At 61.3% G+C, this 55391-nt stretch carries 56 protein-coding genes, 1 tRNA gene and 1 pseudogene (2 of these 58 running past the window's edge); 18 read left to right on the top strand and 40 right to left on the bottom strand.

The genetic code is table 11. The annotated features are described in order from the left end of the window. The 19 genes and pseudogenes from M1D78_RS18325 to rpsU all read right to left on the bottom strand — a co-directional run. Positions 1 to 1392, bottom strand: the 5' portion of a protein-coding gene (locus M1D78_RS18325; RefSeq protein WP_437421393.1) for an HAL/PAL/TAL family ammonia-lyase. 153 nt of this gene lie to the left of the window's left edge; only the first 1392 of its 1545 coding nucleotides appear in the window; its start codon is at positions 1390 to 1392; the stop codon falls past the left edge of the window. Further along, positions 1373 to 2320: an LpxL/LpxP family acyltransferase gene (locus tag M1D78_RS18320; RefSeq protein ID WP_437421392.1), complete on the bottom strand. Its 948-nt coding sequence runs from the start codon at positions 2318 to 2320 to the stop codon at positions 1373 to 1375. The genes M1D78_RS18325 and M1D78_RS18320 overlap by 20 nt, the downstream gene beginning before the upstream one ends. Then, positions 2317 to 3135 carry a glycosyltransferase family 2 protein gene (locus tag M1D78_RS18315; RefSeq protein WP_437421391.1) on the bottom strand — a complete coding sequence of 273 codons (819 nt, stop codon included), beginning with the start codon at positions 3133 to 3135 and terminating at the stop codon, positions 2317 to 2319. Before M1D78_RS18315 ends, M1D78_RS18320 begins: the two co-directional genes overlap by 4 nt. Then, a complete protein-coding gene (locus tag M1D78_RS18310; protein ID WP_437421390.1) occupies positions 3132 to 4811 on the bottom strand; it encodes an AMP-binding protein in 1680 nt (559 codons plus the stop codon). The genes M1D78_RS18315 and M1D78_RS18310 overlap by 4 nt, the downstream gene beginning before the upstream one ends. Further along, positions 4808 to 5386 carry a COG4648 family protein gene (locus M1D78_RS18305; RefSeq protein WP_437421389.1) on the bottom strand — a complete coding sequence of 193 codons (579 nt, stop codon included), beginning with the start codon at positions 5384 to 5386 and terminating at the stop codon, positions 4808 to 4810. Before M1D78_RS18305 ends, M1D78_RS18310 begins: the two co-directional genes overlap by 4 nt. 70 nt (positions 5387 to 5456) lie before the next feature. After that, positions 5457 to 5714, bottom strand: a complete 258-nt coding sequence (locus tag M1D78_RS18300; RefSeq protein ID WP_437421388.1) for an acyl carrier protein — start codon at positions 5712 to 5714, stop codon at positions 5457 to 5459. A 13-nt stretch (positions 5715 to 5727) separates the two neighbouring features. Beyond that, positions 5728 to 5991, bottom strand: a complete 264-nt coding sequence (locus M1D78_RS18295; protein WP_437421387.1) for a phosphopantetheine-binding protein — start codon at positions 5989 to 5991, stop codon at positions 5728 to 5730. After that, positions 5972 to 6781 (bottom strand): lysophospholipid acyltransferase family protein, encoded by an 810-nt coding sequence (locus tag M1D78_RS18290; RefSeq protein ID WP_437421386.1) that lies wholly within the window; start codon positions 6779 to 6781, stop codon positions 5972 to 5974. Before M1D78_RS18290 ends, M1D78_RS18295 begins: the two co-directional genes overlap by 20 nt. Then, entirely contained in the window at positions 6757 to 7479 is a 723-nt protein-coding gene (locus M1D78_RS18285) for a beta-ketoacyl synthase chain length factor (protein WP_437421385.1), read from the bottom strand. The genes M1D78_RS18290 and M1D78_RS18285 overlap by 25 nt, the downstream gene beginning before the upstream one ends. Positions 7480 to 7703: 224 nt before the next feature. Continuing rightward, positions 7704 to 8150: a thioredoxin TrxC gene (gene trxC, locus M1D78_RS18280; protein ID WP_437421384.1), complete on the bottom strand. Its 447-nt coding sequence runs from the start codon at positions 8148 to 8150 to the stop codon at positions 7704 to 7706. Positions 8151 to 8201: 51 nt separating this feature from the next. Beyond that, complete coding sequence (locus M1D78_RS18275; protein WP_437421383.1) at positions 8202 to 8405, bottom strand: DUF4823 domain-containing protein; 204 nt, start codon at positions 8403 to 8405, stop codon at positions 8202 to 8204. 146 nt (positions 8406 to 8551) lie between these two features. After that, positions 8552 to 8725: a hypothetical protein gene (locus M1D78_RS18270; protein WP_437421971.1), complete on the bottom strand. Its 174-nt coding sequence runs from the start codon at positions 8723 to 8725 to the stop codon at positions 8552 to 8554. 174 nt (positions 8726 to 8899) lie between these two features. Continuing rightward, positions 8900 to 9550, bottom strand: a complete 651-nt coding sequence (locus tag M1D78_RS18265; protein ID WP_437421382.1) for a CHAP domain-containing protein — start codon at positions 9548 to 9550, stop codon at positions 8900 to 8902. Positions 9551 to 9615: 65 nt separating this feature from the next. Next, positions 9616 to 9918 (bottom strand): putative Ig domain-containing protein, encoded by a 303-nt coding sequence (locus tag M1D78_RS18260; protein WP_437421970.1) that lies wholly within the window; start codon positions 9916 to 9918, stop codon positions 9616 to 9618. 1098 nt (positions 9919 to 11016) lie between these two features. Beyond that, positions 11017 to 11343: pseudogene (locus M1D78_RS18255) on the bottom strand (PAAR domain-containing protein); the annotation flags it as partial. A gap of 298 nt (positions 11344 to 11641) precedes the next feature. Then, a tRNA-Ile gene (locus tag M1D78_RS18250) sits at positions 11642 to 11718 on the bottom strand. 120 nt (positions 11719 to 11838) lie between these two features. Beyond that, entirely contained in the window at positions 11839 to 13695 is a 1857-nt protein-coding gene (gene rpoD / locus M1D78_RS18245; protein WP_437421381.1) for an RNA polymerase sigma factor RpoD, read from the bottom strand. A gap of 67 nt (positions 13696 to 13762) precedes the next feature. After that, complete coding sequence (gene dnaG, locus M1D78_RS18240; protein WP_437421380.1) at positions 13763 to 15691, bottom strand: DNA primase; 1929 nt, start codon at positions 15689 to 15691, stop codon at positions 13763 to 13765. 138 nt (positions 15692 to 15829) lie between these two features. Continuing rightward, the gene (gene rpsU / locus M1D78_RS18235; RefSeq protein ID WP_003283508.1) at positions 15830 to 16045 is read right to left on the bottom strand and encodes a 30S ribosomal protein S21; all 216 of its coding nucleotides are present in this window, start codon (positions 16043 to 16045) and stop codon (positions 15830 to 15832) included. A 196-nt stretch (positions 16046 to 16241) separates the two neighbouring features. Here rpsU and tsaD point away from each other — a divergent pair, with 196 nt between their 5' ends. Further along, entirely contained in the window at positions 16242 to 17267 is a 1026-nt protein-coding gene (tsaD, locus tag M1D78_RS18230; RefSeq protein ID WP_437421379.1) for a tRNA (adenosine(37)-N6)-threonylcarbamoyltransferase complex transferase subunit TsaD, read from the top strand. Between the two features lie 10 nt (positions 17268 to 17277). On the opposite strand, the gene plsY is transcribed toward tsaD, so the two are convergent. Beyond that, a complete protein-coding gene (gene plsY / locus M1D78_RS18225; RefSeq protein ID WP_437421378.1) occupies positions 17278 to 17847 on the bottom strand; it encodes a glycerol-3-phosphate 1-O-acyltransferase PlsY in 570 nt (189 codons plus the stop codon). 75 nt (positions 17848 to 17922) lie between these two features. On the opposite strand from plsY, the gene folB reads away from it, so the two are divergent. Further along, a complete protein-coding gene (folB, locus tag M1D78_RS18220) occupies positions 17923 to 18276 on the top strand; it encodes a dihydroneopterin aldolase (protein WP_437421377.1) in 354 nt (117 codons plus the stop codon). After that, positions 18267 to 18812 carry a 2-amino-4-hydroxy-6-hydroxymethyldihydropteridine diphosphokinase gene (gene folK / locus M1D78_RS18215; protein WP_437421376.1) on the top strand — a complete coding sequence of 182 codons (546 nt, stop codon included), beginning with the start codon at positions 18267 to 18269 and terminating at the stop codon, positions 18810 to 18812. The genes folB and folK overlap by 10 nt, the downstream gene beginning before the upstream one ends. Here the strand turns inward: folK and M1D78_RS18210 are convergent. The 11 genes from M1D78_RS18210 to M1D78_RS18160 form a co-directional block, all read right to left on the bottom strand. Next, entirely contained in the window at positions 18809 to 19999 is a 1191-nt protein-coding gene (locus tag M1D78_RS18210; RefSeq protein ID WP_437421375.1) for a multifunctional CCA addition/repair protein, read from the bottom strand. The two genes, folK and M1D78_RS18210, sit on opposite strands and share 4 nt — an antisense overlap. An 85-nt stretch (positions 20000 to 20084) precedes the next feature. Continuing rightward, positions 20085 to 21641, bottom strand: coding sequence for a SpoVR family protein (locus tag M1D78_RS18205; RefSeq protein ID WP_457933600.1), 1557 nt, complete (start codon positions 21639 to 21641; stop codon positions 20085 to 20087). Positions 21642 to 21648: 7 nt separating this feature from the next. After that, entirely contained in the window at positions 21649 to 22920 is a 1272-nt protein-coding gene (locus M1D78_RS18200; protein WP_437421373.1) for a YeaH/YhbH family protein, read from the bottom strand. A 96-nt stretch (positions 22921 to 23016) separates the two neighbouring features. Continuing rightward, positions 23017 to 24939: a PrkA family serine protein kinase gene (locus M1D78_RS18195; protein WP_437421372.1), complete on the bottom strand. Its 1923-nt coding sequence runs from the start codon at positions 24937 to 24939 to the stop codon at positions 23017 to 23019. Between the two features lie 268 nt (positions 24940 to 25207). After that, on the bottom strand, positions 25208 to 25537 hold the full coding sequence (glpE, locus tag M1D78_RS18190; RefSeq protein ID WP_437421371.1) for a thiosulfate sulfurtransferase GlpE: 330 nt from the start codon (positions 25535 to 25537) through the stop codon (positions 25208 to 25210). Next, positions 25534 to 26355: a symmetrical bis(5'-nucleosyl)-tetraphosphatase gene (locus M1D78_RS18185; protein ID WP_437421370.1), complete on the bottom strand. Its 822-nt coding sequence runs from the start codon at positions 26353 to 26355 to the stop codon at positions 25534 to 25536. Before M1D78_RS18185 ends, glpE begins: the two co-directional genes overlap by 4 nt. Beyond that, positions 26352 to 26732: a Co2+/Mg2+ efflux protein ApaG gene (gene apaG / locus M1D78_RS18180; protein ID WP_437421369.1), complete on the bottom strand. Its 381-nt coding sequence runs from the start codon at positions 26730 to 26732 to the stop codon at positions 26352 to 26354. The genes M1D78_RS18185 and apaG overlap by 4 nt, the downstream gene beginning before the upstream one ends. A gap of 25 nt (positions 26733 to 26757) precedes the next feature. After that, the gene (gene rsmA / locus M1D78_RS18175; RefSeq protein ID WP_437421368.1) at positions 26758 to 27552 is read right to left on the bottom strand and encodes a 16S rRNA (adenine(1518)-N(6)/adenine(1519)-N(6))-dimethyltransferase RsmA; all 795 of its coding nucleotides are present in this window, start codon (positions 27550 to 27552) and stop codon (positions 26758 to 26760) included. 168 nt (positions 27553 to 27720) lie between these two features. Further along, entirely contained in the window at positions 27721 to 28698 is a 978-nt protein-coding gene (pdxA, locus tag M1D78_RS18170) for a 4-hydroxythreonine-4-phosphate dehydrogenase PdxA (RefSeq protein WP_437421367.1), read from the bottom strand. 84 nt (positions 28699 to 28782) lie between these two features. After that, positions 28783 to 30090, bottom strand: coding sequence for a peptidylprolyl isomerase (locus tag M1D78_RS18165; protein WP_437421366.1), 1308 nt, complete (start codon positions 30088 to 30090; stop codon positions 28783 to 28785). After that, entirely contained in the window at positions 30071 to 32833 is a 2763-nt protein-coding gene (locus M1D78_RS18160) for an LPS-assembly protein LptD (protein WP_437421365.1), read from the bottom strand. The genes M1D78_RS18165 and M1D78_RS18160 overlap by 20 nt, the downstream gene beginning before the upstream one ends. Before the next feature lie 132 nt (positions 32834 to 32965). Here M1D78_RS18160 and M1D78_RS18155 point away from each other — a divergent pair, with 132 nt between their 5' ends. From M1D78_RS18155 to M1D78_RS18145, 3 genes are read left to right on the top strand one after another with little or no spacing between them, the layout of a single operon-like run. Further along, the gene (locus tag M1D78_RS18155; RefSeq protein ID WP_437421364.1) at positions 32966 to 33988 is read left to right on the top strand and encodes an aminoglycoside phosphotransferase family protein; all 1023 of its coding nucleotides are present in this window, start codon (positions 32966 to 32968) and stop codon (positions 33986 to 33988) included. Beyond that, entirely contained in the window at positions 33985 to 34653 is a 669-nt protein-coding gene (murU, locus tag M1D78_RS18150; protein WP_437421363.1) for an N-acetylmuramate alpha-1-phosphate uridylyltransferase MurU, read from the top strand. The genes M1D78_RS18155 and murU overlap by 4 nt, the downstream gene beginning before the upstream one ends. Then, entirely contained in the window at positions 34654 to 35424 is a 771-nt protein-coding gene (locus M1D78_RS18145; protein WP_437421362.1) for a DnaJ domain-containing protein, read from the top strand. 20 nt (positions 35425 to 35444) lie between these two features. Here the strand turns inward: M1D78_RS18145 and M1D78_RS18140 are convergent, their stop codons facing one another. Then, positions 35445 to 36491 carry a DUF3530 family protein gene (locus M1D78_RS18140; protein ID WP_437421361.1) on the bottom strand — a complete coding sequence of 349 codons (1047 nt, stop codon included), beginning with the start codon at positions 36489 to 36491 and terminating at the stop codon, positions 35445 to 35447. A 376-nt stretch (positions 36492 to 36867) separates the two neighbouring features. Between M1D78_RS18140 and gabT the strand changes: the two genes are divergently transcribed. The 7 genes from gabT to trpC all read left to right on the top strand — a co-directional run bounded on the left by gabT (position 36868) and on the right by trpC (position 43754). Continuing rightward, positions 36868 to 38148 carry a 4-aminobutyrate--2-oxoglutarate transaminase gene (gene gabT, locus M1D78_RS18135; protein WP_437421360.1) on the top strand — a complete coding sequence of 427 codons (1281 nt, stop codon included), beginning with the start codon at positions 36868 to 36870 and terminating at the stop codon, positions 38146 to 38148. A 93-nt stretch (positions 38149 to 38241) separates the two neighbouring features. Further along, the gene (rpe, locus tag M1D78_RS18130) at positions 38242 to 38916 is read left to right on the top strand and encodes a ribulose-phosphate 3-epimerase (protein WP_437421359.1); all 675 of its coding nucleotides are present in this window, start codon (positions 38242 to 38244) and stop codon (positions 38914 to 38916) included. Next, positions 38913 to 39614 carry a phosphoglycolate phosphatase gene (locus M1D78_RS18125; protein ID WP_437421358.1) on the top strand — a complete coding sequence of 234 codons (702 nt, stop codon included), beginning with the start codon at positions 38913 to 38915 and terminating at the stop codon, positions 39612 to 39614. The genes rpe and M1D78_RS18125 overlap by 4 nt, the downstream gene beginning before the upstream one ends. Before the next feature lie 183 nt (positions 39615 to 39797). Further along, entirely contained in the window at positions 39798 to 41282 is a 1485-nt protein-coding gene (gene trpE, locus M1D78_RS18120) for an anthranilate synthase component I (protein ID WP_437421357.1), read from the top strand. 2 nt (positions 41283 to 41284) lie between these two features. Next, on the top strand, positions 41285 to 41878 hold the full coding sequence (locus M1D78_RS18115; protein ID WP_437421356.1) for an aminodeoxychorismate/anthranilate synthase component II: 594 nt from the start codon (positions 41285 to 41287) through the stop codon (positions 41876 to 41878). Beyond that, positions 41878 to 42924: an anthranilate phosphoribosyltransferase gene (gene trpD / locus M1D78_RS18110; protein ID WP_437421355.1), complete on the top strand. Its 1047-nt coding sequence runs from the start codon at positions 41878 to 41880 to the stop codon at positions 42922 to 42924. The genes M1D78_RS18115 and trpD overlap by 1 nt, the downstream gene beginning before the upstream one ends. Then, positions 42921 to 43754 (top strand): indole-3-glycerol phosphate synthase TrpC, encoded by an 834-nt coding sequence (gene trpC, locus M1D78_RS18105; protein ID WP_437421354.1) that lies wholly within the window; start codon positions 42921 to 42923, stop codon positions 43752 to 43754. The genes trpD and trpC overlap by 4 nt, the downstream gene beginning before the upstream one ends. Before the next feature lie 60 nt (positions 43755 to 43814). On the opposite strand, the gene crp is transcribed toward trpC, so the two are convergent. Then, positions 43815 to 44459, bottom strand: coding sequence for a cAMP-activated global transcriptional regulator CRP (gene crp / locus M1D78_RS18100; protein WP_437421353.1), 645 nt, complete (start codon positions 44457 to 44459; stop codon positions 43815 to 43817). Between the two features lie 216 nt (positions 44460 to 44675). Between crp and M1D78_RS18095 the strand changes: the two genes are divergently transcribed. Then, positions 44676 to 45098 (top strand): OsmC family protein, encoded by a 423-nt coding sequence (locus M1D78_RS18095; protein WP_437421352.1) that lies wholly within the window; start codon positions 44676 to 44678, stop codon positions 45096 to 45098. 420 nt (positions 45099 to 45518) lie between these two features. On the opposite strand, the gene coq7 is transcribed toward M1D78_RS18095, so the two are convergent. Both coq7 and M1D78_RS18085 read right to left on the bottom strand, forming a co-directional pair. Further along, positions 45519 to 46166, bottom strand: coding sequence for a 2-polyprenyl-3-methyl-6-methoxy-1,4-benzoquinone monooxygenase (gene coq7 / locus M1D78_RS18090; RefSeq protein WP_437421351.1), 648 nt, complete (start codon positions 46164 to 46166; stop codon positions 45519 to 45521). A gap of 44 nt (positions 46167 to 46210) precedes the next feature. After that, on the bottom strand, positions 46211 to 46552 hold the full coding sequence (locus M1D78_RS18085; protein WP_437421350.1) for a histidine triad nucleotide-binding protein: 342 nt from the start codon (positions 46550 to 46552) through the stop codon (positions 46211 to 46213). Positions 46553 to 46633: 81 nt separating this feature from the next. On the opposite strand from M1D78_RS18085, the gene M1D78_RS18080 reads away from it, so the two are divergent. Further along, a complete protein-coding gene (locus tag M1D78_RS18080) occupies positions 46634 to 48109 on the top strand; it encodes an AAA family ATPase (RefSeq protein ID WP_437421349.1) in 1476 nt (491 codons plus the stop codon). Positions 48110 to 48117: 8 nt separating this feature from the next. Here the strand turns inward: M1D78_RS18080 and M1D78_RS18075 are convergent, their stop codons facing one another. The 3 genes from M1D78_RS18075 to hemJ form a co-directional block, all read right to left on the bottom strand. Continuing rightward, positions 48118 to 49065 carry a DUF805 domain-containing protein gene (locus M1D78_RS18075; RefSeq protein WP_437421348.1) on the bottom strand — a complete coding sequence of 316 codons (948 nt, stop codon included), beginning with the start codon at positions 49063 to 49065 and terminating at the stop codon, positions 48118 to 48120. A gap of 91 nt (positions 49066 to 49156) precedes the next feature. After that, entirely contained in the window at positions 49157 to 50134 is a 978-nt protein-coding gene (locus M1D78_RS18070) for an NAD(P)H-dependent flavin oxidoreductase (protein WP_437421347.1), read from the bottom strand. A gap of 15 nt (positions 50135 to 50149) precedes the next feature. Continuing rightward, the gene (hemJ, locus tag M1D78_RS18065) at positions 50150 to 50575 is read right to left on the bottom strand and encodes a protoporphyrinogen oxidase HemJ (RefSeq protein WP_437421346.1); all 426 of its coding nucleotides are present in this window, start codon (positions 50573 to 50575) and stop codon (positions 50150 to 50152) included. Positions 50576 to 50706: 131 nt separating this feature from the next. Here hemJ and argC point away from each other — a divergent pair, with 131 nt between their 5' ends. Together argC and erpA are read left to right on the top strand one after the other, a co-directional pair. Beyond that, complete coding sequence (argC, locus tag M1D78_RS18060; RefSeq protein ID WP_437421345.1) at positions 50707 to 51741, top strand: N-acetyl-gamma-glutamyl-phosphate reductase; 1035 nt, start codon at positions 50707 to 50709, stop codon at positions 51739 to 51741. A gap of 105 nt (positions 51742 to 51846) precedes the next feature. Beyond that, positions 51847 to 52197, top strand: a complete 351-nt coding sequence (erpA, locus tag M1D78_RS18055) for an iron-sulfur cluster insertion protein ErpA (protein WP_437421344.1) — start codon at positions 51847 to 51849, stop codon at positions 52195 to 52197. Between the two features lie 34 nt (positions 52198 to 52231). On the opposite strand, the gene M1D78_RS18050 is transcribed toward erpA, so the two are convergent. Next, positions 52232 to 53326, bottom strand: coding sequence for an anhydro-N-acetylmuramic acid kinase (locus M1D78_RS18050; RefSeq protein ID WP_437421343.1), 1095 nt, complete (start codon positions 53324 to 53326; stop codon positions 52232 to 52234). A 1-nt stretch (position 53327) separates the two neighbouring features. Then, a complete protein-coding gene (locus tag M1D78_RS18045) occupies positions 53328 to 54731 on the bottom strand; it encodes a peptidoglycan DD-metalloendopeptidase family protein (protein ID WP_437421969.1) in 1404 nt (467 codons plus the stop codon). A 176-nt stretch (positions 54732 to 54907) separates the two neighbouring features. Between M1D78_RS18045 and tyrS the strand changes: the two genes are divergently transcribed. Further along, a protein-coding gene (gene tyrS / locus M1D78_RS18040; RefSeq protein ID WP_437421342.1) for a tyrosine--tRNA ligase crosses the window boundary here: on the top strand, positions 54908 to 55391 show its beginning. 716 nt of this gene lie beyond the right edge of the window; the window shows 484 of its 1200 coding nt (coding positions 1-484); the start codon lies at positions 54908 to 54910; the stop codon falls past the right edge of the window.

Genomic DNA, 55391 nt, shown 5'->3' with positions numbered 1-55391 from the left:
CTGTCGCTGTCGCAACCAGACGCCCTGTTGGGCGGCGATCAGCGTGGCGGCGGCGACTTGCTCGGTCAGCTTCAGGCTACGCAAGGCGTCGCGAGCGGCGATGGTGCCCATGCTGACCTTGTCCTGGTTGTGGCACTCGGTGGAACGGGAGAACACGCTGGCCGGCATGCTGTTCTTCAGCGCCTCGGCCGTCCAGGCGCTGGCGCCGATTTGCACGGCTTTGAAACCATGATTGATCATCGCGGTGGCAGCCGGCGCGCCGGACAGGTTGCTCGGCAGACCGTGGTTGTACCGCGTGTCGACCAACAGGGCGAGCTGGCGGTCGAGCAGGTCAGCAACGTTGGCAACGAGGTTCTTCAGGCTGTCCATGGCGAAGGCAATGTGCCCGCCGTAAAAGTGCCCGCCGTGCAGCACGCGCTCGGCTTCGGCGTCGATGATCGGATTGTCGTTGGCGCTGTTCAGTTCGGTCTCGATGAACTGCCGCAGCAGACCGAGGCTGTCGGCCAGCACACCGAGGACATGCGGCGCGCAGCGCAGGGAATAACGGTCTTGAAGGCGATGCAGCGGTGCCGTTGGACCGTCGATGGCCAGGTCCTCGCGTAGCCAGGCGGCGACCTGGGCTTGGCCGGGGTGCGGCTTGGCGGCGAACAGGCGCTCGTCGAAATGCTCGGGGTTGCCCTGCATGGCGACGACGTTTAGCGCGGTGATGCGCGTGGCAAGCTTGAGCAGGTAGTCCGCCCGGGCGAATGCCAGGCAGGCGAGGCCGGTCATCACCGCGGTACCGTTCATCAACGCCAAGGCTTCTTTCGGCCGCAGCGTCAGCGGTGCCCAGCCGAGCTGGCGATGCACGTCGGCGGCGCTACGTACCTTGCCTTGGAACAACACGTCCCGTTCGCCGGAGAGTGTCGCGGCGACATAGGACAATGGGGTCAGGTCGCCGCTGGCGCCGACCGAGCCCTCCTCAGGAATCAACGGCAGCACGTCGTGGGCGAGGAAGGCCTGCAGGCGTTCAAGCAGTTCCAGGCGAACGCCAGACATGCCGTGGGTCAGCGAGCGCAGGCGCGCCGCCAGTACGGCGCGGGTGGCCTCGGCGTCGAGCAGCTTGCCCAGGCCGCAGCCGTGAAAGGTAAACAGGTGGCGCGGCAGCGCTTCGACCTGGTGCACCGGCACCGCGACCACGCAGGAATCGCCATACCCCGTGGTGACGCCGTAAATGACGCCTTCGCGGTCGAGCAGGGTGTCGAGAAATTGCGCACCACGCGCGATGCGAGCGCGAAAATTCGTATCGGCCTGCAGTTGCGACGGCACGCGTTGCTGCGCGACGTCCAGCACATCTTCGATGCGCAGCAGGTTCTCGCCGAAGATCACAGGCTCAGTCGGGGCGTCGTTCATCGGTATTCCAGAAAGGGTAGAAATTGAACCACTGCAGCGGCGCTTCCAGGCAGCGTGCGGCCAGCCGATCGGCATAGCGCTGCGCCCATTGCCTCACCACGGCGTCTCGCTCGCGGCGACGCCAGCGAATGGCCTCGGCGAAGGGTTCGAGGTAGACATGGAAATGCTCGCCCTGTTTTAGGCAGAACAAGAGATTGGCCGGGCACTGCAGCAGGCCGGCGAGCAGCCATGGTCCCTGCGGAAAGGCCGCCGGTTGGCCGAGGAAATCGACGACCGCCGTGCGCCCACCATGCAGAGGCACCCGATCCCCGGCAATCGCCAACCATTCGCCCCGCTCCAGGCGCTGGGACAGATCGAGCATGGTGGCTGGGTCCAGCTCGCTGACCTGAATCAGCCGCAGGCGATCGGCTCCGGATTCGTCGAGCAGCTTGTTGAAGCGTTCGGCGTGGCGCGTGTGTACGAGGACATTCATGGTGACCTTGCGGCCCAGCTCGGCCAGCGCGCGGCAGATTTCGAGGTTGCCCAGGTGCGAGCCGACCAGCAGTTGGCCGCGCGGCGCCTTGAGATCGGCATGCAGGTTGGCGGGGTCGTGCAGCACCAGCTTGTCCAGCGACAGGCGCCCGCCCCAGACGTCGAGCTTGTCGAGCAGCGTATCGGCGAAGGCCATGAACTGGCGGTAGACCGAACCTGCATTCGGTGCCAACGCGTGCTGGCCGCTCCAGTCGGCCAGGTGGCGCTGATAAGTCCAGGCGCTTTGCCGGGCGCGGCGGCCGAACAGATAGAAGTACAACACGATCAGGTAAAGCACCGGTGCCATGGGTTTGCGGCCGATGACCCGCACCGCCCAGGCGGTGAGCTTCATCAGGGCAAAGCTGCCGCGCTCGCGATGCCCGGCCCAATGCGTGTCGGCAGCGCCGCGCTCGGTCATCCGTGCCACCGCCGCCAGAGCAGTTTCGGCGCGCGCACGAGCATGCCGCCGAACAGCCGCGCGTGCATCGCCGAAATCAGCAGGTTGTCGTGCCACAGGCGAAAATGCGAAACGCCGTCGGCTGGGTAGTGCACACGGGTCGGCAACCAGACCATCGGTTGCTCTTGCCAGTACAGGCGCACCAGTATTTCGGTATCGAAGTCCATCCGCTTGCCCAGGTGCACCGAGTCGAGCAAGGCGATTGTCTGGCGCAGCGGATAGACGCGAAAGCCGCACATCGAGTCGCGAATCGACAGCGACAGGGTGTTGATCCAGACCCAGACATGGGTCAGGTATCGCGCATATAGCCGGCCCTTGGGCACGCTGGCGTCATACAGCGGGTAGCCGCAGATCACCGCCTCAGGCGCTTGGCAGGCTCGGTCGAGAAACAGCGAAACGGCGCTGAGATCGTGCTGGCCATCCGCGTCCACTTGCAAGGCATGGCTGAAACCCAGGCGAGCCGCCTCGCGCAGCCCACTGCTGACGGCACCGCCCTTGCCCTGGTTGCTCGCGTGCCGCAGCAGATATACGTCGGGCTGCTGCGCGAGGGCGTCGAGCACCTGAGCGGCAGCCGGGCTCGAGCCATCGTCGACCAACACGCACGGCATGTCCTGCTCACGCAGCGCGCGCACCACGGCGGGTAGGGCGCGCTCGTGGTTGTAGACCGGGATAACAGCGCAGGGCTTGAACCAGTCGTCATCAATGGCCAGCGCCAGTTGCTCGGCAACGCGATGCGGTTTGGCGGCGAGCGGGTTCGCCGGGATGAGGCTGGTCATGCGGGGTCTCCCAGCAGGATGCGTCCGGACGAGCAGGGCGCCTCGCCGTTGTGGTAGTTGAAGTACAACTTGCCCCGCTCGCGGTCCAGCCGCAGCGTCAGGCGCAAGCGATCGCCAGGGCGGGCCAGCTGCTGGAACTTGAGCACTTCCATGCCGCCGAAGCGCGCCGGCAGATCGCTGATCAGTTCGCGCGCCAAGGCCAGCGCCCAATCGATCTGCACCACGCCGGGCAATACGGGTGTGCGCGGGAAGTGGCCGGAGAAATGGGCCAGATCGGGCGGGATGGCGAGGTCAAGGTGCCATTGGTCATCGTCGAGTTGCGCGCTCAGCCGATCTGGTTGGAGCGGGCGCGGCGCCTGGAGCAGGGCGTCGACCCGGGCTTGAGGCAGCTTGCCCTGCTCGTTGAGCGGCAGGTCGCGCACAAGGCGCCAGCGGCGCGGCAGTGCCATGGCTTCGCAATGCGCCGAGAGGTGGTGACGCAGCGCCTCGGTCAGGGCACGGCGACCACCGTTGCGCAGGGCATGCAGGCCGGCATCGCTCAATGCGACCAAGGCGGCGAGGTAGGCTCGGTTTTCCCGAATCACGCCGAGCCGTGCATCGGCGACATGCGGATGAGTTGCGAGCGCACGTTCCAGCATGGGCAGCGAGACGCGCTTTTCCTCGAGTTTGACGATCCGGTCCAGTCGCCCGAGCAGGGTGAAGCGGCCGTCCGGCTCCAGGTTTGCCGCATCGGCGGTCTGCTCGATATGCCCGGCTGGCAGGCATGGCGATTCGACCCGCAGGGCACCGCGCTCATCTTGGCTGAGCTGGACGCCGGCGAACGGCTGCCACAGCAGGCCGCCTTGGCGCCAGGCGATGCCGCCTGTTTCGGAGCTGCCGAAGATTTCGGTCGGCGCCTGACCGAGGCGTTGGGCCAAGCGGTCAGCAACCTCAGCCTCCAGCGGCCCGCCCGAGGAAAACACCTGGCGTACGCTGCGCAGCGCTGACCAGTCCAGGTTGTCGCCCATGCGTTTGAGGAGCGCCGGGCTGGCGACCCAGCAAAAATTCGGATGCTCACGGCTGGCCAGTTGCAGATCTTCGGAAAAGGGCTGCGCCTGACGGAGAAAAGGGCGTCCGGCGCAGAGCGGCCAGAGCACACGGAACAGCAGCCCGTAGATATGGTGAGCGGCCACGCTGCCGATCACGCAGGCGTTGCCGAGCGCTTCGCCCCACAGGGCTTCGAGCGTTTGCACTTCGTTGGCGAGCTGCCGCAACGTCTTGTCGATCAGCTTGGGCTCGCCGCTGGAGCCGGACGTGCACAAGACCAGGCATGTCCGGTCCAGTTCGAGCCGCGCGCCTTCGAGCGGTTCCTCGAACAAGCTATGCACGGGCGTATCGCAAGAATGGTCGCTGATCCACAGCTCCGCCTGATCGTGCAGACGGGCGCGGCTGGCCGGCTGCAGGTCGGCCGGCAGCAACACGACGGCACCGGCTCGCCAGGCGCCGAGCAGCGTGACGGCAAGCTCGGCGGCATCCTGCAGGTGCACGGCGATCCGGCGTACACCACGGCGGCGCAGGCCGGCAGCCAGGCGCAAGGCCTGCTCGCGAAGCTCAAGGTGGCCAAGCGCGGGCTCCAGCGTTACCAGGCGGTCGGGCGCAGCGGTTTCCAGCAGCTGCTCCAGGGCTATCCAGTTCATGCGTTTTTCCTGACGTGCTGGCGAACCAGCCATTCACCAGCGAACAGCGCACCCATCAACAAATAGGCGATCAGTCCGGTATACAACGTCCACCAGGCCAGCGGTGCCCAGAGCGCGAGTGCGCCGGCCGCGCTGGCATTAAGGATGAAAAAGCCAACCCAGACCCAGGTCACCGTGCGGGTGTAGCGGACGGCCGCCGGTGGCAAGTCCGGCTCGCTCAACCTGGCGAGCCGCTCGATCACGGGCGTGCCAGCGATCAGGCTGCCGGCGAACAGGCCCAGCAGCGCGAGGCTGATCAGCACCGGGTACCAGAGCAGCAGTGCGGTGTCGTCCGCCCAGCCCAGCAGCAGGCAAAACAGCAGGGCGGTGACGGTCATCGTGCGGCTCATCGCGGTTTGCTGGGCGGTGAGCATCCGTGCCAGCCAGAGCACACCCAGCAGCAGGGCGAACAGCCGGGGCGACAACGAATCCCGGGCGCCGTACACGACGAACGGGTAGGCGAGGCCGGCCAGCAACAGGCCAAGGCCGACCAGCCGGCCGGCGCCGGCTTTGCCTGTTCGTGCGGGTGCGTGCATGTGGGCGTCCATCGGATGGGCAGGTCGATACGCCGTGCGCATCGTGGGCACGGCGGGCATCGGTGGGGCGTCAGGCGAGCTCGGGATTGACCATGCGGTGCACGGCGTCGACGACGTCACCGACAGTGCGCACGGACTTGAACTCCTCAGCAGCGATCTTCTTGCCCGTCTGACGCTTGATGTGGTCGATCAGGTCGACAGCGTCGATGCTGTCGATTTCCAGATCCTGGTAAAGGTTGGCCTCGAGGGTGATGCGCCCGGGCTCCAGTTCGAAGAGTTCGACCAGCGCGTCGCGCAGGGTCAGGAAGATCTCGTCACGGCTGTTCACGTTGGGCTCCTCCTCAGGCGACGGCACGGTTGGCGTTGATGTATGCGGCCAGGCTGTCGACGCTGGCGAAATGCGTGCGGGTGTCCTTGGCGTCCGCGTCGATCTTGATGCCGAAGCGTTTCTGGATCGCGAGCCCCAGCTCTAGGGCGTCGACCGAGTCGAGGCCCAGGCCTTCGCCGAACAGGGGTTGGTCGGCGGCGATGTCGTCCGGCGTGAGGTCTTCCAGACCCAGGGCATCGATGATCAGTTGCCTGATCTCAAGCGTTAGTTGGCTCATCGAGTGCGAGCTCCTTTATGAAATGCTGGTGCAGATGGTCATTGAGTCGCCGCGAAGCGATGGGCGCCGCCCCCCCGGCGGCGAACGTCTGCGGATCGATGTCGTGCCCGACCCGCAGATGAATATGAAAGCGCCGTGCCGGGATCCGATACCAGGGCTCGGCCTTGGTGAGCGTGGTCGGCGTTACGGTGATTACCACAGGCGTGACCCGCGTTGCCCCGCGCAGTGCGATGGAGGCTGCACCGCGGTGAAATTGAGGCGCCTGCCCAGGTGTCGTCCGGGTGCCTTCGGGAAAGATGATCAGCGTCTGGCCTTTCTGAAGTGCCCGCGCCGCCTCGTCGAGCATGTCCGCGCTGCCGTTGTTGCTGATGTACTGCGCCGCACGGATAGGGCCGCGCGTGAACGGATTGTCCCAGAGGCTTTGCTTGACCACGCAATTGGCGTCGCGGATCAGGCCGATCAGCACTACCACGTCGATCAGCGACGGGTGGTTGGCGATGATCAGTTGGCCGGGGCGGCCGAGTCGCTCGGCGCCGTCGACCTCGTAGGTCAGTACGCCGCTGCGGTACATGAACTGCACGAACAGCCAGAACAGCCGACTCACCGTTTGGCGCGCACGCTGGCGCTGCAACAACGCGTTGCCCGGCAGAAGCGAGAGCAGCGGGAAGACGATCAGGCGCAGGCACAGCCCACCCAGGCCAAACAGGGCGAACGACAAAGCGGTAGCGATCAGGCGCCATGCCCAAGGCGCGCTGCGGCGCGGGGTCAGTGAGTGTGCTGCCAGTTCCATCTGCGTCCCTTCCATTGATGCTCGCGATGCGGCTGGCCAGTGACCAGCGCGCGGATCAGCTCGAGTGCATGCGGCCATCGCCCGGGCGCGTGCTCTGATGGATCACCAGTTTCCAGGCTCAGGCGCCAGCTATTGCCAGGCGTGAGCAGCAGCCCCAAGGCGTAAGGGAATGGCACATCGCTGATCCAGGGCTCATAGGCGGCTGGTGGTTTGTCCTCGGCGATTACCACCAGCACGCCGGGCGCACCCTCGGCGAGCAGCAGGGCGGCTTCGAGCACGGCATGCTCGAGGCCGTCGCCCTCGGCAGCCAACGCGGTCATTTCGCTGGTGTCTTCGCGCTGGATCGACCAGAGGCCAATGACGGCGTTGTGCACCGAGAGGCTGAACTGCGTAGGCGACACCGGCTCTTCACGGGCCAAGTCGTCGAGGATGGCAAAAGTGCGTGGCGTTTCGCCGTGGCGGGAGGCGTAGACCAGCGGGAGCGGGGGCTTGCCTTCAGCCAGCGGCGTTGCCACGGTGAAAGCCATCCGAGCCAGGCGGCTGAGGCGGCGGCGTTGCATGGCGGGGAGGAAGGTAACGTCCGGCATCTGATCGCCGGGCTCGACGCAATAGGGCTCCCTGGCCCAGATCGTCCAGTCGCCAACGCTCGCCAGACCTGGAGCCCAGGCCTGCCATTGATCGATATCGAATTGAATCACGCTTGAACTCACCGGCTCTTCTTGAGCCTTTGTTATTGGCGTGTCGACGTCCCTGTACAGCGACTATCGGTGGAACATCCGCCCCGGAAGTGGCGGGCATTATCCAATCGCGTTCAACCCGAGGCAAACGTTGCTTGAAATATCCTGATAAGAGGTAGCGGTATTCGGGAACCGAACGGGGAGGCAGCTGTCGCGCCGGTTCGGATGCAGCGCAGCCGCTTCAATCAGCGCGCTGGCACCTCGACGCCCTGTTGCCTTAGCCAGGCCAGTAGCTGAGGAAGCGGCATGGCTCCGCTCTGGCGCGCCACCTCCCGACCGTCTCGGAACAAGATCAGGCTAGGGATCGAGCGGATGCCAAGCCGCGCGGACAGCTGCGGATTGGCTTCGCTGTCAAGCTTGCCCAGCCGGCAGATACCCACGAGTTGGGCGGCCGCCTGCTCGAATGTCGGGGCGAAGGCACGGCACGGGCCGCACCAGCTGGCCCACACATCCACTAGCAATGGCAGGTCGCCTTTAGCCTGCCGTTCGAAGCTCGACTGGCTCAGCGCGAGGGGCGTGTGGCTGAGCACCGCGGACTTGCAATGGCCGCAGCGTGGCGCATCGCCAAGGCGCTCGGAAGGGATGCGGTTGAGCCCCGCGCAATGGGCGCAGGGGATAAGGCGGGCGGTCATGACGAAGCTCCGTGATAGCGAAGTTTGAAAATGGAGGTTCGCCAGCCAATATCAAGGCACTTGTGCAGGCGTATCAATGACCGCTCCAAGGTATTCAGTGATGGGCGTCGCCAGCAGATATTGCGGATGGTCGTCGCCAAGTGTCACCAGGCCACTTCTACCCTCGATAACCGTGCTGCTGTCCGCCTCGCCACTGAATACGTCGATCAGGTCGAGCCGGACGTCGGCCGCACAATATTTGCGCCCGTGAGGCATTAGCTTGCTTGCTACGAGGTTCCTGCCGTCCGTGTTCCTGCACGGCACAAGCGTTACTTATGAGGAGAATCTTGAAATAAACCACGGGAGGCAAAGGCGCACCGTCAAGAGGCTGGACTAAACGGTTTTCCATTTTTTGCAGGCAGTTACAAGAAAGCCGCGCATTGCGGCTTTAAAGGGGGTGGGCCCACACGGACTTGAACCGTGGACCGAAGGATTATGAGCCAGGCAGAGTCGAACGCTGTCCAGACGGAGGGAATTGCTGCTTGCAGGTTCGAGAAGCAGGCGGGTGCAGCTTCGAAAAAGACGGCTGTCTCAATGGTTGAGCGTTCATAGCCTTTAAGGTTTCGGGCAATGCTGAAGTAGTCGACGGTGTTGTCTCATCCGACAGGGCTGCCCAAAGCCTTACTTGGTTCTGCCTTGGCGAAAGGGTCGCCGTAAGGGGTCCGAGTTCGTCATTTGTTGCTCCCCTGCGGGCGCGCTACACTGCGTGGCTAGTGCATCAACCCAACGCTTTGATCGAGCGTTGGGATTTGCTCATTCGCAGCAGGCAGCCGGAGCCAGCCCCGCACCCGGTCATTCTCGATGTACCAGCGGCCGTCACGGTGGGCGAGGGGGATGGATTCCCTGGTGCTGGCGAAGGGGCCTGGGTTCTGTTGGGCTATTTGCAGCGTGTCGCTACCGACGCTCGCAATGATCGCAACGTGCCCATAGCGGTTGAGCAATGAGGGGGCGAACACCAGCAGATCGTCGGCGTGCGGTGGCTCGGCGCTGCCGTTGATGAACTGCAACAGGCCGCGCCTGGCATTCAGTGCGCCGTCGCTGACCTGTGGATCGAAGAAGTCTTTGGCATGCCCGTAGCTGTCCGGCATGCGGTGGCCGTGGCGCTCGAAGTAGTAGCGTTTGACGAATTCGACGCATTGGTAACGGAGGCCAAGGTTGTATCCGTCCTGAGTCAGGTTGCGGCCCTGCACTGTATTGACCCCGCCGTTGTAGTAAATCGCTACGCCGTTTAGCTCGTCGAGCTGCTCGCCCACGGCATGCTTCGGGTTGGGGTCTATTCGGGTAACGGCAGAATAAAGTCCCACGGTGACCAGTGGCAGAACGGCCAGGCCTATGAGAAAAGTGCGTCGGAGGTTATTCATGGGTTTTACTATTCGTCGATTTATTTGTAGACGTGCTCCACGTCTTGGCTGCCGCACTGGGGCCGTTATTCCGTAACTTTGAGCGTGTAGACGCGGCGTGCCCTAAGGCCGGCGCACTGGGTGCCGTAGGTGCCGGCGGATATGTGCACTTCATAAGCGCCAGCTTTAATCGGAGTGCCGCTGATGAATCCACTCGGTTCGCGGTCTTGGTGATCGATCCTCAGTCCGCCGGGCAAGGGGTAGGCGTCACTTGCATAGATGCCGTGAACTGGTGAGGAAGTATTGGTCACGCTGAGCTGCACGCTGTACGGGACCCCGACTTTGGCGGTTGGTAAGGCCTCCGGCAGCAGAGTCGGTTCAGGCCGCATGGCGCAGCTGCCGACCATGCCACCGGACATGACTGCTTCACATCCCGCCAGCTGAAGCGTTAAGCCGATGACGCAAAGTGCTTTCCGTAGCATATGAGGCGCTTTTCTCTCTCATGGGATTTTGCTGAATACGGCCCCGCCGTATATGTCTTTGACGAGCTGACCAAGCGTGTAGCTGCGCGTAATCTGGTGCGAAACGTAGCCCCAAGAAAACATCTGAGAGTCGACGATTTTATCCTCGGGCGCGGTGGTCTGATTGATTTCGCCGTTTTGGGTCTGCGGTGCTTCTTCCCAAACTATCCAGTGATTCTTTCCGACCCCTGCGCCGCCCTCCACCATCGAGGCGCAAACTAGCGAAGTGACATGGTGCTGAGGGCTCAGGTAGCTGAGCAACTCTAGGAGCTTCTCCTGGTTGATGTGCCCCCTGAACTGGATGTTATCGAAGACAACGGTGGCGCCAGCCTTGATAAACCATGACTCTACTTTGCTGGGAAGAGTAATCCCTGATACCTGGTCGCTAGGGGAGTCGTAATCGAGCAGGGCGTTCTCGCTGTCTCGAAGACTGGCCAGCGAGATCCAGTCAATCGCGGATATCCGGTCTCCTGCCGCCGTGTCGCTGAAGTTCTTCGGATTCCGGCAGTCGTAGCTGGGCTTGATGTGTAGCTGCCCGATTGTGGTTTCCCCCGTTTCCCATAGATCGATGATCGCTTGGGCATAAAGATCAGGGCGATCCTTCAGCAGCGCGTAGAAGAAAGCTGCAGGCCCGCACAGGCTGGTCTCTTGCTGGTTCGGCTGAGGGGTGATTCTTTCCTGAGTCGACACATACTGCCCTTGGGATCTCGCCAGGCGTACTCGTAGCTGCTCTATGACCTTGCTCTTCTCGAACGGGTCACTGGCTGTACCCATTGGATGTTCGGAGTCGTTGAAGACGCGACGGTTAGAAATTGAGCACTCGAAGTCGTCAAGGATCTTTTCGGCAGCTGCCGATCGATCAGTCGCCGACGCAGGCCGCGTAATGCTGCCGGCGGGCTTTGCCGGTTGGGCCGCAAGAGGGGCGGCAGAAGACTGCCTCGTTGGCACTGCCGCTGTCGCAACCGGGGTTGCATTTAGCACTGACGGGCTTGGTGCTGTGAAGGGGGCGGCTACTGGGCTGTCACCGATGATCACGCTGCCGGAGCCGCCGATGATCAAACTCCCATGGCCACCCGTACTTCCAAGTGTCGCAGCCGGCAGGCCGTTGATCAGTACTGTGCTTGCTACAGCGCCCACTATTGGGCTGCCACAGGCTGACGTATCGCTCATCCGTGCGGCCGGCAGGTTATCGAACAAGACGTCCGGGGAACCCGTTGCGATGGGGTTTGTGCCATGGCCAGGCACTGGGCAAGAGATGGGGTCAGTTTGGCGAGCCGCCGGTTTTCCGCTCATGGTGTTGCTCCCTGTTTTCGTACGCGAATCCTACGCGTGTCGTCCCGCCCAGCTTTTGTCGCCTTCGCTAAATTGTGGCAATGATCACTGTCTCCTTTAGGCATCTGGCAGAGCGGGTAGTAGTCGCGGCAGGCCACGATGCCATTTCTCCGGGATCTGACCGATTAGCCCCGCATTATGGTTTCGCCTTGCTCGCCGACGTCCCTAAGCTTGGCCAAGAAAGCAGTACCCGTAAAAATATTTTCGGACCAGAAAAGAAAAGGCCAGCTCGAAAGCTGGCCTAAGTCCTTAACTTTATTGGTGGGCCCACACGGACTCGAACCGTGGACCAAAGGATTATGAGTCCTCTGCTCTAACCAACTGAGCTATAGGCCCCCAGAAGGCCGGCGGATTATACCGGCGAGGGGAGGGAGCGCCAACAGACGAGGGCGTGTTCTGGGCATATAAACAAAGAAACCCCGGCCAGAGCCGGGGTTTCTTTGATGCCGACGCCGTTTACTCGTCGAGGAAGGAGCGCAGATGCTCGCTTCGCGTCGGATGGCGCAGCTTGCGCAGTGCCTTGGCCTCTATCTGACGGATTCGCTCACGAGTGACATCGAATTGTTTGCCGACTTCCTCGAGGGTGTGGTCGGTATTCATGTCGATGCCGAAGCGCATGCGCAGTACCTTGGCTTCACGTGCGGTGAGGCCGGAGAGGACTTCGCGAGTCGCTTCCTTGAGGCTCTCCACGGTGGCGACGTCGATCGGCGACTGCATGGCAGAGTCTTCGATGAAGTCGCCCAGGTGCGAATCTTCGTCGTCACCGATCGGTGTTTCCATGGAGATCGGCTCTTTGGCGATCTTCAATACCTTGCGGATCTTGTCCTCAGGCATTTCCATGCGTTCGCCCAGCTCTTCCGGCGTCGGTTCACGACCCATTTCCTGCAGCATCTGACGGGAAATACGGTTGAGCTTGTTGATCGTCTCGATCATGTGGACCGGGATGCGGATGGTCCGCGCTTGGTCGGCAATGGAGCGAGTAATCGCCTGGCGAATCCACCAGGTGGCGTAGGTCGAGAACTTGTAGCCGCGGCGGTATTCGAACTTGTCCACCGCCTTCATGAGGCCAATGTTGCCTTCCTGGATCAGATCGAGGAATTGCAGGCCGCGATTGGTGTACTTCTTGGCGATGGAGATAACCAGGCGCAGGTTAGCCTCGACCATCTCTTTCTTCGCGCGGCGAGCTTTGGCCTCACCGATCGACATACGACGGTTGATGTCTTTGATGTCAGCAATGGTCAGCGCGCAACTTTCCTCCAGAGCGAGCAGCTTTTCCTGGCAGCGTTGGATATCGTCTTTACGGGCAGCGATGGCGTCGGCGTACTTGGCCTTGCCGTTGGCGAGCTGGTCAGCCCAGCCTAGGTCTGTCTCGTTGTTCGGAAACTGACGCAGGAAGTCGGCACGCGGCATGCGGGCGTCACGCACGCAGATCTGCATGATGGCGCGTTCCTGGGCGCGCACTTGGGCAAGAGCGTCGCGTACCCGTTCGACCAGCGCATCGTACTGCTTGGGAATGAGCTTGATCGGCATGAACAGCGTTGCCAGCTCCAGCAAGGCGTCGTTGGCCTGTGGGCTGCCACGGCCATGCTTCTTCAGCGCAGTCTTGGCGGCTTCGAGCTGTTCGGCAACCGCGCCGAAGCGGACGCGAGCGACTTCCGGGTCCGGACCGCCATCGCCTTCTTCCTCTTCGCTGTCGGAGTCGTCCTCGTCCTCGTCGTCCTTTTCATCGTCGGACGATTTGGCAGAGGAGGTCTGCGGCGTAACCGGCTCAACTTCCTGTGGTGCGGCAGCGCCGTCATCGTCAGGGTCGATGTAACCGCTGAGAATGTCCGACAGCCGGCCGCCTTCGCTGGTAACGCGGTCGTAGTCGGCAAGGATGCTGTCGACGGTGCCTGGGAAGTGGGCAATAGCGCCCATGACTTCACGGATGCCTTCCTCGATGCGTTTGGCGATCTCGATTTCGCCTTCACGGGTCAGCAGCTCCACGGTGCCCATTTCACGCATGTACATGCGCACTGGGTCGGTGGTGCGGCCGATATCGGTCTCGACGGCGGCCAGGGCCGCGGCGGCTTCCTCAGCGGCGGCTTCATCGGTATCGGCTTCGGCCAGCAACAGGGCATCGGCATCCGGGGCAACCTCGAATACATTGATACCCATGTCGTTGATCATGCGAATGATGTCTTCCACCTGTTCCGGATCGGAAATATCCTCCGGTAGGTGGTCATTGACCTCGGCGTAAGTCAGGTACCCCTGCTCACGACCACGCTGGATCAATTCTTTGAGACGAGACTGCTGTTGCGCTTTTCCGGACATATAACCCTATCCACTGACGGTTCTGGCGGGCTGAAAACAAGCTGAGCATTATAGCTGAGCAAGGACCTCACGCGCCAGTTGAGGTCGATATAGCGGTTGCCGAGCCGCGGCTCAGCAGGTTGCGTAGCTGGTCTTTCTCCTCCGCGCTGAGTTCACCCTGGCGCGCTTTGCGCAGCAGTATTTCGAGGCTGCGCTCGCGTTGTCGGGCGGCTAGGGTGTTAATGGTGTCGAAAAACTGCTGTTCAAGGTTATCGGCCGATATCAGCCATTCTTTCTCTGCCAGGGCGCGTAAAAGACGCCCTTGATCGGTTCCATGCCAGCGAGCAATCAGCTGCAGGCTGCGCAGCTTAGGATTCTTCTGCAGCGTGCCGAGCAGCGCGACGAGTAGCTGGGCATAGGTGTCGTCTTCCGCGGCGAAATGGCTGACGTCTTCTACCTTTTGCGCAAGCTCGGGATGGTGAAGCAGGGTGCGCAATGTGGTTAGCGTCGGCGGTTCGACCGTAGCGGGCTTTCGAGCTGCGCGTGGGGCAAAGTCTGGACGCTGGCCCGGCTTTTTCCAGTCCTTTTTCCACTCTTTCTTACTGCCTCGCTTCTGTGTGGGCTCCGCTGGCGCATAGAAGCCGGAATCGTCATAGGCTGAGCTGGTGTCGTAATACGCGCTGTCGTCGAATTCTGTCGTCGTGCTGGGTGCGGGGTTCGGCAGTTGTTGTAAGGCTTCACCTTGGAGGCCGGTGATTTCGCTGAGGCGCTTACGCATCAAGGCGCGAAGGTTATTGCCGGGAATCTTTTCGATGAGCGGTGCGGCGAGGGTGGCCAGGTGGGCCTTGCCCTCGAGCGAGCGTGGGTCCGCTTCCTCGCTCAATTGCTGGAAGAAATAATCTGCCAGCGGTTGGGCTTGCTGCTGGATGCGTGCAAGAAAGGCATCGGTGCCTTCGGCGCGTACCAGGGTGTCAGGATCTTCACCCTCAGGAAGGAACAGGAAGCGGGCGCGGCGACCATCCTGCAGATTCGGCAGCGCCGCTTCGAGCGCGCGCCACGCTGCCTTGCGACCCGCACCGTCGCCGTCGAAGCAGAACAGCACGCTCGGCACGAGGCGGAACAGGCGCTTGAGGTGTTCGTCGCTGGTGGCGGTGCCGAGTGTCGCGACGGCGTTGCGCAGGCCTTGTTGGGCCAGGGCGATCACGTCCATGTAGCCTTCGACGACCATGATTTCATCGAGGTCGCGATTCGCTTTGCGCGCCTCGTACAGGCCATAGAGTTCCTGGCCCTTGTGGAAGACGGGCGTCTCCGGAGAGTTCAGGTATTTGGGTTTGTCGTCCCCCAGGACGCGCCCGCCGAAGGCGATTACACGACCGCGGCTATCGCGAATCGGAAACATCACCCTGTCGCGGAAGCGGTCATAGCTGCGGCCGGTTTCCGCGTTTTCGATCAAGAGGCCGGCGTCGATCATCGCCTTTTGTTGAAGGCTGTCGCCGCCCAGGTGTTTCATCAGGTTGTCCCAGCCGGGCGGGGCGAAGCCGAGCCCGAAATCGCGCGCGATGATGCCGGACAATCCGCGCCCCTTGAGGTACTCGACCGCGGCCTTGCGGGCCGGGTGGCTCTTGAGAGCCTGCCGGTAGTATTCGGCAGCCGCCTCCAGTAGCGGGTAGAGCGGCGAGTCGACCGGTTGGCGGGGTTTACGCCCCGGGCCGCTTTCCTCGCGAGGCACCTCCATGCCGGCGCGCTTGGCCAAGTCCTCGACGGCCTGGGGGAAATCCAGCTTGTCGTGGTCCATGATGAAGCCGAGCGCGTTGCCGCCCGCGCCACAACCGAAGCAGTAATAGAACTGCTTGTCCGGGCTGACGCTGAAGGAGGGCGTCTTTTCCTGGTGAAAAGGGCAGCACGCCGTGTAGTTCTTGCCGGACTTTTTCAGCTGGACGCGCGAGCTCACCACTTCGACGATGTCGGAGCGATTGAGCAAGTCGTCAATGAAGGATTGGGGAATCAGGCCGGCCATAGGGGTATGACAATACGCTCGCGATGTTCGGGCCGGAATGAAAAAAACTCCGACCATTCGCCGGTCGGCGAAGCGGAGTTCATCTAAAATGCAAAGCCCGGCAAACGCCGGGCTTGATGCAGCTTCAGCTGTACGAGATCAGTACAGGCGAACGCTACGGCGCTGCTCGCGCTGGACTTTCTTGGCGTGACGCTTAACTGCGGCAGCGGCTTTACGCTTGCGCTCGGCAGTAGGCTTCTCGTAGAACTCACGGCTGCGAACTTCAGCCAGTACACCGGCTTTTTCGCAAGAACGCTTGAAGCGACGCAGGGCTACGTCGAATGGTTCGTTCTCTTTGACTTTAACGTTGGGCATCCAGGACGTACCTTCACTTGTTTACCGGTTACAACGCGCTTCGGCAAATCCGCGAGCACGCTGGTTTTAAGGGTTGCGGATGTTAACGCCTTGCTGCCGGGATTGCAAAGCCCCCCGATCGAAAAGCGCTGGTCGGTCGCGGGCCGCGGCGATTATGATGCGCGGCTTCTTTTGTTTCCATAAATAGGTTGTGCCCATGCTGGTTCTAGGGCTTGAAACGTCCTGCGACGAGACCGGTGTCGCGCTCTTTGACAGCGAGCAGGGGCTGCTCGCCGATGCGCTGTTCAGCCAGATCGACCTTCATCGCGTATACGGCGGTGTGGTGCCAGAGCTGGCCTCGCGTGATCACGTCAAGCGCATGCTGCCGCTGATCAGCCAAGTGCTCGAAGAGGCCAAGCGCGACGCGAGCCACGTCGACGCCATTGCCTATACCGCTGGACCGGGCCTGGTCGGCGCACTGCTGGTTGGCGCTTCCTGTGCTCAGGCGATGGCCTTCGCCTGGGGTATTCCAGCGGTGGGTGTCCATCACATGGAAGGGCACCTGCTGGCGCCGATGCTAGAAGCACAGCCGCCTGCCTTTCCGTTCGTCGCGTTGTTGGTCTCGGGTGGCCATACCCAATTGGTCCGGGTAGATGGCATTGGCCAGTACGAGTTGCTGGGGGAGTCCATCGACGATGCGGCGGGCGAGGCGTTCGACAAGACCGCCAAGCTGATGGGGCTCCGCTATCCAGGCGGGCCTGAGATCGCCGCGCTAGCCCAGCGTGGGACGCCGGACCGTTTTGTCTTCCCCCGGCCCATGACCGACCGCCCAGGCCTTGATTTCAGCTTCAGCGGGCTGAAGACCTCTACGCTGACGACCTGGCAGCAATGCCGCAGCGCCGGCGATGACGGCGAGCAGACCCGCTGCGACATTGCGCTCGCATTCCAGCAAGCGGTGGTGGATACCCTGACCATCAAGTGCCGACGTGCGCTTCAGCAGACCGGCCTTAAGCGCCTGGTCATCGCTGGCGGGGTCAGTGCCAATCAGTCGCTGCGCGAAAGCCTGGAACAGATGCTCGGTGAACTGAACGGGCAGGTGTTCTACGCACGGCCCCGTTTCTGTACCGACAACGGCGCCATGATCGCTTATGCCGGTTGCCAGCGGTTGCTGGCCGGCCAACAGGACGGGCCGCAGATTGCTGTCCAGGCACGCTGGCCAATGGAGACGCTAGCCGCGATTTGACGGGTGTTTTCTAGAAGTGCCGTTCGCGCCCGGCATGGAGGTCACGCAGATTGCTGCGGTGCCGCCAGACGATCAGGCATGACAGCAACGCTATCGGCATGAGCGCGTCCGGCTGTCGCCACGCCAGCAACGGGAGGCATAGTGGCATCGCGACAAGGGCGGCGACCGAGCTGGTACGGGTCACGCGAATGGTCAGCAGCCAGGCGCCAATCGCCAACAGCGCGGCGGGAGAGTAGAGGCCCAGCAGGGTGCCAGCAGCTGTAGCGACGCCTTTGCCACCGCGAAAGTGAAAGAACAGTGGATAAAGATGTCCAACCACCGCCGCCAGGGCGATCCAGGCCTGCTCTGCGACTGACAAGCCCAGTGACCGGGCCAGCAGTATCGGCAGCAGCCCCTTGATGATGTCCCCGATCAGGGTGGCGATGGCCATCCGCTTGCCCGCCAGTCGCAGCATGTTGGTGGCGCCGGGGTTGCCCGAGCCGCTGGCGCGTGGATCGGGCGCACCGGTCAGACGACTGAGTACAATGGCGAACGACAGCGAGCCGAGCAGGTAGGCGAACAGCGTCAGTTGCCAGAACATGGCATCCATCCGGGGCAGCGAGCCCTAGAGTCTAGCGGCAGCGCGATGCCTTGTCGTGCGGCGGGAGAGAGTGGCGTGGATAGGGTTTTCATCGAAGGGCTGGAAGTGGATACGCTGATCGGCGCGTATGACTGGGAGCGCGGCATTCGACAGTGCCTGCGTCTGGATCTGACACTGGGGTGGGATATTCGTCCCGCCGCCGCCGGCGATGATCTGGACAAGGCGCTCGACTATGCAGCCGTTACCCAAGCGATCGACCGATTCGCCGAGTCGTCTCGCTTCGAGTTGGTCGAGACCTTTGCCGAACGCCTCGCGGCTACGCTGATGAGCGAGTTCGGCATCCCCTGGCTGCGCCTGCGGGTCACCAAGCCGGGCGTGAATGCGCGCGCGTCGGCGCTGGGTGTGGAGATCGAACGCGGATGCCGCTGATCCCCGTGCTGCTCGGCCTGGGCAGCAATGCCCGTCGCGAGCACAACCTCAATGCAGGGCTGGATGCGCTCGCCGGCTTGCTCGTGGAAATGCGATGTTCGCCGGTGTTCGAAAGCTTGGCGGTGGGGTACAAGGGCGAGAACTTCTTCAACCTGGTGGTATCAGGTCGCACGACGTTGCCATTGATGGAACTGGATCGGCGGCTGAAATTCATCGAGGCCGACAACGGCCGCTACGCGCCTGAGCGCAAGGGCCTGCCGCTGGACATCGACGTGCTGCTCTACGGTGAGCAGATCGGCAATTTCCATGGGCTGGAGTTGCCCCGCCCGGAAATCCTGAAGAACGCGTTCGTGCTCTGGCCACTGGCGTTGCTGGAGCCAGAGGGACGTGACCCCCGGTCAGGGCAGACCTTTACCGAGCTGTGGCAGCTGGCAGGTATCGATCAGTTGCTTTGGCCCGTGCAGTTTCAGTGGGGCGGCACCGAGCTGACGCCGGCCGCGTTACTCGACGCTTATCCGCCTCCGCTGGCCGTCTAGGCGCGACTGGCATCGCCAGCGCTGCAGCTTGCGTGAAAAATCTCGATGGCTTCGAGCCGCGCGTGTTTGAGCGCTTCGCCTAATGCGGCGCCGGTCAAACCCCTTTCTATCAGTGGTTTGACCTGGACGCCCCGTGCGGCTTCGGCGGCTGCGTACAGGTAGGCGGTACCCGGATTCCCGTCGGTCAAGCCGAAGCGGCCGCGGGCGATCATGTCGCAAGCCGCAAGGAATTGTTCGAAACGCTCTGGGCGGCGGTAAATGTCGAAGTGTTGGAGCAGGTCGAACAACGCTTGAGGTTCCAGCTCCGTCGCTATCCGCGCCGCTGGCTGAAATTGCCCGACCAGCTGTGACAGCTCCTGGCAATCGCGTGGAGCCTTGAATCGATGGTTGAGGGCGTCGATGGCCTCCATCGGATCCCCAGCGAGGGAGTTGTCGCCGAGCGGGTGAAGCAGGCAAGCCCAGCGGACTGCAAGCGGCTGATCTTGCACGGCGCACAGGCGGAGCGTCGCGAGCAACCCGGGCGCGACGTCGCTCGGAGCATGTTCCAGCAGTGCGTCCAGTGCCGGGAAAAGTTCGCTCAGGGCATGGCAGTCACGCAGGACTTGAACGAAGACATCAGGACGCGGCTCCATCAGCGCGCGGGCGATTTCTTTCCAGCTGCGCTCGGGCGTCAATGCCTGCAGTTCGCCTGAGTGAGCCAGTCGCCGCATAAGAACAAGCGTGTCCGGCGCCACCCGAAAGCCCAGCTCGGCATAGCGCGCGGCGAAACGCGCCACCCGAAGAACCCGTAATGGATCTTCAGCGAAAGCCGGGGAAACGTGGCGGAGCAGTCGTGCTTCAAGATCGGCCTGCCCACCGTAGGGATCGATCACCTGTCCGTGGTCATCTTCGGCCATGGCGTTGATGGTCAGGTCGCGACGGGTCAGGTCCTCTTCCAGCGTTACCTCCGGGCTGGCGAAGAACGTGAAGCCACCATACCCGCGGCCACTCTTGCGTTCGGTGCGGGCCAGCGCGTACTCCTCGCCGGTACGTGGGTGCAGAAACACCGGAAAGTCCGCACCAACCGGGCGAAAGCCCTGCGCCTGCATTTCCTCTGCGCTGGAGCCGACCACTACCCAGTCGACTTCGGTGACCGGGCGCCCCAGCAACCTATCGCGAACCGCGCCGCCTACTTTGTAGATTTGCATGCCTTCCTCCGTTGGCGCGGAGGATAAACGATGGTGCTGGGAACGCGAACCGCCACCGAGCCTGCCGACCCGGCGGCGCGAGGCGTCAGATCGGAGGCAGCGTCAGGCTCATGCCGGCGAATCGACCTTCAGGCTCGGCGTCCGCCCGGGGCGGCATGTGGTGGGTCGTGACGACCTTGTCGTCCTGCATCGATTGCAGGTGGACGTCAAAGCCCCAGAGCCGGTGCAGGTGCTTGAGCACCTCGTCCGTCGAGCTGCCAAGCGGCTTGCGATCGTGCTGTTGGTGGCGCAGCGTGAGGGAGCGATCACCGCGCCGGTCCACACTCCAGACCTGCACGTTGGGTTCTCGGTTGCCAAGGTTGTACTGCGCCGCAAGCAATTCGCGAATGGTGTGGTAGCCGCCTTCATCATGGATTGCCGGAACGAGCAGCTCGTCCTTGCGGTCGTCGTCCAGAATGCTGAACAACTTGAGGTCGCGGATCACCTTCGGCGAGAGGAACTGCAGGATGAAGCTCTCGTCCTTGAAGTTGTTCATGGCGAATTTGACGGTGGTCAGCCAGTCGCTACCAGCAATGTCGGGGAACCAGCGTTTGTCTTCCTCGGTGGGGTTCTCGCAGATCCTCCGGATGTCCTGGTACATCGCGAATCCGAGGGTGTAGGGGTTAATTCCGCTGTAGTAAGGGCTGTCGAAGCCGGGCTGGTAAATGACGCTCGTGTGCGACTGGAGAAACTCCATCATGAAGCCGTCGGTGACCAAGCCTTCGTCGTAAAGGTCGTTAAGCAGGGTGTAGTGCCAGAAGGTCGCCCACCCTTCGTTCATGACTTGGGTCTGGCGCTGAGGGTAGAAGTACTGCGCAATCTTGCGGACGATCCGCACGATTTCCCGCTGCCAGGGTTCGAGTAGCGGAGCGTGCTTCTCGATGAAATACAGGATGTTTTCCTGCGGTTCAGCCGGGAAGCGATGATCGGCGTGGTGTTCGTCCTCCTTCTCGCCAAACCGAGGGATGGTGCGCCACAAGTCGTTGATCTGCTTTTGCAGATGCTCCTCGCGCTCCTTCTGCCGGCGCCGTTCCTCCTCAGCGGAAATGGGATAGGGCCGCTTGTAGCGGTCGACGCCGTAGTTCATCAGGGCGTGGCAGGAGTCGAGCAGGTCTTCCACCGCATCGATGCCGTGGCGCTCCTCGCATTGGGTGATGTACTGCTTGGCAAAAACCAGATAGTCGATGATCGAGCTGGCGTCCGTCCAGGTGCGAAACAGGTAGTTGCCCTTGAAGAAGCTGTTGTGCCCGTAGCTGGCGTGGGCGATGACCAGCGCCTGCATGGTGATGGTGTTTTCTTCCATCAGATAGGCGATGCAGGGGTCGGAGTTGATCACGATTTCGTAGGCCAGGCCCATCTGCCCGCGCGTGTAGGACTTTTCGGTGCTCAGGAAATGCTTGCCGTACGACCAGTGGTGATAGCCCAGCGGCATGCCGACCGAAGCGTAGGCGTCCATCATCTGTTCGGCCGTGATCACTTCGATCTGGTTGGGGTAGGTGTCTAGGGCGTAGCGCTCGGCGATGCGGCCGATTTCACGGTCGTAGGTGCGGATCAGGTCGAAGGTCCATTCCGAGCCGGTGGAGATGGGCTGTCGTTTCATGATGCTTACCTCAGCTGGCCATGCGCCGCTGGAAGAGTTCGCGAAACACCGGATAGATGTCGCCGGCGGTCACCAGTTGCTGCTGGGCGAACGAATCACCAAAGGCTTCGGCGACCTGGTTGTATTCGTACCACAAGGCCTGATGCTCACGAGGCGTAATTTCGACGTAAGTGAAGTATTGGACGAACGGCATGATCTGGTTGATCAGGATGTCCCGACAGATCGGCGAATCATCGTTCCAGTTGTCGCCGTCCGAAGCCTGGGCCGCATAGATGTTCCATTCGTTGACCGGGTAACGCTCGGCCATGATCTCCTGCATCATCTTCAGCGCGCTGGAGACGATGGTGCCGCCGGTTTCGCGCGAGTAGAAGAACTCCTCTTCGTCGACTTCCTTGGCGCTGGTGTGGTGGCGGATGAACACCACTTCGATCTTGTCGTAGTTCCGCTTGAGGAACAGGTACAACAGGATGAAGAAGCGTTTGGCGATGTCCTTGGTCGCCTGCGTCATGGAGCCCGAGACGTCCATCAAGCAGAACATCACCGCCTTCGAGCTGGGGTTGGGGTGCTTGACCAAGAGGTTGTATTTCAAATCGAAGGTGTCGAGGAAAGGCACGCGGTGAATGCGCGCACTCAGCCGTGCGATCTCTTCCTCGGCGGCCTGGATGTCGGTGAAATTTGCCGGTTCCTCCAGCTTCAGGCGAGCCAATTCCGCTTTGACTTCGCGAAGCTTGGCCCGGCTGCTGCCTGACAGGGCGATGCGGCGAGCATGGGCCGAGCGCAGCGTGCGGATGATGTTGATGCGCGAAGGGTTGCCTTCATTGCTGATGCCGGCACGCACAGTCTTGAAGGTATCCGTCCCGGCCAGGTGCCGCTTGACCAAGTTGGGCAGTTCGAGATCCTCGAACATGAAGTCGAGGAACTCTTCCTGGGTGATCTGGAATACGAAGTCGTCCATGCCTTCGCCGCTATTGCTGGCCTGGCCCGAACCCTGGCCGCCACCGCCGCCCTGTGGGCGAGGGATGCGCTCGCCGGCGATGAATTCCTTATTGCCTGGATGGACGATGGTCTGTCGGCCGCCGCGCCCGTGATGAAGGATGGGTTCGTCGATGTCCCGACCGGGAATGCTGATTTGCTCGCCATGCTCCATGTCGGTGATAGAGCGGCGGCCGACGGCCTCTTCCACCGCCTTTTTGATGTGCCCACGGTATCGCTGCAGAAAGCGCTGGCGATTGACCGTGCTCTTGTTCTTGCCGTTCAGACGGCGGTCGATCACGTAACTCATACGAGCCCTCCGGGCTGAGGCTGAATGCTGGAAGCTGGACGAATATCTTGGCTTTTCGTCCAGCCTCCAGCCTCTAGCCTTGGGCGGCTTAGCGGCTTATTGGGATTTACGTACCCGCAGATACCACTCCGACAGCAGCCGAACCTGCTTTTCGGTGTAGCCGCGCTCGACCATCCGTACCACGAAGTCGTTGTGCTTCTTCTGATCCTCCTTGCTGGCCTTGGCGTTGAAGCTGATGACTGGCAGCAGATCCTCCGTGTTCGAGAACATTTTCTTCTCGATCACCACCCGCAGTTTTTCGTAGCTGAGCCAAGACGGATTCTTGCCGTTGTTGTTGGCACGGGCTCGCAGCACGAAGTTGACGATCTCGTTGCGGAAATCCTTGGGATTACTGATGCCGGCGGGTTTCTCGATCTTTTCCAGCTCTTCGTTGAGTGCCGCACGGTTGAGGATTTCTCCGGTTTCCGGGTCGCGGTATTCCTGATCCTGGATCCAGAAGTCCGCATAGAGCACGTAGCGGTCGAAGATGTTTTGGCCGTACTCGCTGTAAGACTCGAGGTAGGCGGTCTGGATTTCCTTGCCGATGAAGTCGACGTAGCGCGGCGCCAAGTATTCCTTGATGAAGCGCAGGTAGCGCTCGCGCACTTCGGCCGGAAACTGTTCCTGCTCGATCTGCTGCTCCAGCACGTAGAGCAGATGCACCGGGTTGGCGGCCACCTCGTGCGGATCGAAGTTGAACACCTTCGACAGGATCTTGAAGGCGAAGCGGGTCGAGAGCCCGTTCATGCCCTCGTCGACGCCGGCGGCGTCGCGGTATTCCTGGATCGACTTGGCCTTCGGATCGGTGTCCTTCAAGTTCTCGCCGTCGTAGACGCGCATCTTGGAGTAGATATTGGAGTTATCTGGCTCCTTGAGGCGGCTCAGGACAGAGAATTGCGCGAGCATCTTCAGCGTGTCCGGTGCGCAATGGGCCTTGGCCAGCGAGCTGTTGATGAGCAGCTTGTCGTAGATCTTTATTTCATCCGACACACGCAGGCAGTAGGGCACCTTGACGATGTAGATGCGGTCGATGAACGCCTCGTTGTTTTTGTTGTTGCGGAAGCTATGCCACTCCGACTCGTTGGAATGCGCCAGCAGGATCCCGCTGTAGGGAATCGCGCCGAGGCCTTCGGTGCTGTTGTAGTTACCCTCCTGGGTAGCCGTCAGCAATGGGTGCAAGACCTTGATGGGCGCCTTGAACATCTCGACGAACTCCATCAGGCCTTGGTTGGCCCGGCACAGCGCACCCGAGTAGCTGTAGGCGTCGGCGTCGTTTTGCGGGTATTCCTCGAGCTTGCGAATATCCACCTTGCCAACCAGCGCGGAAATATCCTGGTTGTTCTCATCGCCCGGCTCGGTCTTGGCCACGGCGATTTGGTTGAGGATGGACGGGTAAAGTTTGACCACGCGGAACTGACTGATGTCGCCGCCGAACTCCTGCAGGCGTTTGGTCGCCCAAGGCGACATGATCGAGGTGAGGTAGCGGCGCGGGATGCCGTAGTCCTCCTCGAGGATGTCCGCGTCCTCGGCGGGGTTGAACAGGCCGAGGGGCGATTCGAACACTGGTGAGCCTTTGATTGCGTAGAAGGGCACCTTCTCCATTAACTGCTTGAGCTTCTCGGCCAAGGAGGACTTGCCGCCGCCCACTGGGCCCAGGAGGTAGAGGATCTGCTTCTTCTCTTCCAGTCCCTGCGCAGCATGGCGGAAGTAAGACACGATCTGGTCGATGCACTCTTCCATGCCGTGGAAATCTTCGAACGCCGGGTAGCGCCGGATTACCTTGTTCGAAAAGATGCGCGACAGTCTCGAGTCAGTCGAGGTATCGATCAGTTGTGGCTCACCGATGGCCATCAACAGGCGTTCGGCTGCGGTTGCGTAAGTGCCCCGGTCTTCCTTGCACAGATCGAGGTATTCCTGGAGCGAATACTCTTCCTGGCGGGTTGCTTCGAATCGTTGCTGGAAATGGCTGAAAATGCTCATTGACTTCACCTCGGACGATGCTCGGAGCCGGTGTTGTCATCAGGCATTCAGGTACCGGCCGACTATCGGCCTTTGGAGTTCCCCCGAACACCTGATGGTCGAAACCTGAGGCCTCAAGCCGAAATCGGCTTCCATCTGTTTGGATGGCCTGAACTGAAGGATAGTTCGGATTCAGCAAATTCAAGGGAAAGCAGGCGTGATAACCGCTGCGTTTCGTCGGGAGGAGAGTGAACGCCACGTATTGCGCGGCGTTGCGAGAGAAAAATATTTAGGTGGGGTCGCTGGATTCGATCTGATCCGGATAGGTCTGGCGCCAGAGCTCGAAACCGCCATCAAGGCTATAGACATCGGAGAAGCCTTGGTTGGCTAGGTAGGCTGCGGCGCTCTGGCTGGAGTGGCCGTGATAGCAGGTCACAATCAGCGGCTGGTCCAGGTCGGCGCTGGCGATGAAGTCCGGTAGCGAATGATTGTCGAGGTGGGCCGAACCCGCGATGTGCCCGATGGCGTAGCTGTGCGAATCGCGAATATCGACGAACACACCGCCATGTTCGCGCAGCGTCTGTGCCTGTTCAGGGGAGATGCGTTTGAAATCGGTCATGGCTTGGGCTCGCAATCGCAGTGGTGAAGTTCGCCGCTGTCCAGGTTCATCAGCGTCATGTTGTTGCCCCAGACGCAGCCAGTGTCCAGTGCATAGACGTTAGGTTCATCGCAGCGGCCTTCGAGTGCGGCCCAGTGGCCGAAGACGATTCGGCAGCCGCGCATCTTGCGGTTTGAATGGCTGAACCATGGCGCGTAGCCTTCCGGCGCGCTCTCGAGACCCTCTTTGGCTTCGAGGTCGAGAGTACCGTCGGCCTTGCAGAAGCGCATGCGGGTGAAATAGTTGGTGATCACGCGCAGGCGAGGGATACCGGTCAATTCCTTGTCCCACTTCGCGGGCTGGTTGCCATACATGCCATCGAGAAAGGGCAGCAGCATCGCGTCATCGCGCAATACATGCTCGACTTCAGCTGCGCGGCGCAAGGCTTTGGCCAACGTCCATTGCGGTGGAATGCCGGCGTGGACCATGGTGGTCTCACGGCTAGCGTCATGGTGGACGAGTTTCTGCTGGCGTAGCCAGTCGATCAGGTCATCCCGGTCGTCGGCGTCGAGGATGGCCTGCAGGGTGTCGTTCTTTTTCATCCGCTCCACGTTGTGGGCGACGGCGAGCAAATGCAGGTCATGATTGCCCAGCACCGTCACGCCCGCACTGCCCAGGTCGCGCACATAGCGCAACGCTTCCAACGACTGCGGGCCACGGTTGACCAGGTCGCCAGCCAGCCACAGGCAGTCGCGCGATGGGCTGAAATCCACCTGTTCGAGCAGGCATATGAGTGGCTCGAGGCAACCTTGGAGGTCGCCTACTGCATAGGTAGTCAATGCAAGGCTCCGGGTACGGCCAGCCGGAACGGCGCGATCTCTGCATCGAATCGGTGGCCATCCTCGGCCAGCATTTGGTAGCTGCCCTGCATGGTGCCGACGCGAGAGGCCATCAGCGTGCCGCTGGTGTAGACATGGCGTTGGCCGGGCGCGATGACCGGCTGCTCGCCAACGACGCCAGCGCCGCGGACTTCCTGCACCTGCCCGTCTCCATCAGTGATGATCCAATGACGTGAGAGCAGCTGCGCGGTGAGCTGGCCTTTGTTCTCTATGGTTATGGTGTAGGCAAAGGCATAGCGGTTTTGTTCCGGCTGGGACTGCGCGGCCACGTATTCCGGGATGGCGCTGACTTCGATCTGGTAACGGTCGTTGGACATGGAGGCTCCTGATCGCAGGGTTTGTTCAGACACGCGCGCAAAGCTGGTCTGATAAGCGTACGAACGCGGCAAGGTCCAGCTGTTCCGGTCGTAGACTGCCGTCCACGTTCGCTGCAGCGATGGCGTCAGCATCCAACAGGCCTTTCAGCGTATTGCGCAGTGTCTTGCGGCGCTGATTGAAGGCCTGGCGGACAACGATTTCCAGCTGACGAGGGTCCTGAGCGGGATGTGGCAGCTCCTCGTGTGGTACCAGCCGGACGATCGCCGAATCGACTTTCGGCGCGGGGTTGAATGCGCCTGGCCCGACATTGAACAGGTGCTCGACCCGACAGTGATACTGCACCATTATCGACAGACGCCCCCAATCCCCACCGCCCGGCTCGGCCGCCAATCGCTCGACCACTTCCTTTTGCAGCATGAAGTGCATGTCGCGGATCAGGCTGGCGTGGTCCAGCAGATGGAAAATCAAGGGCGTGGAAATGTTATAGGGCAGGTTGCCAACGATCCGCAGGCTGCGCGGGTCGTGAGTCAGCTGGCCGAAGTCGAACTTCAGGGCGTCCCCTTGGTTGAGCGAGAAGTTGGCGCGGTCAGCGAACTTCTGCTGGAGGATTGGGATCAGGTCCAGGTCAAGCTCAACGACGTCCAGGTGGGCGCCGCTGTCCAATATCCCTTCGGTCAATGCGCCCTGGCCGGGCCCGATCTCCACGATGCGCTCGCCCGGGCGGGCATGAATGGCGCGCTGAATTCGGTGGATGACGCCGGCGTCGTGAAGAAAATTCTGACCGAATCGCTTGCGCGCTCGGTGTTGGTAGTCGGACATCAGAGGCTCCAGGGGGCAGCTCGAAGCCTGAAGCTTGAAGCTGAAAGCGAAAAGGCACGCATTTTAACAGCCCATGGCGGCAGCGACGACTAAATGCCCGTCGGTAGCGGCGTGCTGCTTGCCAGCCTGTCGATACGGTGAAGGCTCAATCGAATCGTCTGCTGGACACTACCGCGCCATTTGATAGGCCGTTTCCAGAGCGACCGTGAGACTACCGGTGTCGATCCGCCCGGTTCCGGCTAGATCAAGTGCGGTGCCGTGGTCGACCGATGTCCGCACGATGGGTAGCCCCAAGGTAACGTTCACGGCCGCGCCAAAGCCCTTGTACTTGAGGACCGGTAAGCCCTGGTCGTGATACATGGCCAACACGGCATCGCACGCCTCGAGGTGTTTGGGGGTAAAGAGGGTGTCGGCTGGTAGGGGGCCGATGAGGTCGATGCCTTCGGCGCGCAAGGCCTCTAATGTCGGCTCGATCACTTCGATTTCCTCGCGCCCTAAGTGGCCTCCTTCACCAGCGTGCGGGTTGAGCCCGCAGACCAGGATGCGTGGGTGACTGACGCCGAACTTTTCGACCAAGTCCTTGTGCAGAATGCGCGTGACTCGCTGCAGTCGATCCGTGGTGATCGCGGTGACGACGTCCTTAAGCGGCAGGTGGGTGGTGACTAGCGCAACCCGCAGACCGCGGGTCGCCAGCATCATCACGACCTGCTCCGTCCCGGTCAGCTCGGCAAGAAACTCAGTGTGTCCGGAGAACGCCATGCCTCCGTCGTTGATGACACCCTTGTGCACCGGGGCGGTAATCATCCCGGCGAAGGTACCGTCCAGGCAGCCGCGGCCGGCACGCGACAGTGTCTCCAGGACATAGGCGGCATTGGCCGTATCCAGCTGGCCGGGTACCGCCACCCTGGGTAAGGGCGTATCCCAGACATAGAGCGCGCCAGCCGCCGCGGGGCGGTTCGGCCAACGCCCCGGACCGACTGTGATCAGGTCGATATCCAGGCCGAGTGCTTCGGCACGTGCTTGCAGAAGATCTTCGCTGGCGACCGCGACAAGCGAATGTGGGTGAGCCTCGCGGGCTATTAGCAGGCACAGGTCGGGCCCAATGCCAGCAGGTTCTCCGGGAGTCAGCGCAAAGCGTTTCACCATGGTCGTCGCCTCAATGAAAAACGGGCCGGCCAATTTGGCAGGCCCGTTCGGGTGGCTGGTGTCGAGCTGCTCTGGCTCGATCGATCAGATTTTGATTTCCACGTAGGCTTCGTCTCGGATCTGGCGCAGCCAGGCCTGCAACTCTTCCTCGTATTTGCGGTTACGCAGGAGATTCAGCGCCTGCTGCTCGCGGAACTCCTCGCTGGCATCGGTTGCACGACGGCCCAGCACTTCGAGAATGTGCCAGCCATAAGGGGTTTTGAAGGGTTCGGACAATTGGCCGCTGGGGATGTTGGCCATCACTTCACGGAATTCAGGAACCAGCGAACTGGGGTCGATCCAATTGAGGTCGCCGCCGTTGAGTGCCGAGCCCGGATCTTCCGAAAAGCTTTTCGCCAGATCAGCAAAGCTCTCGCCAGCCAGGATGCGCTCGCGCAGGCGCTCGATCAGGCGGCGGCTCTCTTCCTCGCTGCGGATCTGGCTGGGCTTGATCAGTATGTGGCGGACATGAACTTCGTCCCGCACCTGGGTTTCGCCGCCGCGCTTGTCGAGTACCTTGAGCAGGATGAAACCTGGTGGCGTGCGCACGGGCTGGGTGACTTCACCGACCGACATTTCCCGAACTTGGCTATCGAAAGGCGGTGGCAGCTGCGCCGCTTTGCGCCAGCCCATGTCGCCGCCTTCCAACGCGTTCTCGCTCGCTGATCGGGTTACGGCAAGCTGAGCGAAGTCAGCGCCATTCTGCAGTTGCTGATAGGTGTCCTTCGCGGTCCGCTCCGCGGCCTGGATGGCAGCTGAATCGGCCGAGTCGGCAACCGGGATCAGGATGTTGGCCAGGCGGTACTCTTCGGATAGCTGCAGCTTGCCCAGGTCCGATGCGAGGAAATTCTGGACCTCCTGATTCGAAACCTGCACCCGCTCGGCGATGCGGCGCTGGCGAACCCGGCTGATCACCATCTCACGGCGGATCTGCTCGCGCGCGGTTTCCAGGCTGAGGCCGTCACGCTCGAGCGCGGCGCGGAACTGTTCGAGGGTCATGTTGTTGCGCTGGGCAATGGTGCCCATGGCCTGGTTGAGCTCTTCGTCCGAGATACGAATGCCGGAGCGCTCGCCGATCTGCAGTTGCAGGTTCTCAGTGATTAGGCGTTCGAGTACCTGCTGTTCCATCTCCGCGGTTGGCGGCATCTGCGCGCCGCGCTTTTCGATGGTCTGGAGGACCTCTTCCATGCGCTGATCCAACTGGCTCTGCATGATCACGTCGTTATCGACGATGGCAACGATGCGGTCCAGCGGACGTACCTCTGCCGAGACACTGGTCGCGATCGAGGCGTTACCCAGGAGCAAAGCGCCCAGCAGCAAGGGGCGCACAAAATCAGAAAGCTTGGTCTTCACGTTCACGATAGCCTTGTATGCCTTCCTCGAGGAACGTCTCGGTCGAGCTGCCGAACACGCCGCCGAGTCCCTTGAGGACGATTTGCAGGAAGATGCCATTGTCTGGCTCGTCGTTCTGCGATGGGTTAAGACTGGTCTCGTCGTAGTCGATCCAGTAGCGATTGATCAGGCGCAGCTTCCAGCAACAGCTGTCGTACTCGAAGCCGCCATAGGCCTCGAGCGTGCGGTTGCGGCTGTAATCGTGCTGCCAGCGACCGATCACGCTCCACTGCGGCACGATTGGCCAGATCGCGGAGATGTCGTGCTGGTTGATCTTGTAATAATCCTCGATGAAGTTTTCAGCACCTTCCCGGCCGAAATCAGGCTCGTAGGTCCATTCGCCGGTCGCCTGGTCGAAACGCACGGTGTCGTTGCGGTAGCGGTAGCCAACGTTGAGGATCTTGTTCGGGTTGTCTGCCGGCTGGTAGTGGAACATGGCACTGCCCGAGCGGGTGCGGCCTTCGTTCGGGTCCCAGTTGAAGGTCGAGGTGAAGCGCCAGTCCCGGTTGAAGCGGAACATGTATTCCAGCGCATAGGGCGACACATCGGAGGTCGAGCCGGGGCGATCTTCCAGGTTCGGCAACTGGACCTTGCGATCACGGAAATAGTAGATCTGGCCGATGCTGAAGCGCTGGCGCTCCATGCCGTTCGGCTGGATCCAGCGATTGGTTACGCCCAGCGATACCTGATTGGCGTCGCCGATGCGGTCCTTGCCGGAGAAGCGGTTTTCCCGCCACAGCGAGGCATAGCTGAAGGTGCTTTCGCCGGTATCGAAGACCGGGATATCGCTCTGGTCCTCGTAGGGTACATAGAGATAGAACAGCCGCGGCTCGAGCGTCTGGCGGTAATCCTGGCCGAACCAGTTGGCGTCGCGATCGAAATACAGGCCGGCATCGACGCTGGCGATCGGGATACTGCGATCAGGTGAGTCGTCGAAATCGGTAACTTCGCTACGACCCTTATTGTCGAGCGTCAGGTCGTACTTGGTGTAGGCGTATTTGAGTGACGGCTTGATGAAACCCCAGCTCCAGTCGAGCGGCAGGCTCACGCCCGGCTCCAGATGCAAACGCTCACCTTCCGCCCTATTAATGCCTTTGATGTTTTCGTCATACCATTCTTCGGCAATACCATCGTCGTTGATGTAGTTGCCGCTGCGCAGGCTGCGCTGAAAGCTGACGAATTCGGTGTTGTAGGCAAAGCGCACGCCACCTGGCTGGGAGGGCAGGGCGCCGTCGAGCGTCAATTGCGGCAGCCGCTCGTAAGGTGTGACGTCGGCGATCGTGGCACGCTCGTAGGCATGCACATTCAGGCGGGCCGTGTAGCTTGGGGCGCGATAGGTCAGGGTACCGCGCTGGTCCAGGTGATCCGGCTGGTCGATGTTGAGGTTGGTATCCAGATCCTGGAAATAGTAGGGGTCGCTGATGTCCGTGTAGTCGGCTTCGGCCAGCCAGCGCGAATCCAGACCGGTACGATGCTGCCAGCTATACATCCAGCGCTGGTCTTCGTATTCGGACTGCAGCTTGCGGTCGTCGTTGCTGTCGTCCAGGTAGGCCGCGCCGAACTGGCCTTCGCTGCTGCGCGTCAGGTAGCGGAATTCGCCTTCCATCAACAGGCCGCGATCGGTCATGTAGTTCGGATACAGCGTGGCGTCGAAGTTCGGTGCCAGGTTGAAATAGTAGGGCGTGACGATCGACAGGCCGGTATCGCTGGAGGAGCTGATGCTCGGAGCGAGGAAGCCGGACTGTCGGCGATCGTCGATCGGGAAATAGATGTACGGTGTATAGAACACCGGAACGCCCTTGACCCGTAGCGTCACGTTGGTAGCCGAACCGAAACCGGTGGCCGGGTTCAACGTTACGTTGTTGCCTTGCAAATACCAGTCGTTATCGCCGGGCTCGCAGCGGGTATAGGTCCCGTCCTTGAGGCGGATGATGGCGTTTTCTTCGCGTTTGGCGTACTGCGCGTTGCCCCGGATTTTGCCTTGGTGCACCACGTATTCCGCGTTCTCGACCTTGGCTTCGCCGGTGTCGAGCAGCAGTTCGGCACGGTCGCCGACCATGAGCGCGCCCCGGTCGCGCAGGCGCACGTTGCCTCGGAGTTCGCCGCGATTTTCCAGCTGGTACAGGCTGGCCTCGTCCGCCTCGGCCTGGATGCTGCCCTGGCGCAGAACGACGTCGCCGGCCAGAGTTGCGACCTCCTGCTGCTGTTCATAACGCGTCGCCTTGGCCGAGACATACGTCGGTGCCTCGCTCATCGGCGTGTTGTCGAACTGTCCCGGCCGGCGCGGTTCGACATAAGTACCAGCGCAGTAGGGGCCGGTCTCGGCCAGCTGCGCATTAGTGAGTTGGTCACGCGGGACCCAGTCCAGGTGACTGTAGTCAGCGCTGCGCGAAGCGAGCGCGCGACCACGGGCTTCCGATACCAGCGTCGTGTTAGCGGTTGCAGGGCGGGAAGCAGGCTTTCGCGTTTTGGTCGCAGGTTCGTCCGAGCGGCTGGCGGCGGCGCTGCCAGGATGCACGGGACGGGGTGGTAACGACTCGGCGGGCGTCTCGGTAGCGCAGTCCCAGCTACCATTGGCGCCTGGCTGACAAGCGAATTGCTCTGCCGCGAAGACCAGGGGTGTCGCTACGGGTTGCAGTGCTAGCAGCCCACCCGTAACCAAAAGAGGGAATTTTTTACGAAAAGCGGGATATTTGACTGCCATCTTGTTTTTCGGGTCCGTGCTTGCGGCGAGCCATCGGCCGGGCTAGGCCGCACGCCTCTCGATGGTCTGAAAAAGATGCTGGATAATAAAGCATGACCTGCTGAACGGCTAGCGCCGTGGAGACCCGTGCATATGTCGCAACATGATCAACGCCTGGCGGACCTGAGTGCCTGGCTCGAGCCTCGACTGACTGAGCTGTATACCCGGCGTGAATGGGGCGAGGTGCCAGATGCATCGCTGGTCGCGGCGAGCAGCGATGCCAGTTTCCGGCGCTATTTCCGTTGGCAGGCGGCGGACCGCAGCCTCATCGTGATGGATGCGCCGCCCCCACAGGAAAACTGCCGGCCTTTCGTTGCGGTTGCCGAAACGCTTGCGGCGGCCGGCATCCACGTGCCGCAAATCCTGGCAGCCGATCTAGACCGGGGGTTTTTGCTGCTATCCGATCTCGGCCGCCAAACCTACCTGGACGTGATCGACGAGCACAACGCCGAGGGCTTGTTCGCCGATGCCATCGAGGCACTGCTGACGATGCAAGTCAACGCCGCTCCGGCCGGGTTGCCAACCTATGACGAAGCCCTGCTACGCCGCGAGCTGCAGCTCTTTCCTGAGTGGTACGTTCAACGCCATATCGGCCACCGTTTCACCGCTGCGGAGCAAGCTCTGTGGGACAGTACCTCGCGGTTGCTGATCGACGCTGCGCTGGCACAGCCGAAGGTGTTGGTGCATCGGGACTACATGCCCCGCAACCTGATGATCAGCCAGCCAAACCCGGGTGTATTGGATTTCCAGGACGCCGTCTCTGGCCCGGTGACCTACGACATCACCTCGCTGTTCAAGGACGCCTTCATCAGCTGGCCGAGCGCGCGGGTTCAGGCTTGGCTGCAGGCGTATTGGGAACAAGCGCGGGTGCGCGGTGTTCCGGTGCAGGACAGTTTCGACGCCTTCCACCGCGCCAGCGACCTCATGGGCGCGCAACGTCATCTAAAGGTCATCGGCATCTTCGCGCGCATCTGCCATCGTGACGGCAAGCCACGCTACCTGAGCGACGTCCCGCGCTTTTTCGCCTACCTCGACGAGGTGATGTCGCGTCGGCCGGAAATGGCTGACCTGGCCACGCTCCTGCAGGGCTTGCCACGCGAGCGGAGCACGACATGAAGGCAATGATCCTGGCCGCCGGCAAAGGCGAGCGGCTGCGCCCGTTGACCTTGCACACGCCCAAGCCGCTCGTTCGAGCGGGTGGCGTTCCGCTGATCGAGTACCACCTCCGGGCGCTCGTCAAGGCGGGATTCGATGAGCTGGTCATCAACCACGCCTGGCTCGGTGAGCAGATCGAGGCCCACCTGGGCGACGGCGCGGCGCTGGGGGTTCATATCCGCTATTCGCCGGAGGGCGAGCCACTGGAAACCGGCGGAGGGATTCACCGCGCCTTGCCATTGTTGGGTGATGAGCCGTTCCTGGTGGTCAACGGTGACATCTGGACGGACTATGACTTTCACCGCCTGAAGGCGCCCATGACGGGGCTGGCCCATCTGGTGCTGGTCGACAACCCGGCCCACCACCCCGCGGGGGATTTCTCACTGAGCAACGGGCGGGTGCAGGACGCCGTCGGTGAGGCGGCGCTGACCTACAGCGGCATCGCCGTGTTGAGCCCCCGCCTATTCGAGGGTTGCCAGCCTGGCGCCTTCAAGTTGGCCCCCCTGCTGCGTCAGGCCATAGCCGAAGGTCAGGTCAGTGGCGAGCATTTCAACGGTTGCTGGATCGACGTCGGGACGCATGAGCGTCTTGCCGACGTCGAGCGGATCATCGAGGGCCGGCGCTAGATGTTCTGGCCTGTCACCTACCTCGGGGCGCTGGCTGGCTGGTGGCTGGCGAGCATCCCGGGCGCCTTGCTCGGCGGCCTCATCGGGCATGTAGTCGACCGCCGCCTCGGGCTCGATTCCTGGGCGCGATTGCGGCAGCGCCTGGGCGGTGGACCGCCGGTGATGCAGGGTAATGAGTTGCTGTTCTTCCTGCTTGGGCGGTTGGCGAAGAGCAGCGGCCGGATCAGCGAGGCGCACATCCAGGCGGCGCGCGGCGAGATGCGGCGCCTGCAGTTGACGGCTTCGCAGCAACGCGGGGCCATTGATGCCTTTTATCGTGGCAAGGCGGGTGGCGATGGGTTGCGCGAGCCGTTGCAGCAGCTGCGTGGCCGGCAGGACGACGCACGCGGCGTGCTGCAGGCCTGCTGGCGAATGGCGCGCGCCCGGGGAGCAGTGGATACGCGCGAGCATGAGCTGATCATGCTATGGGGCAAATGGATGGGCTGGGATGCTGCTGCCGTAGCAGCGTTGGATCAGGGCGGCGGGCGCCGACAGGGCGCTCCCAGCGCCGTCGGTGGCGCCTACGAACAGGCGCTGCGGCTGCTTGGCGTGCGAGCCGACAGCGACCCGCAGGTCATCAAGCAGGCCTACCGTCGCCTGCTGAGCAAGCATCATCCCGACAAGCAGGCCGGTGCAGGCGCCAGTGCGAGCCAGGTGCGCGAAGCGACCGAGCGGACCCGCGAATTGCGCAGCGCCTACAGCCTCATCCGCGAACGCCGCGGCTTTCGCTGAGCCGTCGTTTGGCGCGAGCCTCATCCCTGCCGGTCGAGCCACCCGCGCACACGTCGCACTAGCCGCTCCTGCTCCGCCTGGTAGTCCCCGTCGATGGGTTGCAACCCGACCTGTTGGTAGGCCGGGTGCCGGCTGCGGCGGCTTTCGTTTAGGCGCGCTTTAGCAGGCTTGGCAGCGTTGCCCGTGCGGAAATAGAAGTCGCCAATCGCAACCTTTAGTGTGCCGAGCCGCTGCGCCAACGACGCCTCGACGCCTTCGGGCTCCTTGGGCTGAACCATGACCAGATGAGTCACGTCTTTGGGGGTTGCCTGCTCAAGGTAACGCGCGGCCCAGTAAGCCCCCGTGCCTTGGCCAAGCAAGACAATCATCTTGGGTTGGCCACTGCGGGCGTTCGCCAGCGCCACGTCAATACGGGCGTCGATGCGCTCTGCACGGCCGAGCGGCGCCGGCGCGCTCGCGGTTTCCTCTGATGGCTCGCCTTCGTCCTGCCCGGCTCCCTCATCGGCGGGCTCCGCAGCTGGGGGAGCCGTCTGCTCGGGTAGATAACCCGCCTCGCTCGGTGATTCGGCCGGTGCTTCGTCTCCGTCGCCGGACGCCTGTTCGGCTTCGGGCGAGTCGACCTCAGCTGGCGGTGCTTCCCGAGGGGCGACGGTCGTAGGCGTAATGCGTTCGGACTCCGGCAGGCTAAGGCTCAGCGTGTGCCAGCCGTGATCGGGGAGCTGGCGCCGCAACGGTCCGACGCCGCGTGGCCAGTCGGGGCTTTCGCCGTCGTCTGGCAGCAATATCAGCACGCCCTTGGGATGGCCGACATTGGCTGGGCGCCACAGTGCGGAGAAGGTCTCGGTGCTGGTCTTCAACTCGATCACTTCCCCGGCCGGCAACTGGCGCAGCAGGTCGCTGGCCATCATCTCGCTTCGCGATGGCAGGCTCGCCCGTTCGGCGGGTGCGGCAGGTGCCGCTTCCGGCGCAGGCGTCTGCTCGTCGCTCGGCTCGTCGGCGGCCATGGCCGTCAGCGTGGCGGCCGCCAGGAGAACGAGTACTGGGATGAAGATGCGCGGGCGGGGCATGTGAACTCCTGCGTGACGCGCCCACGCGTGCCGAACGCTGGCGCAATGTAGGGCGGATGCACTACAAAGTTTTTCGGCAAGTCCGCCGAATCCGAGAGGTTGATGGTGCCATCTCTGCTGCGTTGTTGGAGCAGTGGTTCGGGTTTGCTGGCCTTTCTTTGGTTGAAGCGGCGTGGGTTGATACGTAGCGGTGGACGCTAGCCCGCCCCACCTAATTGTCAGGCCATGCGATCTAGTGCGTGCAAAATATTGCACGCGGTTCTACTGTAATCCGAACGCCTGGAAGGGCGCCGCAGTCGATCATCGTATGCTGCGGCGCATACGTCCCGACGTCTATTTCGACCCGTGCCGACGATGAGCGGCTACCGAGGAGCTTATGAGCAAGACCAACGAATCCCTGATGCAACGCCGTGTCGCCGCCGTGCCCCGTGGCGTCGGCCAGATCCATCCGATCTTCGCTGACCACGCCAAGAACAGCAGTGTGGTCGACGTCGAGGGCCGTGAGTTCATCGATTTCGCCGGCGGCATCGCCGTGCTTAATACCGGTCACCTACACCCGAAGATCGTCAAGGCGGTTGAAGATCAGCTGCACAAACTCACCCACACCTGCTTCCAGGTGCTGGCCTATGAGCCCTACGTCGAGCTGTGCGAGAAGATCAACGCGCGGGTGCCGGGCGACTTCGCCAAGAAGACCTTGCTCGTCACCACTGGCTCCGAGGCGGTGGAGAACGCGGTGAAGATCGCCCGCGCCGCCACCGGCCGTGCCGGCGTGATCGCCTTCACCGGCGCCTATCACGGCCGCACCATGATGACCCTCGGCCTGACCGGCAAGGTCGCGCCTTATTCTGCGGGCATGGGCCTGATGCCGGGCGGCATCTTCCGTGCGCTCTATCCGTGCGCGATTCATGGCGTCAGCGTTGACGAGTCCATCGCCAGTATCGAGCGCATCTTCAAGAACGACGCCGAGCCACGCGACATTGCCGCAATCATCATCGAGCCCGTGCAGGGCGAGGGTGGCTTCAATGTCGCGCCGAAGGAGTTCATGGTCCGCCTGCGCGCGCTTTGCGACGAGCATGGCATTCTGCTGATCGCCGACGAGGTGCAAACCGGCGCCGGGCGCACCGGCACTTTCTTCGCCATGGAGCAGATGGGCGTGGTCGCCGACCTGACCACATTCGCCAAATCCGTCGGCGGCGGCTTCCCGATCGCCGGTGTTTGCGGCAAGGCCGAGATCATGGATGTCATCGCGCCCGGCGGGCTGGGCGGCACCTATGCCGGCAACCCGCTGTCCTGCGCGGCGGCACTGGCGGTCATGGAAATCTTCGAGGAGGAGCATTTGCTCGATCGCAGCAAGGCCGTGGCGGAGAAGCTCACCGCCGGCCTCAAGGCGATCCAGGCCAAGCACAAGGAGATCGGCGAGGTGCGCGGCCTCGGCGCGATGGTCGCCATCGAGCTGTTCGAGGAGGGCGATCATGCTCGCCCGGCTGCTGCGCTCACGTCGCAGATCGTTGCCAAGGCGCGCGAGAAGGGCTTGATCCTGCTGTCCTGCGGCACCTACTACAACGTGCTGCGGGTGCTGGTGCCGCTAACCGTCGAGGACGAGCTGCTCGAGCGCGGCCTGGCCATCATCGGTGAGTGCTTCGACGAGCTGACCTGAAGCGACGAGGCGTGCCGGCTGCTTCCAGGCGCGCCGCAACCCGGACCCCTCGGGTACAATGCGCGGCATCTTGCCGTGCTACCCGAGGTCGTCATGCAGCCGTTCGCCATCGCCCCCTCCATCCTCTCCGCCAATTTCGCCCGCCTGGGTGAGGAAGTGGACAACGTGCTGGCCGCCGGCGCCGACATCGTTCACTTCGACGTGATGGACAACCACTACGTGCCCAACCTGACCATCGGCCCGATGGTCTGCTCGGCGTTGCGCAAGCACGGTGTCACCGCGCCCATCGACGTGCATCTGATGGTTCGTCCGGTGGACCGCATGATCGGCGACTTTCTCGAGGCCGGCGCCAGCTACATCACCTTCCACCCGGAAGCCTCGGATCACATCGATCGCTCGTTGCAGCTGATCAAGGACGGCGGCGCCAAGGCCGGCCTGGTATTCAACCCAGCCACGCCGCTGGACGTGCTCAAGTACGTGATGGACAAGGTCGACATGGTCCTGCTGATGAGCGTCAACCCGGGGTTTGGCGGGCAGAAGTTCATCCCCGGCACGCTGGACAAGCTGCGTGAAGCACGCGCGCTGATCGACGCCAGTGGCCGTGAGATCCGCCTGGAGATCGATGGCGGTGTGAACCCGAAGAACATTCGTGAGATCGCCGCTGCGGGCGCCGACACCTTTGTCGCTGGCTCGGCGATCTTCAACCAGCCGGACTACAAGTCGGTGATCGACCAGATGCGCGCTGAGCTGGCGCTGGCGCGCCCATGACTCGCCTAGAAAAACTGTTCGACGGCGGGCTGCCGCGACTGGCGATGTTCGATCTGGACGGCACACTGATGGATTCGGTGCCAGACCTGGCCGCCGCGGTGGACAAAATGTTGATGCTACTCGGTCGCGAGCCGGCCGGTGTCGCCCGAGTGCGCGACTGGGTCGGCAACGGCTCTAGGGTGCTGGTGCGTCGCGCATTGGCCGGTCAGCTGAACCATGACGGCGTCGCCGACGAGTTGACCGACGAGGCGCTGGCGCTGTTCATACAGGCGTATGCGGGCGGCCATGAGCTGACCACTGTCTATCCGGGTGTGCTCGAGTGCCTGGAGTGGCTGCGTGCGCGTGGGGTGAAGCTGGCGATCGTCACCAACAAGCCGGCGCAGTTCATCGAGCCGCTGCTGGAAGAGAAGGGGCTGGCCGGTTACTTCGATTGGCTGGTCGGAGGCGATACCTTGCCTCAGCAGAAACCCGACCCGGCGGCGCTGTTTTGGGTAATGGACAAGGCGGGTGTTGCGCCCGGTGAGTCGCTGTTCGTCGGCGATTCGCGTAACGACGTGCGCGCCGCCAAGGCCGCAGCCGTGCCATGTGTTGCGCTCACCTATGGTTACAACCATGGCGAACCCATCGCCAACGAAGCGCCGGCGCTGGTGCTCGACGACCTGCGTGAGCTGGTTGCTTCGCCTTCGGGGCTGCGCTAGTGTGGCCCCTGTTCCGTAACCCGCCGAGACGAGATCAGATCGTGGTGGTCACCCGCAAACAATGGATGAATGTCATCAAGGCCTTGGCCCGTTGGCGCTGGCGCGCCTGACATTTTTCTGCCGGCTCGCCCGGCATGTTTTGCACGACCCGACTTAGCAGTTCCCTCCGACCACGAGGCTGACATGACCCGCGAAGAATTCTTGCGCTTGGCCGCTGATGGCCATAACCGCATTCCGCTGTCGTTCGAAACCATCGCCGACTTCGACACACCGCTCTCGCTCTACCTGAAACTCGCTGACGCGCCCAATTCCTACCTGCTCGAATCCGTGCAGGGCGGGGAGAAGTGGGGGCGCTACTCAATCATCGGCCTGCCGTGCCGCACCGTGCTGCGTGTGCATGACCATCTCGTGAGCGTCACCACCGATGGCGTCGAGCAGGAGCGCTGCGAGGTCGAAGACCCGCTGGCCTTCGTCGAAACCTTCCAGCAGCGCTATCGCGTGGCGCCGGTCGAGGGCCTGCCGCGCTTCAATGGTGGCCTGGTCGGCTATTTCGGCTACGACAGCGTGCGTTATGTCGAGCGTAAACTGGCGAGCTGCCCCAACCCTGATCCGCTGGGTACGCCCGACATTCTGCTGATGGTGTCCGACGCAGTAGTGGTCTTCGATAACCTCGCTGGCAAGTTGCATTGCATCGTGCTTGTCGACCCGGCCCAGCCCGAGGCCTACGAGGCCGGACAGGCAACGTTGCAGGCGCTTCGGGAAAAGCTGCGGCAGTCCATCACGCCACGCCTCGGCCTGGATTTCGAAACGGGCCCCGGCACCGAACCTGAGTTTCGCTCAAGCTTCAGCCGTGATGACTACGAGCAGGCCGTCAATCGCATCAAGGACTACATCCTCGCTGGCGACTGCATGCAGGTCGTCATCTCCCAGCGCATGTCGATCCCGTTCAAGGCTGCGCCCATCGATCTTTATCGCGCGCTGCGCTGCTTTAATCCGACGCCTTATATGTACTTCTTCAATTTCGGCGATTTCCACGTGGTGGGCTCGTCGCCAGAAGTGCTGGTGCGTGTCGAAGAGGGTTTGGTCACGGTCCGGCCGATTGCCGGCACGCGTCCACGTGGCGCGACGGAAGACGCCGACCTCGCGCTGGAGCAGGATCTGCTCAGCGATGCGAAGGAGCTGGCCGAACACCTGATGTTGATCGACCTGGGCCGCAACGATGTGGGCCGCGTCGCCGAAAACGGTTCGGTGCGGCTCACCGAGAAGATGGTTATTGAGCGTTATTCGAATGTCATGCACATCGTTTCCAACGTTACGGGCCAGCTAAAGGGCCCGCTGACCGCCATGGACGCACTGCGCGCCATCCTGCCGGCCGGCACCTTGTCCGGTGCGCCGAAGATCCGCGCGATGGAAATTATCGACGAGCTGGAACCGGTCAAGCGTGGGGTCTACGGCGGCGCCGTCGGCTATCTCGCCTGGAATGGCAACATGGACACCGCCATCGCCATCCGCACCGCGGTGATCAAGGATGGCGAGCTGCACGTGCAGGCCGGTGCCGGCATCGTGGCAGATTCCCAGCCTGCCCTGGAGTGGGAAGAAACGCTGAACAAGCGCCGCGCCATGTTCCGCGCGGTCGCCCTGGCCGAACGCGACCCGCAGGAGATCTGATCATGTTGCTGATGCTCGATAACTACGATTCCTTCACCTACAACGTGGTCCAGTATCTGGGCGAGCTCGGTGCGGACGTCCGGGTCGTGCGCAACGACGAACTCAGCGTGGTCGAGATCGAGGCGCTCGAACCGGAACGCATCGTCGTCTCGCCCGGCCCCTGTACCCCGAACGAGGCGGGGGTGTCGCTGGAGCTGATCCGCCACTTCGCGGGTAAGTTGCCTATTCTCGGTGTCTGCCTTGGCCACCAAAGCATCGGCCAGGCGTTCGGCGGCGATGTGGTGCGTGCGCGCCAGGTGATGCACGGCAAGACCAGCCCGGTCATGCATGCGGACAGCGGTGTGTTCGCTGGGCTAAACAACCCGCTTACCGTGACCCGCTACCACTCCCTGGTGGTCAAGCGCGAAACGTTGCCCGATTGCCTGGAGGTCACTGCCTGGACTTGTCACGCCGATGGCAGCGTCGACGAGATCATGGGGCTGCGGCACAAAACGCTGAACGTCGAAGGCGTGCAGTTTCATCCCGAGTCCATCCTGACCGAGCAGGGCCATGAACTGTTCGCCAACTTTCTAAAGCAGACCGGAGGCGTGCGCTGATGGATATCAAGGAAGCCCTGAACCGGATAGTCGGCCAGCTGGATCTGAGCACCGACGAAATGAAAGCGGTCATGCGTCAGATCATGACCGGCCAGTGCACTGACGCTCAGATCGGCGCGTTCCTAATGGGCATGCGCATGAAGAGCGAAACCATTGACGAGATCGTCGGGGCTGTCCAGGTGATGCGCGAGCTGGCGGCTCCGGTACATTTCGACACCCACCGCCTCGTCGATACATGCGGCACCGGCGGCGATGGCATGAACATCTTCAATGTCTCGACCGCTGCAGCGTTTGTGGTGGCGGCCGCTGGTGGAAAAGTGGCCAAACACGGCAACCGTGCCGTATCCGGCAAGAGCGGCAGCGCCGATCTGCTCGAGGCGGCGGGTGTCTATCTCGACCTGACTCCGGAGCAGGTCGCGCGCAGCGTCGATACGGTCGGTGTCGGGTTCATGTTTGCGCCGGCGCATCACGGCGCGATGAAATTTGCTGCAGGCCCTCGTCGCGAGCTGGGCTTGAGAACGCTGTTCAACATACTCGGGCCGATGTCCAACCCGGCGGGTGTCAAGCACCAGGTCTTGGGCGTATTCAGCAAAGAACTCTGCCGGCCGATGGCCGAAGTGCTGGCGCGCCTGGGTAGCGAGCACGTGTTAGTCGTGCATGCGCAGGATGGGCTCGATGAGGTCAGCCTGGCGGCGCCGACCCATGTGGCGGAGCTGAACCGTGGCGAAATCCGCGAGTACCGCGTCCAGCCGGAGGACTTCGGTATCAAGAGCCAGAGCCTGATCGGCCTCAACGTCGAGGACGCCCAGGGTTCGCTAGAACTGATCCGAGACGCGTTGGGGCGCCGCAAGACAGAGAACGGCCAGAAAGCAGCCGACATGATTGTGCTCAACGCTGGCGCCGCGCTTTATGCGGCAGATGTCGCCAGCAGCCTGAAGCAGGGCATCGAAATTGCCCACGATGCCCTGCATACGGGCCTGGCGCGTGACAAGTTCGACGAGCTCGTCTCCTTTACCGTTGTGTTCAAGCAGGAGCAGGCCCGATGAGCGTGCCGACCATTCTGGAAAAGATCATCTCTCGTAAGCACGAGGAGGTGGCCGAGCGGCGCGCGCGTGTTGGGTTCGATGAGCTTGAGCGGCTGGCCGCTGGCGCGGACCCGGTGCGAGGCTTCGCCAGACGTCTGCAGGAGCAGGTCGAGCGCAAGCAGCCGGCGGTGATCGCCGAAGTGAAGAAAGCTTCACCGAGCAAGGGTGTATTGCGTGAAGACTTCCGCCCGGCGGATATCGCCATCAGCTACGAGGCTGGCGGCGCGACGTGCTTGTCGGTGCTCACGGATGTCGATTTCTTTCAGGGCGCCGATGAGTACCTGAAGCTGGCGCGTAGTGCCTGCAGCCTGCCGGTGATTCGTAAAGATTTCATGGTCGACCCGTACCAAGTCATCGAGGCGCGGGCGCTGGGCGCCGATTGCATCCTGCTGATCGCAGCAGCATTGGACGATGCGCAGATGCAGGAGCTCGCTGAGGTTGCCGAACGGCAGGGGCTAGATGTGCTGGTCGAGGTGCATGACGGTGCCGAGCTTGAGCGCGCGCTCCAGCTGTCGACCCCGCTCGTGGGGATCAATAACCGCAACCTGCATACCTTCGAGGTCAGCTTGGAAACGACGCTTGATCTGCTGCCGCGTATGCCGCGCGACCGGCTGGTGATCACTGAAAGTGGCGTGCTGCATCGTGCGGATGTCGAGCTGATGGAAATTAATGCGGTGCATGCTTTCCTAGTCGGTGAAGCATTCATGCGTGCCGAACAGCCTGGCCTCGAGTTGCAGCGTTTGTTCTTCCCAGGCCGGGCCCGAGTGCATACTCCGGCCGATCCGGAATGATCGGGGGCGCTTAAACAAGAAAGCCGGCTGATGCCGGCTTTCTTGTTTAAGTAGGAGCGCTCAACGCGTGCCGAACACCACCATCGTTTTGCCTTTCACGTGCACAAGGCCCTGCGATTCCAGGCTCTTCAGGACACGCCCGACCATCTCACGAGAACAGCCGACGATTCGTCCGATTTCCTGCCGGGTGATCTTGATCTGCATGCCGTCCGGATGAGTCATCGCATCCGGTTGCTTGCACAAGTCGAGCAGCGTGCGTGCTACCCGGCCGGTTACGTCGAGAAAGGCAAGATCGCCGACCTTGCGCGTAGTATTGCGCAGGCGCTCGGCCATTTGGCTGCCGAGTGCATAGAGAATGTCGGGATCCTGTTGGGTCAGCTCGCGAAACTTGGCGTAACTGACTTCCGCAACTTCGCACTCAGTCTTGGCGCGAACCCAGGCACTGCGTTCCTTTTCGCTGCCTTCCTTCTCGAACAGACCCATCTCGCCGAAGAAATCCCCCGAGTTGAGATAGGCAATAATCATCTCGCGGCCGTCATCATCTTCGATCAGGATCGTGACCGAACCCTTGACGATGAAGTAAAGCGTTTCTGAGCGATCGCCAGCGTAGATGATCGTGCTCTTGGAGGTGTAACGACGGCGATGACAATGTGCGAGTAGCTTGTCGAGGTTCTTGATCTTGGGCGTAAGTGTAATAGCGACCATGCTGTAGTCCCGGAAGATAGTCCAATAGAAAGGCAGTTTCTTATATTTATGACTGAGTTCTTTTTCAGTACGGGCGAGCTTAACAGACAGGTTCAGCTGAACAACAAAACTGGGACACGAATATCAACTTCCCGGACGTCATTTCGTCGGATTGCCACGTCAGGCAGGCTCCATTTGGCGTGATAAGCTTTGCCACCTTTTTTAGCGGAGTCGATGATGAAAGCACGCATTCAGTGGGCCGGCGAAGCAATGTTTCTCGGCGAATCAGGAAGCGGTCACGTCGTGGTTATGGATGGCCCACCCGAAAATGGTGGGCGCAACCTCGGCGTCCGGCCGATGGAAATGCTCCTGTTGGGTCTGGGTGGGTGTAGTAACTTCGATGTCGTCAGCATCTTGCGTAAGGCTCGCCAGCCCGTTGAGAGCTGTGAGGCCTTCCTCGAGGCAGAGCGGGCAAACGAAGACCCCAAGGTATTTACCCGAATCCATCTGCGTTTCGTGATCAAGGGTCGTGGACTTAAGGATGCTCACGTCAAGCGAGCGGTAGAACTATCCGCCGAAAAATATTGCTCGGCTTCGATCATGCTCGGCCGTGCCGGCGTTGAAATTACACACGACTACGAAATCGTTGAGTTGAACTGAAAGCCGGAGTAGGGGCCCGCCAGGGCTCTGAATCGGTGACGAGCAGGCCCAGGGACTTGGGAGGCCGGCACCGGGCGCACCGTCAATCTGCATCATGCGCGCCCCGTTTGCGGCGGGGCGTTCGTTACAACAGCAAAGCCATTCGAAAATGCGCAGAGGTGTATACCGGTCCTACGCAGATCATCCTAATCTGGCGGGCTTGCTCAATCAGGCGGTGAGCAACAACGAGAGTCGATATTGAAAAAGTAAACTCAAGCTCCACGGGTTCAGCAACCTGACCAAGACCTGAGTTTCACTCTACGATATTGCCTTACCGAAATTTGGATAGATCAGCAGGCGTACGTGCAGCTTATCGACGAATAGCATGCAGCCGAGCGGCTCATGCAGATCCTGGCCGGTGTGCCAATCGGCGGCTTTCGTTCAGATCCGGTAAGTCGTTTTGGTCATCACCTTGGCAACCATACTCATGCCGAACTTGACCGGCGCGGGGAAGCGCAGGCCGCCCGCCTCGAGCGCGGCGGTTGAGTGTTGTGCCTCGTCCTCGCGCATCTGCTCAAGAATGGAACGCGATTTCTCATCGGTCGCCGGCAATTGCTGCAGATGTTCATCGAGGTGCTTGCAGACCTGGTCTTCCGTTGCGGCGACAAAACCAAGACTGATCCGATCGCTAATCAGCCCGGCCGAGGCGCCGATGCCGAACGAAAGGCCGTAAAACAGCGGGTTGAGCACGCTGGTGTGGCTACCGAGTTGGCGGATGCGCTGCTCGCACCAGGCGAGGTGGTCGATTTCTTCGTCCGCCGCCCTTTCCATAGCCTGGCGGACCCCGGGCAGGCGGGCGGTCAAGGCCTGTCCCTGATATAGGGCTTGGGCGCAAACCTCTCCGGTATGGTTGATCCGCATCAGCCCGGCCACGTGCCGTGCCTCGCTTTGGCTCAGTTCGGTGTCCGCTTCGAGCACGGCTGGATTGGGTCGGCTTGGTTGGCCGCTGAAAGGCAGCAGCGTGCGTAGGGCAGCATCCGCTTGCATGAGTAGGCGATCTGCTGCGGAGTACTCGCGTTGATTGGGCATCTGCATACCTCCAATGGAACGATGGTCGAGGGCGGGTCGGTGGATCAGCCCGGCGGCCAGTGCATCTGGCGTTGACCCAGCACGTGCATATGGATGTGGTAAACCGTTTGCCCGCCCAGGTCGTTGCAATTCATGACGACGCGGAAGCCCTCCTGGCAGCCCTGTTCTTCAGCCAAGCGCTGTGCGGTGAAGAGAATATGGCCGGCGAGCGCCTTGTCGTCCTTCTCACTGAGATCATGCAGGGTCGCGATGTGCTTTTTCGGGATCACCAGAAAGTGAACCGGTGCTTGCGGGGCGATATCGTTGAAGGCAATGACTTGATCGTCCTCGTACACTTTAGTGGCCGGTATATCTCCGGCGACGATCTTACAGAACAGACAATCCATGGCGTTTCTCCGGAACCCATATGGCCGAAGAGTGTAACAGGCGATATACCCGCCGGTTAGCCTGCACAGGAAGTGATCCCCATGAAGAATGATGTCCGCGACCTTGCCTTGGTGCTCGATTCGCCCGTACGCCTGATCGTTATCGAGTCCTGGGACGAGCGACGGGTACTTGAGACCCTCACGGGCCTTGCAATCAGCCGCGGTCTTTCGCTGCATCTCTGGTCGGTCACTGAGGGGTTGCGGCGATCTGCATTTGGTGGCGAGGCTCTGGACGGCGGCGAAAGCTGTGCACCCGAGGTCGCGCTCAAGTGCGTCAAATTCGACCCTCTCGAGAATCTATATGTGTTTTGCGACCTACACCCGTTTCTCGACCAGCCGCCTCTGGTGCGTTTGATCAAGGAAATCGCAATGGCTGAAGGGCGATCGGCACCTACAATCGTGCTGGTTTCCCATGCCGTCACCCTCCCTGCAGAGATTCAGCGATACGCGGTCCGTTTCCGCTTGGCCCTGCCAAGCGAAGAGGAACTTGTTTCGATCGTGCGCGAGGAGGCGACTCGATGGAGCGAGCGTAACCGGGGCCTGCGTGTACGCACCGATAACCGTACCTTGCAGCAGGTCGTGAGGAACTTGCGGGGTCTCAGTCATGCCGAGGCGCGCAAGCTAGCGCACAACCTGATCTGTGATGATGGCGCCATAACCCAGGACGACCTGCCCGAGCTCAATCGCAAGAAGTTCGAGCTGCTCGACATGGAGGGTGTGCTGAGCTTCGAGTATGAGACCGAGCGGTTTTCGGACGTTGGCGGTTTGCATAACTTCAAACGCTGGCTGGGGGAGCGGCAGTCTGCTTTTCTTAGGGCGGATGACCGGGATCGTCCGCGTGGCGTCCTGCTCGTTGGTGTACAAGGCGGTGGAAAAAGCATGGCCGCAAAAGCAGTCGCCGGGCTCTGGGGGCTGCCATTGCTGCGCTTGGATTTCGCCTGCCTCTATAACAAGTTCTTCGGCGAGACCGAGCGCAACTTGCGTGAAGCGCTAAAGCTCGCGGGCGAAATGGCGCCTTGCGTACTCTGGATGGATGAGATCGAGAAAGGCCTGGCGACCGGAGAGATGGATGGTGGGGTCAGTCAGCGCGTGTTAGGAACGCTGCTGACATGGATGGCTGAGCGCAAGGCGCCAGTGTTCATGGTCGCAACTGCCAATTCCGTCGAGCGGCTAGCGCCGGAGCTGTTGCGCAAAGGGCGTTTCGACGAACTCTTTTTCGTCGACTTGCCTGATCCGGACACCCGTGCGGAAATTCTGCGCGTGCATTTGCAGCGCCGCGAATTGGATCCTGGCCGCTACGACCTTATGGCGCTAGCGCGGGCGTGCGATGGCTTTTCAGGTGCTGAGATCGAACAGGTTGTGGTCTCGGCAGTCTATGCCGGGCAGGCGCAGGCCCGCGAAACAGATCAGGACATGCTCTTGGGATGTATACAAGGGACGTCGCCGCTGTCAGTCATCATGGCCGAACCCTTGGCCCGTTTACGAGGATGGGCCAAGGGGCGGGCGGTGACCGCTTGAGACGCGTGCTACAGGCCGGTCTGTCCCAGACCAACGGATTGCTGGTAGGCAGGCAAAGCGATTGCGGCCAAAATTCCTATGATCGGCACCAGTAACCAAAGCGCAGCGAGCACCTTCACACCTTTGCTATTTGGCGGCTGGGGTGGACCAAAACGATTTGAACCTTCGTTGCCAGGTACAAGCAGTAGCGCAAACGGAAACACCGAACCGACCACAGGAACCAGGCAGAGCAGCAAGAACCACCCCGACCAACCAAAGTCGTGAAGGCGCTGTGCCCCGATCTGAAAACTGGCGACAAGGTAGGCAACGGCCACGGCGAAGAGCAGAACGCCGCCTAGAACTTCCGAAATGGCAAGGCCCATGGCGGCGATGAGTCCTAATCCAAGACCCGCGGCAGATATGCCCAGCGACCAAGCCAGGTATCGGAGCCGGCCGATCCGGCCATTGAAGGTAAACAGCCGTAGCTCGCCGTACTCTGGACCAGTTCCGGCTACGTTGGCCGAGGGAGGTGCATAAAATTGCTTGAGGCCGTCGCCGTTGCTTGCAGCAGGAGCGGCCTCCCGTGCCAGCCGGGCGTGATACTTCTCAAAAATGATGCCGCACCCGTCGCATTGGACTGTACCGGGCTGCTGATGGTCACACTTTGGGCACTGCATGCCCGTCGCGGGCGCCGTGTCGGTACCGGCCACTAGGGGTTCGATAGACAAGGCGGGTCTGGCTGGTGCTTCCGCCTCTTTGCGGACCTTTGCCCCCGCAGTCGTCAGCGCTTGAACATAGCGGTCCGCATCGGCCTCGCTGAGCGCAGACTTGACTGCGACGGGCTTGCCGACGAACAGCCGTTCGAGCTTGTCAGGCGCTGTCTTGAATAGCCGGGCCAGGTTTACCCTGACGGTCTCGGCCGTCATCCCTGGCATTAGCTCGCCATCAAACACGATCTTGTACTGGTCGGAAATCATGCAACGTCCCTGGCACGATAGAAGGAGCTAGAGCCTAGTGCCTGCCGGTGGCAGCCACAAGCGGTCGGAGCCTCATCGCTTGTGATGCAGGTCACGCTTTTCTGTCTCGTCGAGGCCACTGGTGGTTCAGTTGTGTGGCGCGCGCTGCAGCCGCGCGGTATTCACTGTCAAGGCGGGTGATCAACTGCTGAACGTCCGGTATGTCTGCGATGCCGCCTACGCCTTGGCCAGCTGACCAGACTGTTTTCCAAACTTTGGCTTCGTCATGGATCGGCTTGAGCGTCTGGCTGTGACTGCCTTCAACTTGTAGCTTGTCCAGCTCGTAGCCTGCTTGCTGCAGACTGGGACGCAGGAAGCTGGCCGGTACACCCGACACCGCTGCGGTATGCACGATATCTGACGCATGGGCGTGGATGAGCATGTCCTTGTATTCGCTGCTGGCCTGGCTTTCCTTGGTCGCGATGAAACGTGTCCCCATGTAGGCAAGATCAGCGCCTAGCAACTGAGCAGCGAGGATCTCATGCCCGTGATTGAGGCAGCCAGACAGTAGCAGCGTCTTTTCGAAGAACTGGCGTATCTCGGCAATCAGGGCGAAGGGGCTCCACGTGCCGGCATGCCCTCCGGCGCCGGCCGCCACGGCGATCAGCCCGTCGACGCCCGATTCGGCTGCCTTTTCGGCATGGCGGCGTGTGGTGACATCGTGGAATACCAAGCCACCGTAAGCATGGACGGCGTCAACAACGTCCTTCACCGCGCCGAGGCTCGTGATCACAATAGGCACGCGCTGGTCGATGCAGATCGACAGGTCCGTCTCCAGTCGCGGATTGCTGCCATGCACGATCAGGTTGACCGCATAGGGCGCTGCCTCAGGCGCCTGCTGGAGATCCTCGTTGATCTGGTGTAGCCAATCACGAAAGCCGCTGCTTTCCCGTTGATTAAGCGCCGGAAAGCTACCTACGACACCGTTGCGGCAGCATGCTGTCACGAGCGGTGGGTTGGAAACGAGGAACATCGGGGCGGCGACGAGTGGGAGGCTTAGACGTCCTTCCAATTGAAGAGGCAGCGGCATGGTATCTCCAACGCATCAGAATGGCTTGACCACCACCAGTATGACGATAGCCAGCAAGAGCAATACCGGGAATTCGTTGAACCAACGGTAAAACACATGGCTGCGTTGATTCTCGTCCCTGGCGAAGCGCTTGAGTTGTGCGCCGCATAGGTGGTGATACCCGATAAGCAGAACCACGAGTGCTAACTTCGCGTGCAGCCATCCGCCACTGAACAGCGCCGGGTTCAAAGCGATCATCCAAATGCCGAATGCGAGCGTCGCAATCATCGATGGCAACATGATTCCCCGATACAGCTTGCGCTCCATAACTTTGAACCGGTCGCGGCTGAGCGAGTCCTCGCTCATGGCGTGATACACGAAAAGCCTCGGCAGATAGAACAGTCCTGCAAACCAGCAGACCACTGAGACGATATGTAGCGCTTTGACCCACAGGTAGAGCATGTGGACATTCCCTAACTAGACGTTGGCTGGATGGTAGAGGCTGAGCGGCCATACGTCATCTCGGGAGTTGGCCGCGATCGTTCGCAGCCTTATCATCTTGTTTTTGCTCATTCCCATTCGAGAGGCAGCGCATGGTCAAGGTCGGAATCGTTGGTGGTACAGGCTATACGGGCGTCGAGTTACTGCGCCTGCTGGCCCAACACCCACAGGCTGAAGTGGCTGTCATCACATCGCGTTCTGAAAATGGCGTGAAGGTCACCGACATGTTTCCGAACCTGCGGGGCTTCTACGACGAACTTTCCTTCAGCGTGCCGGATACGGCAACACTGGGTGCGTGTGACGTGGTTTTTTTCGCTACGCCTCATGGGGTGGCCCATTCGCTGGCGGCCGAGCTGCTGGAAACCGGGACTCGGGTGATCGACCTCTCTGCCGATTTTCGGTTGCAGGATGCCGTTGAATGGGAGAAGTGGTATGGCCAGCCGCACGGCGCTCCGACCCTTCTGCCTGAGGCGGTGTACGGGTTACCGGAAGTCAACCGTGCGCAAATCAAAGGAGCTCGGCTGATTGCGGTTCCAGGGTGCTACCCAACGGCCACCCAGTTGGGATTCTTGCCGTTGTTGGAACAGGGGCTGGCCGATGCGTCGCGTCTGATTGCCGATTGTAAGTCTGGTGTTAGCGGCGCAGGCCGCGCGGCAAAAATTGGCTCGCTATTCACCGAGGCGGGTGAAAGCATGATGGCCTATGCGGTGAAAGGGCACCGGCACTTGCCGGAAATCAGTCAGGGGTTGCGTCGTGCCGCCAACGGTGACGTTGGGCTGACCTTCGTTCCTCACCTGACGCCAATGATCCGAGGGATTCACGCTACGCTATATGCGACCGTCACGGATACCTCGGTGGATCTGCAGGCCCTCTATGAGCGGCGTTATGCCAACGAGCCCTTCGTCGATGTGCTGCCCGCTGGCAGCCATCCCGAAACGCGTAGCGTGCGAGGGGCAAACGTCTGCCGTATCGCAGTACACCGTCCGCAGGGCGGCGATCTTGTCGTGGTGCTTTCGGTGATCGACAACTTGGTTAAGGGTGCATCCGGGCAAGCGGTACAGAACATGAACATCATTTTCGACCTGGACGAGCGCCTTGGCTTGAACACGGCAGCACTGTTGCCGTAAGCCACGCGTCGTTGGTCTCATGGTGAATAGTTGACCGATTTGGTAGGGTAAGCCGATAATGCGCCGTCAACGCGGTATGTGGCGCCTTGCGCCGGGAGAGCCTAAATGAGTGTCGAATCCTTCACGCCAACTGCCATTCAGTTCACTCAGGGGGCAGCGAGCAAAGTGAAGAGCCTGGTTGACGAGGAGGGAAATCCACGTCTCAAATTGCGGGTGTTTGTCACCGGTGGCGGCTGCTCAGGATTTCAGTATGGCTTTACCTTCGATGAGGATCTCGCCGAAGACGACACGGTCATCGAGCGGGAGGGTGTGAGCCTGGTTGTCGACCCGATGAGTTTCCAGTACCTAGCCGGCGCGGAAGTGGATTACCAGGAGGGCTTAGAGGGGTCCCGTTTCGTTATCAAGAACCCCAACGCCAGCACCACGTGCGGGTGCGGTCAGTCGTTTTCTATTTGATTCGGAGGGCTCGCGCAAGGCCTAACTTAGGCGGTCAAGCCGGGTAGATCGCGCCGAGAATGCGTGAGCCGGCGGCGCCTGTGACCCGAGCATTGTTGCCTGGTAACCCTTCCAGGCATCGATGCGCCAACCACGCGAATGCCATCGCTTCGATCCAATCCGGATCAATCCCCGCCACTTCTGTACTCATTACCTTGCAGTCAGAAAGCAGCGCCGCAAGCCTACAGAGCAGTGCAGCGTTGTGCGCTCCTCCACCACATACCAATAACTCATCTGTCTCCGGCTGGCTGTTTAGCAGGGCATCCGCAATCGATCGAGCGGTCAGCTCAAGTAGGGTGGCCTGAACATCCGCTGCGTTATAACGAGGCAAAGCGTTAAGTTTCTTATCCAGCCAGGTGAGGTTGAAGACCTCGCGGCCCGTGCTTTTGGGGCCGCGCATGGCAAAAAACGCGTCGCCGAGCAGATCCTGCAGTAGCTCGGGAATAGGTGTCCCTGTCGCTGCCCAAGCACCGTCCCTGTCGTACGGCACGTGTTGGTGGCGCTGGATCCAGCCGTCCATCAGCACGTTGCCCGGGCCGCAGTCGAACCCTTGAAGCTCGGCACCAGCCTTGATCAGGCTAAGGTTACTGAAGCCTCCGACGTTTAAAATCGCGCGGGCTTGAACAGACGAGGCAAAAACGGCTTGATGAAAGGCGGGCGCCAAGGGAGCGCCTTGCCCGCCAGCGGCAACATCGCGGCGACGAAAATCCGCTACGACCGCAATACCGGTCAGCTCTGCGAGCAAGGCGGGGTTGTCGATCTGGATGGTGAAGCCGCGGCTGGGCTCATGCCTTACCGTCTGGCCATGGCTACCTATGGCACGGATAGCCTTCGGATTGACTTGAGCGTTCTCAAGTAGTTTCGATGTGCCGCTGGCCGCTAACGTGGCCCAATGATTCTCGGCCAGGGCGGACCGGGCCAATTCGTCTTTACCTGGCGTGCACAGATCCAAGAGTTGCTGCTTCAGCAACGATGGCATCGGCTCGTAATGAGTAGCGATCAGGCGGGTATCACGACCCTGTTCTATTAGGGCAAAGTCCAGCCCGTCGAGGCTGGTGCCGGACATTACGCCTATATAGAGGTGCTTCATCTTACTGTTTTTGCAAGGCAAGCATCGTGGCGCGCTCTTCGTCCATGCGAGCCATGAGCGGCTGGCTCATTTGCAAGAAGCGCTGCTTCTCGTTTTTTGCTATTGGATCTGCCATGGGCAGCTTTAATCCGAGTGGATCGACGTGGCGGCCGTCAACCTGAAACTCATAATGCAGGTGCGGGCCGGTGGATAGGCCCGTGGTGCCGATATAACCAATAATCTGGCCTTGTTTGACCGAAGCGCCGTTACGAACGCCCTTGGCGAACCCTTGCATGTGCGCGTAAAGGGTGCGGTAGCGATTCCCGTGCTGGATCACAACCGTATTACCGTAGCCGCCCTTCCGACCCGCCAGGATAACCTTGCCATCTCCTGCGCTTTTGATGGGAGTGCCGTGGGGCGCAGCATAATCAACGCCTTTATGCGCGCGGATCTTGTTCAAAATCGGGTGCTTTCGACCGTTCGAGAAACGGGAGCTGATACGTGCGAAGTCCACCGGCGTGCGGATGAACGCCTTTCGCATGCTATTGCCGTCTGCGGTGTAGTAGCTGGTGTTGCCTTGCTTGTTGGTGTAGCGCACCGCGGTGTAGCTTTTGCCCCGGTTAGTAAACCGGGCAGCCAGGATATTTCCTGTGCCGACGCGATCGCCGTCCACGGTCTTTTCTTCATAGATGACTTCGAAAGAATCCCCTTTGCGGATGTCCATAGCGAAGTCAATGTCGTAACCAAAAACATTCGCTAAGTCCATGGTCAGGTTGTGGTCCAATCCCGCGCGCTTGGCCGCCAGGAACAGACTACTTTCAATGTGACCTTGAGCATAAGCCGAATGAATTTCCGGCTTCACGTGCTCCTTAGTAAAGGAGAAACCCCCTTTTGTACGCTCTACTTGGTAGCTTTCCAGCTTGCTGACGGGGCTACGAAGACGCGCAAGCTCGCCTTGCTCTGTGAGTTCGAATTGCAGGAGCTGGCCAATTTTCAAATGAGCGAAGCGCTTTGCTTCCTTGCTACTGGCAAGCACCTCGTGCATGGCCGACGCAGGTAGGCCGACCTTGGTAAATAGGGTCGATAGCGTATCGCCATTGGATACGACGACCTCCTTGGTAAGAGGATCGGCGGTGGGGTCGAGTCGTCCATTGCTGGCGGTAGGTGCGATGGAATCGTCATCTACGGCTTCGTCGCCGTTCGCCTGGGTGAATGGCTTCTCTTGATCAATGGGCGCGAGCGGCTCTTCGATGCCAGCGCTCAACTCAGCCGAGGTTTCAAGCTGCAGGTCAAGGAAGGTCTTTTTCGCTTCCACTTCGCGCGACGGGAATACCAGAAGCGCCAGGCTCAGAAGCGCTGCTACACCGCTGGCGGCCAACAGATGGCTTTTCGGGTAGTTCGGGACCCTGGGTTTCGGATTGGTCATTGGTATTTGGCGATTTTTTGTACAGAGAAAATATCGGCCTAAAATATAAGCAAAGCGCATTCGAAGCAACCCTGGAGTGCGCGCCGTGCCTGCTTGGCCACGTTTTTCCACATTGTTTTTTTTGGTCGTTCTTGTAAGGTTGGTCCCCTTTATTTTGGGTTGGGTTGGGTTGGGTCATGAAGTCGGTGCAGGAGCAGTTGTCAGTAATCAAGCGTGGCGCTGATGAAGTGCTTGTCGAGTCGGAACTGATCGCCAAGCTTGAGCGCGGTGTCCCTCTTCGGATCAAGGCGGGCTTCGATCCAACTGCTCCAGACCTCCATCTTGGCCATACCGTGCTTATCAATAAGCTTCGTCAGTTTCAGGATCTCGGCCATCAGGTGGTTTTCTTGATTGGTGATTTCACTGGCATGATTGGAGACCCCAGCGGCAAAAGCGCGACTCGCCCACCGCTCACCCGTGATCAGGTGCTGGAAAATGCTGAAACTTATAAGGCTCAAGTGTTCAAAATTCTGGACCCGGCTAAAACCGAGGTCGCGTTCAATTCCACTTGGATGGATCAGCTGACGCCAGCGGATTTCATCCGTCTCGCATCTCAATACACCGTTGCGCGGATGCTTGAGCGTGATGATTTTAGTAAGCGGTATTCGACCAATCAGCCAA

Source organism: Pseudomonas sp. SA195 (genome assembly GCF_054131565.1).
The sequence above is the reverse complement of the archived record's forward strand: the minus strand, read 5'-3'. Positions and strand labels throughout refer to the sequence as shown.

Bases quoted from the DNA above. Each gene is read 5' to 3' on its own strand.
- M1D78_RS18320 (WP_437421392.1), bottom strand. From the start codon at position 2,320: ATGACCGAGCGCGGCGCTGCCGACACGCATTGGGCCGGGCATCGCGAG.
- M1D78_RS18315 (WP_437421391.1), bottom strand. From the start codon at position 3,135: ATGACCAGCCTCATCCCGGCGAACCCGCTCGCCGCCAAACCGCATCGC.
- M1D78_RS18310 (WP_437421390.1), bottom strand. From the start codon at position 4,811: ATGAACTGGATAGCCCTGGAGCAGCTGCTGGAAACCGCTGCGCCCGAC.
- M1D78_RS18305 (WP_437421389.1), bottom strand. From the start codon at position 5,386: ATGCACGCACCCGCACGAACAGGCAAAGCCGGCGCCGGCCGGCTGGTC.
- M1D78_RS18295 (WP_437421387.1), bottom strand. From the start codon at position 5,991: ATGAGCCAACTAACGCTTGAGATCAGGCAACTGATCATCGATGCCCTG.
- M1D78_RS18290 (WP_437421386.1), bottom strand. From the start codon at position 6,781: ATGGAACTGGCAGCACACTCACTGACCCCGCGCCGCAGCGCGCCTTGG.
- trxC (WP_437421384.1), bottom strand. From the start codon at position 8,150: ATGACCGCCCGCCTTATCCCCTGCGCCCATTGCGCGGGGCTCAACCGC.
- M1D78_RS18275 (WP_437421383.1), bottom strand. From the start codon at position 8,405: ATGCCTCACGGGCGCAAATATTGTGCGGCCGACGTCCGGCTCGACCTG.
- M1D78_RS18265 (WP_437421382.1), bottom strand. From the start codon at position 9,550: ATGAATAACCTCCGACGCACTTTTCTCATAGGCCTGGCCGTTCTGCCA.
- M1D78_RS18260 (WP_437421970.1), bottom strand. From the start codon at position 9,918: ATGCGGCCTGAACCGACTCTGCTGCCGGAGGCCTTACCAACCGCCAAA.
- rpoD (WP_437421381.1), bottom strand. From the start codon at position 13,695: ATGTCCGGAAAAGCGCAACAGCAGTCTCGTCTCAAAGAATTGATCCAG.
- dnaG (WP_437421380.1), bottom strand. From the start codon at position 15,691: ATGGCCGGCCTGATTCCCCAATCCTTCATTGACGACTTGCTCAATCGC.
- rpsU (WP_003283508.1), bottom strand. From the start codon at position 16,045: ATGCCCAACGTTAAAGTCAAAGAGAACGAACCATTCGACGTAGCCCTG.
- tsaD (WP_437421379.1), top strand. From the start codon at position 16,242: ATGCTGGTTCTAGGGCTTGAAACGTCCTGCGACGAGACCGGTGTCGCG.
- plsY (WP_437421378.1), bottom strand. From the start codon at position 17,847: ATGTTCTGGCAACTGACGCTGTTCGCCTACCTGCTCGGCTCGCTGTCG.
- folK (WP_437421376.1), top strand. From the start codon at position 18,267: ATGCCGCTGATCCCCGTGCTGCTCGGCCTGGGCAGCAATGCCCGTCGC.
- M1D78_RS18210 (WP_437421375.1), bottom strand. From the start codon at position 19,999: ATGCAAATCTACAAAGTAGGCGGCGCGGTTCGCGATAGGTTGCTGGGG.
- M1D78_RS18200 (WP_437421373.1), bottom strand. From the start codon at position 22,920: ATGAGTTACGTGATCGACCGCCGTCTGAACGGCAAGAACAAGAGCACG.
- M1D78_RS18195 (WP_437421372.1), bottom strand. From the start codon at position 24,939: ATGAGCATTTTCAGCCATTTCCAGCAACGATTCGAAGCAACCCGCCAG.
- glpE (WP_437421371.1), bottom strand. From the start codon at position 25,537: ATGACCGATTTCAAACGCATCTCCCCTGAACAGGCACAGACGCTGCGC.
- apaG (WP_437421369.1), bottom strand. From the start codon at position 26,732: ATGTCCAACGACCGTTACCAGATCGAAGTCAGCGCCATCCCGGAATAC.
- rsmA (WP_437421368.1), bottom strand. From the start codon at position 27,552: ATGTCCGACTACCAACACCGAGCGCGCAAGCGATTCGGTCAGAATTTT.
- pdxA (WP_437421367.1), bottom strand. From the start codon at position 28,698: ATGGTGAAACGCTTTGCGCTGACTCCCGGAGAACCTGCTGGCATTGGG.
- M1D78_RS18160 (WP_437421365.1), bottom strand. From the start codon at position 32,833: ATGGCAGTCAAATATCCCGCTTTTCGTAAAAAATTCCCTCTTTTGGTT.
- M1D78_RS18155 (WP_437421364.1), top strand. From the start codon at position 32,966: ATGTCGCAACATGATCAACGCCTGGCGGACCTGAGTGCCTGGCTCGAG.
- murU (WP_437421363.1), top strand. From the start codon at position 33,985: ATGAAGGCAATGATCCTGGCCGCCGGCAAAGGCGAGCGGCTGCGCCCG.
- M1D78_RS18145 (WP_437421362.1), top strand. From the start codon at position 34,654: ATGTTCTGGCCTGTCACCTACCTCGGGGCGCTGGCTGGCTGGTGGCTG.
- M1D78_RS18140 (WP_437421361.1), bottom strand. From the start codon at position 36,491: ATGCCCCGCCCGCGCATCTTCATCCCAGTACTCGTTCTCCTGGCGGCC.
- gabT (WP_437421360.1), top strand. From the start codon at position 36,868: ATGAGCAAGACCAACGAATCCCTGATGCAACGCCGTGTCGCCGCCGTG.
- rpe (WP_437421359.1), top strand. From the start codon at position 38,242: ATGCAGCCGTTCGCCATCGCCCCCTCCATCCTCTCCGCCAATTTCGCC.
- M1D78_RS18125 (WP_437421358.1), top strand. From the start codon at position 38,913: ATGACTCGCCTAGAAAAACTGTTCGACGGCGGGCTGCCGCGACTGGCG.
- trpE (WP_437421357.1), top strand. From the start codon at position 39,798: ATGACCCGCGAAGAATTCTTGCGCTTGGCCGCTGATGGCCATAACCGC.
- M1D78_RS18115 (WP_437421356.1), top strand. From the start codon at position 41,285: ATGTTGCTGATGCTCGATAACTACGATTCCTTCACCTACAACGTGGTC.
- trpD (WP_437421355.1), top strand. From the start codon at position 41,878: ATGGATATCAAGGAAGCCCTGAACCGGATAGTCGGCCAGCTGGATCTG.
- trpC (WP_437421354.1), top strand. From the start codon at position 42,921: ATGAGCGTGCCGACCATTCTGGAAAAGATCATCTCTCGTAAGCACGAG.
- crp (WP_437421353.1), bottom strand. From the start codon at position 44,459: ATGGTCGCTATTACACTTACGCCCAAGATCAAGAACCTCGACAAGCTA.
- M1D78_RS18095 (WP_437421352.1), top strand. From the start codon at position 44,676: ATGAAAGCACGCATTCAGTGGGCCGGCGAAGCAATGTTTCTCGGCGAA.
- coq7 (WP_437421351.1), bottom strand. From the start codon at position 46,166: ATGCCCAATCAACGCGAGTACTCCGCAGCAGATCGCCTACTCATGCAA.
- M1D78_RS18085 (WP_437421350.1), bottom strand. From the start codon at position 46,552: ATGGATTGTCTGTTCTGTAAGATCGTCGCCGGAGATATACCGGCCACT.
- M1D78_RS18080 (WP_437421349.1), top strand. From the start codon at position 46,634: ATGAAGAATGATGTCCGCGACCTTGCCTTGGTGCTCGATTCGCCCGTA.
- M1D78_RS18075 (WP_437421348.1), bottom strand. From the start codon at position 49,065: ATGATTTCCGACCAGTACAAGATCGTGTTTGATGGCGAGCTAATGCCA.
- M1D78_RS18070 (WP_437421347.1), bottom strand. From the start codon at position 50,134: ATGCCGCTGCCTCTTCAATTGGAAGGACGTCTAAGCCTCCCACTCGTC.
- hemJ (WP_437421346.1), bottom strand. From the start codon at position 50,575: ATGCTCTACCTGTGGGTCAAAGCGCTACATATCGTCTCAGTGGTCTGC.
- argC (WP_437421345.1), top strand. From the start codon at position 50,707: ATGGTCAAGGTCGGAATCGTTGGTGGTACAGGCTATACGGGCGTCGAG.
- erpA (WP_437421344.1), top strand. From the start codon at position 51,847: ATGAGTGTCGAATCCTTCACGCCAACTGCCATTCAGTTCACTCAGGGG.
- M1D78_RS18050 (WP_437421343.1), bottom strand. From the start codon at position 53,326: ATGAAGCACCTCTATATAGGCGTAATGTCCGGCACCAGCCTCGACGGG.
- M1D78_RS18045 (WP_437421969.1), bottom strand. From the start codon at position 54,731: ATGACCAATCCGAAACCCAGGGTCCCGAACTACCCGAAAAGCCATCTG.